Source organism: Cobetia crustatorum (genome assembly GCF_000591415.1).
Classification (GTDB): domain Bacteria; phylum Pseudomonadota; class Gammaproteobacteria; order Pseudomonadales; family Halomonadaceae; genus Cobetia; species Cobetia crustatorum.
Genome location: NZ_JEMF01000022.1, coordinates 1 through 48,449 on the forward strand (window position 1 = coordinate 1; position 48,449 = coordinate 48,449).

A 48,449-nucleotide genomic window follows, 5' to 3' on the forward strand; every position below is an offset into this window, starting at 1 on the left:
ATGCGTACTTTACGCACCGGGCCGGTTCAGCGCAAGGCCTTTTTGAAGAGATTGTCATTCAGTTGTCATGCCTGATCAGGCAAGGCACTACCCACGCCAGTCCAGGCTCTCATCTGCCTTTTTGCTCCTTCTATGGTTTCTCTCTACCCCGTCTTCTATCTACCCCCTTTCAACAGACTTTCTGCCAATCCTGCTCCGCCCCTACTACATACCCTCTACTTAGCCGCGCTCAACAACTTCCACCACCATGCCTGAATTCCAGTCCCCAAGAACGCATTCGGCCCCGCCATGAATGGCGGGCCGAATATCAGAGATCACACTCCCCTGCTTATCCTTGCTTGCTGCTGCGCATCTTGCGCCCTAGCGCCATGACTGGGCCACTGGCCACATAGAGAGCGAAGAGGCCGAGCAGCATCACGGACGGCTCCAGTGAGATGACCACGAAGGCCAGCACGATAGCGAGCAGCGCCACGAAGGGCACCGGCCCCTTGAGATCGATCTCCTTGAAGCTGTAGTAGCGGATATTTGACACCATCAGGATGCCGGCAGCTGCCACCACGAAGACCATCAGTGACTTGAAGGCGAAGGTTTCGGCATCAAAGTTGTGCATCGTCCAGACGCAGCCAGCGACCAATGCGGCGGCAGCCGGACTTGGCAGGCCAATGAACCACTTCTTGTCAGTGGAGCCACTCTGGACGTTGAAGCGCGCCAAGCGCAGCGCTGCACCGGCCACATAGACGAAGGCGGCGATCCAGCCGATCTTGCCCACATCCTGAAGTATCCAACTGAATGTGACCAACGCTGGCGCCACGCCGAAAGACAGCATGTCTGCCAAGCTGTCATATTCGGCGCCAAAAGCACTCTGAGTATTGGTCAGGCGTGCCACTCGTCCGTCAAGGCCATCAAGTACCATTGAGACAAAGATGGCAATGGAGGCATTGGCAAACTCACCGTTCAGTGCGCACACCACCGCAAAGAAACCGGAGAACAACGCCGAGGTGGTAAACAGGTTGGGCAGCAGGTAGATACCACGTCGTCTGACAGGCTTGCCATCCTCAACCGTATCTTCCACTACCTCACTGTCATCCGTGAACTCTTCCACCACCTTGTCCAGCACGGAACTGGTGCGGCGTGGCTGCTCTTCAGGTGCATCTTCTGCGCCGGGATGTCGATTGTCGTCAGTCATGGGATTCCTTGCATCTTGCCTCGTCGTGGCAGGGTAACGTCATTCTACACCTGCCAGTGACCGCGAATAGTGCTGACACCCTAGCGGCCTCATCGCTGACTGTCACTTTCCTCATCGACTCATTACCGATAGATACGCATAAACGCAAGCGGGGCGCCCTCCTGATGGAGAGCGCCCCGCTCATTTCACGCCAGATCCAGAAGGAAGGATCAGTTGCGTGACTTGTCGACCAGCTGGTTGGCCGTGATCCACGGCATCATGCCACGCAGCTTCTCACCGGTCTGCTCGATCGGGTGTTCAGCATTCTGACGACGACGTGCAGTCATCGACGGATAGTTGGTGTTGCCTTCCTGGATGAACATCTTGGCGTATTCACCGCTCTGGATGCGCTTCAGTGCATTACGCATAGCCACACGGGACTGCTCGTTGATGATTTCCGTCCCCGTCACGTACTCGCCATATTCCGCATTGTTGGAGATGGAGTAGTTCATGTTGGCGATGCCGCCTTCATACATCAGGTCGACGATCAGCTTGAGCTCATGGAGACACTCGAAGTAAGCCATTTCCGGTGCATAGCCAGCTTCCGTCAGGGTCTCGAAGCCCATCTTGACCAGCTCGACTGCGCCACCACACAGGACTGCCTGCTCACCGAACAGATCTGTTTCGGTCTCGTCCTTGAAAGTGGTCTCGATGATACCGGTACGACCACCACCGACGCCGGCAGCATAAGACAGGGCAATTTCCTTGGCCTGACCAGAAGCATCCTGGTGGATGGCGATCAGATCAGGGATGCCGCCACCTTTGACGAACTCGGAACGCACGGTGTGGCCCGGGGCCTTCGGCGCGATCATGATGACGTCGAGGTCAGCGCGCGGAACCACCTGGTTGTAATGGATATTGAAGCCGTGAGCGAAGGCAAGAGTCGCGCCTTGCTTGAGGTTAGGCTCAACCTGATTCTCGTAGATAGCCTTCTGGTTTTCGTCCGGCGCCAGAATCATGACCACATCAGCAGCCTTGACGGCATCTTCAACTTCAGCGACTTTCAGGCCTGCTGTTTCAGCCTTGGACCAGCTGGAAGAGCTGCGACGCAGAGCAACAGTGACGTCGACACCGGATTCCTTCAGGTTGTTCGCATGAGCGTGGCCCTGTGAACCGTAACCGAGGATGACCACCTTCTTGCCCTGAATGAGGGAAAGGTCGCAGTCCTTGTCGTAATAAAGTTTCATTGTCATTGCTCCTGGCGGCACATCCATACAAATGGATGGCATGAAATCATGAAATAGCGTGTCTGTTGTTCTTGCCGTCTCTCGCCTATCGGGAGAAGCGTTCAGCAGTGTCCAGCGCCGACGACCAACTATCCTGGGCCGCTCTGCGTCTCGGGAGGTCGTGCACCCTGATGATCAAAACCTGTCTTGCGACTTTGATCAAGGTCTGCCGTCCCCCTCTTGCGCGGCGATGACTCCACCTTACCCGCCGCCCATCGTTGCGTAAAATGCTATATTTGCACTACCACATGCCGATTATTGCAACGACAGGGGTTGGCTATTCACCCCAGGACTCACAGACAGCGGACCTCCGGAATGGACAATCGCCAACTCAAGCAATTCCTGACCCTCGCCGAGACGCTTCACTTCGGACGCGCCAGTACCGCCTGCCATCTAAGCGCCTCAGCGCTGTCGCGCGCCATTCGCGCCATGGAAGAAGACCTGGGCGTCACTTTATTCGAACGTGACAACCGCAGTGTCGCTCTGACGCCCGCCGGCGAACGCTTCCGACGTCATGCTCGCGAACTGCTGAATCAGTGGGATGACATACGTCAGTCACTGCTGGAGGACAGCAACGAGCTACGCGGAGAGCTATCTCTCTATTGCTCGGTGACCGCCAGCTATAGTTTCTTGTACGACATTCTCGCCGCCTTTCGCGCTCGTCATCCACATGTGGAATTGAAACTGCACACAGGTGACCCGGCAGTGGCGCTGGAGCGTGTATTGATGGGCCATGAGGATCTCGCGATTGCCGCTCGCCCCGATGTACTGCCAGCCCGCCTTGCCTTCACTGACTTTGCCGAGTCACCGCTACGCTTTATCGCCCCACGCCGTGATGGCCCCGGCCAACAGCTTGAAGGCATCGATGAGACAGGTGCAGACGAGACAAGTATCGATTGGGCACGCGTGCCGATGATTCTTTCGGAGACTGGTCTCGCACGTGAGCGCTTCGATGTCTGGTGTCATACACGAGGCATCAAACCGCGCTTATACGCTCAAGTCGCCGGTAACGAAGCAATCGTCAGCATGGTCGGATTGGGATTTGGCATCGGCGTGGTGCCACAGATAGTGCTCGACAACTCTCCGCTGGCCGATCAGGTACGTATCCTCGAAGTCGATCCGCCGCTGACACCTTACAAGGTGGGACTGTGCGTGCAGGAGAAGCGTTTGCGGCACCCATTGGTGCGCGCCCTCTGGGATGAGCTGCCTAACAGTCCATTACGCACCACCGATTGAAAACCTCATCCGCCGGAATCCAATAGACCGAGAAAGGAAGCACAGATGAAAACGGCGCCCCGAAGGGCGCCGTTTTCATCTTGCGATCTTGCCCATGCCTGTCTTACAGGCTCAGCACCTTCTCGCCACGTGCAATGCCAGAAACACCCGTACGCGCGACTTCCAGTACGCCCACCGGCTGCATTGCCGCCAGGAAGGCATCCAGCTTGCCGGTGTCACCAGTGATCTGGATGGTATAGAGGCTCGGCGTGATATCGACGATCTGGGCACGGAAGATATCCGCCGTCCGTTTGATCTCGTCACGCTGAGCACCCAATGCCTTGACCTTGACCAGCATCAGTTCGCGCTCGATGTGGCTGCCCTCGGTCAGATCTACCAGCTTGACCACATCAATCAGCTTGTTGAGATGCTTGGTGATCTGTTCGATGACCTTATCTTCACCCACCGTGGTGACCGTAAGACGTGACAGCGTTGCATCTTCCGTCGGCGCCACGTTGAGGGTTTCGATATTGAAGTTACGCTGTGAAAACAGGCCGACGATTCGTGACAGCGCACCCGGTTCATTTTCCAGCAGAATGGAGATGATATGTCGCATCAGGTCCGCTCCGTCTTCGTAAGCAGCATGTCACGCATGGAGCCAAGAGGCACCTGCATCGGATAGACGTGTTCACGCGGGTCAACATAGACATCGAGGAACACCAGCTCGTCCTTGTTGCGGAAGACCTCTTCCAGCGCCGGCTCCAACTCTTCCACCGTGTGCACCTTGATGGCACGGAAGCCATAGGCACCCGCCAGCTGGACAAAGTCCGGCAGCGACTGCATGTAGGAATGCGAATGGCGAGACTTGTAGTTCAAGTCCTGCCACTGGCGCACCATACCCAGCGACTGGTTATTGAGATTGATGATCTTAACCCCGACACCATACTGCTTACAGGTCGAGAACTCCTGCATCATCATTTGGAAACTGCCTTCACCAGTGAACAGCACCACTTCGTCATCCGGGTAAGACATCTTGATGCCCATGGCCGCCGGGAAGCCGAAGCCCATGGTGCCGAGCCCACCGGAGGTGATCCAACGATTGGGAAGTTCGAACTTGTAGTACTGCGCGGCAAACATCTGATGCTGACCGACGTCGGTCGCTACAAAGGCTTCGCCACGCGTCACGCGGTGCACCGCCTCAACGACCTGCTGAGGCTTGAGTGGCTCACCCGGGGCAGCCGGCTCGTAGAGCTTGCCTTCACGTTCGGCACGCCAGCCATCGATCTGGGTCCACCAGGCGGCCAGCGCCTCAGGATTGGCCAGCTCGCGCCCCTGCACAAGGCTGATCATCTCGTTGATCACGGCGTCCGCCGGACCGACGATCGGTACATCGGCGCGCACGGTCTTGGAGACCGAGCTCGGGTCGATATCGACATGAATGATCTTGGCGGTCGGGCAGAACTTCGAGGTGTTGTTGGTCACGCGGTCATCAAAGCGTGCGCCGATACAGATGATCAGATCCGTATGGTGCATGGCATTGTTAGACTCGTAGGAGCCGTGCATGCCAGGCCAGCCCAGACACTGACGATCGCCTTGCGGATAGGCACCAATGCCCATCAGCGAGGTGGTAATCGGGAAGCCGAGACGGCGGACCAGGTCGGTCAGCGCCTCACAGGCACGCCCAGACACCACGCCACCACCAGTGAAGAACAACGGGCGACGCGCCTTGAGCATCAGCTCAACCGCTTTCTTGATCTGACCACTATGGCCACGGGTCACCGGGCTATAGGAGCGCATGCGTACTTTTTTCGGGTAGCTGTACTCATAGCGCTCGGTCGGTGCCGTCATATCCTTCGGAATGTCGATCACGACCGGCCCGGGGCGACCACTGCCGGCAAGATAGAAGGCCTTCTTGATGACGCCCGGGATTTCGCTCGGGTGCCTGATCGAGAAGCTGTGTTTCACGATGGGCCGAGTCACACCGACGATATCAGTTTCCTGGAAGGCATCTTCGCCAATCAGGTGACTGGCGACCTGTCCGCACAACACCACCATCGGAATCGAGTCCATATAAGCGGTGGCGATACCGGTCACGGCATTAGTCGCACCGGGACCAGAGGTCACCAGTACCACGCCAGGCTTGCCGGAGGCACGTGCGTAGCCATCAGCCGCATGGGTAGCAGCCTGCTCATGACGGACCAGGATGTGCTGAACCTTGTCCTGACGGAACAGGGCGTCATAGATATGCAGCGCCGCTCCCCCGGGATAGCCGTAAATATATTCCACGCCCTCATCGTGCAGGGCACGGGCGATCATGTCAGCGCCAGAAAGCAATTCCACTTGATTATTCTCCCCTGGAGGTCTCGAGTGCGTCCGGCGGCAATACGCAAGCCGGATCGAGTGCGACCTGAATGTCGCTGCCGTGTTGTCACGGCACCTGATGCCAAACCCTGGCGTCTGAGGCCCGGTTAGGGCCTGCACTCTTGTCGCATCGGTTGGATGCGGTCGGGGCTGATGGCCGGTCGGTACGGTTGGCGTACCCGGACCGGCGTATCCTTCGACAGGCGGACAGAGACTCAGCGTCTGTCCTTAACGCGGTACTTCGAGGGTCACTCGAAAGGCCGCGCCCGCAATCAGGAATGGTCAAGAGTCCAACAGCCACGAGAGGCTGTCAACTGCCCCTTACGCCACTTTGCGTCGCTTGCGCCAAAAGCCACGCCAAAGATGCAAAATGTCGCCACATCCATGCGCAAGACATCACCATCAGTCATTATTTCGCAATTTACTGCCTCATCAATTTCACATGAGTGTGTACGTAATTGCCTGAACACGACCACTCCTCGGAAATGACAACGCCCCGCGGCCTGCTGGACATTACTGCCAGCCGCCCGCGAGGCGTCGATGATGATGTGACTTTAGCGCGTGAAGGTCAGCTCACCGCCCTCTTCCGCCACATGGATGATATCCCCTGGCACGAAGTCACCGGCCAACAGCGAATGTGCCAATGGGTTCTCGATACGGCTCTGGATTGCGCGCTTGAGCGGACGAGCGCCATAGACAGGGTCAAAGCCCGCCTTGGCCAGCAACGCCATGGCCGCATCGCTGATCTCGAAGCCAAGGTCGCGATCTGCCAGACGCGCCTTGAGACGTCCCAGTTGAATGCCAGCGATCGAGGCGATCTGCGACTGTCCCAATGCGTGAAAGACGACGACCTCATCAATGCGGTTGATCAGCTCAGGACGGAAGTGATTGCCTACCACTTCCATCACGGCGGCTTTCATGTCGTCGTACTGGAAAGCAGCTTTATCAGCAGCTTCGCCTTCTGTCTCGCCTTCAACTACACCATTGAGACCACTCATTCGCTGGATCATCTCAGACCCCAGATTCGAGGTCATCACGATCACAGTGTTGCGGAAATCGACAGTACGTCCCTGACCATCGGTGAGACGGCCATCTTCCAGCACCTGCAACAGGATATTGAAGACATCCGGATGCGCCTTCTCCACTTCATCCAGCAACAGCACGGAATACGGTTTGCGACGCACAGCCTCGGTCAGATAACCGCCTTCTTCGTAGCCGACATAGCCGGGAGGCGCACCGATCAAGCGAGCCACGGAGTGCTTCTCCATGAACTCCGACATGTCGATACGCACCATCGCCTCTTCGGTATCGAACAGGAAGTTGGCCAGCGATTTACAGAGCTCGGTCTTGCCAACGCCAGTCGGGCCGAGGAACAGGAAGGAGCCGTTGGGACGATTCGGATCCGACAGCCCCGCACGTGAACGACGTACCGCGTTGGCCACCGCGATTACCGCCTCGTCCTGACCAATCACCTTCTCGTGCAGCGCCTCTTCCATGCGCAGCAGCTTGTCACGCTCACCTTCAAGCATCTTGGAAACAGGGATGCCGGTCCAACGCGAGACAACCTCGGCAATCTCTTCCTCAGTGACATTGGAGCGCAGCAATACGTGAGTCGAGGTGTCTGCCTCACCCTCACCCACCTCACTGATCTGTTTCTCAAGACCGGGGATCACACCGTACTGCAGCTCGGACATGCGGCTGAGGTCGCCTGCGCGTCGTGCCTGCTCAAGATCGATACGTGCTTGCTCAAGCTCAGCCTTGAACTGGGCCGCACCCTGAATGCTGGCTTTCTCGGCCTTCCAGACTTCATCGAGGTCCGCGTATTCACGCTCCAATTCAGTGATCTGCACTTCCAGGGCATCGAGACGCTTGAGCGCGGCTTCATCCGTCTCCTTCTTGAGCGCCTCGCGCTCCATCTTGAGCTGGATCAGGCGACGATCGAGACGGTCCATCTCCTCCGGCTTGGAGTCCAGCTCCATGCGGATACGTGAGGCCGCCTCATCAATCAGATCAATCGCCTTGTCCGGCAGCTGGCGATCCGTGATGTAGCGCGAGGACAACCGTGCCGCCGCAATGATGGCGCTATCAGTGATATCGACACCGTGGTGCACTTCATAGCGCTCTTTCAAGCCGCGCAGAATGGCAACGGTGTCTTCTTCACTGGGCTGGTCGACCTGTACCTTCTGGAAACGACGCTCCAATGCAGCATCTTTCTCGATGTACTGGCGATATTCATTCAGCGTGGTGGCACCGACACAATGCAGCTCGCCACGCGCCAGCGCCGGCTTGAGCATGTTGCCGGCATCCATCGCGCCCTCGGCCTTGCCCGCGCCGACCATGGTATGCAGCTCATCAATGAACAGGATGACCTGCCCTTCTTCCTGCGACAGCTCCTTGAGCACCGACTTGAGGCGCTCCTCGAACTCCCCTCGGAACTTGGCCCCCGCCAGCAGCGAGCCCATGTCCAGTGACAGCACACGCTTGTTCTTGAGACCTTCCGGCACTTCGCCATTGACGATGCGACTGGCAAGCCCCTCGACGATAGCCGTCTTTCCCACCCCCGGCTCACCGATTAGTACCGGATTGTTCTTGGTGCGGCGCTGCAATACCTGAATCGTGCGACGAATCTCTTCATCGCGCCCGATGACAGGGTCCAGCTTGCCGGCACGCGCACGTTCGGTCAGGTCCATGGTGTACTTGTTGAGCGCTTCGCGATTGTTCTCCGCGTCTGCATCCCCCACGGCTTCACCACCACGCAGGGCATCAATCGCCGATGCCAGTGCTGGTTTCTTGACGCCGGAAGAGATGAACAGCTTGCCAAGATCACCGCCCAGCTCTAGCGCGACTAGCAACGCGAGCTCGGAGGCAATGAATTGGTCGCCGCGCCTCTGGGCCTCGCGGTCCGCGAGATTCAACAACTTGCCGAGTGCCTGAGAAGGTGCGACGTTGCCATCGAACTGTGAGACGGTTGGCAGATCATCCAGCTGACGCTTCAGGCCACTCATCAGCGCTGTAGCATCACCACCGGCCTTGTTAACCAGTGCCTTGAGGCCACCATCACGGTCCTCCAGCAACGCCAGCAACAAGTGCTGAGGATGGATTTCATTGTGGCCACGTCCGACGGCGAGGGACTGAGCATCGGCCAATGCGTTCTGTAGCTTGCTGGTCAGTTTATCTATGCGCATGGTGCTTCTCCTGAGAGTCATGGCGGTACTCCTTTTCTCAGGAGCTTCGCCTGTAACAATTCGTATCTGACACTCAAGATGGGGGCTGCCCAGTGGCTTTCAAGGGAGCTTTCGCGGCAATGCAGCATACATGGTGACTTTCCTGATCCAGATCACCTCGAAAGCACCTTCTGGTAAAAACAACAACGCCCCACCCACCTGAATCATTCAAGTGGGTGGGGCGTTGTGCGGACAATAATCGCTATCAGCTCATGCGAGCTAATCCCAACGAGTCCATCAAGGCAATTCAGCGCAGCCAGATAACGGTAGCCAAGCGCCCTGTCACACCATCATCGCGACGGTGGGAGTAGAAGCGCGGCTCTGATGCAGTACAGAAATGCCCACCGCTGACATGGCCAACACCAGCACGCTCAAGTCGCAGACGTGCCAGCTTGTAAAGATCACACATATAGTGACCCAACCGATAAGGGCTAGCTTCGAAGGCATCTTCCGCTGCTGGCTGATCAGACAGAAAAGCATCTCGTACTTCAGGGCCCACCTCGAACTGCGCATTGGAGATGGCCGGCCCTAACCAAGCCATCAGCTCACCAGGGTCTTCCCCGAGTCGCGCAACCGTGGCTTCGAGCACACCTTCTACCAATCCACGCCAGCCAGCATGTGCCACACCGATACGAGTGCCCTGGCGATCGCAGAACAATACCGGCAAGCAATCCGCCGTCATCACGACACAGGCTTGTCCCGTACCGGTGCTGACACAGGCATCTGCACGCGGCGCTACGACTGTTTCAGAATGCTCCTCACCGTGGCAGACCTCGAAGGCATCCATGACCTGAGTGCCATGCACCTGATCGAGCCAGGCCAACGGGCGGCCATCATCAACTTCTGCCGCCAGCAACTCCCGCACCCGCGCCACCATTATCGGGTCATCACCGACATGCAGCGCGGGATTGAAGCCGGCAAAAGGGCCCTGGCTTGGGCCACTCTCGCGCGTGGTGACAAAGGCCTGCACCGGACTGGGTGCGGGCCAATCCGGCAAAATCAGGGTCGGGCGCTGGCTGTCGTGCATGTCATCTCCTTGAGCCAGCACTGTGACAATCGGCATTTTTCCTCGACCGTCACAGCGCCAGCACAAAATCAGCGGGCGATGTCTTCCTTGAGATAGTCGATCAGTACCAGCATGTCACCCGGCATCTCGCGCGGAATTCAACTTCCTTGCCGGTAATCGGGTGAATGAAGGCAAGGCGACGTGCATGCAGCGCCTGACGCGGGAACTGACGCAACAGCTCCTTCAGTGGATCACTGGCACCCGGCGGCAACTTGAAACGACCACCGTAGACCGGATCACCGACCAACGGATAGCGCTGATGCGCCATGTGCACGCGAATCTGATGCGTACGCCCTGTCTCCAGCTTGCAGCGGACATGGGTATGGCCGCGGAAGCGCTCAACCACGCGATAGTGCGTGATCGCCAGCTTGCCACTGTGCGTGACTGCCTGGCGCTTGCGGTCCTTGGGATGGCGGCCGATAGGCGCATCCACGGTACCGCCAGCCGTCATCACACCGGTCACGACTGCATCGTATTCACGCGATACGGTACGCGCCTGCAACTGCTCGGCCAGCTCAGTCTGTGCCGTCAGCGACTTGGCGACCACCATCAAACCACTGGTGTCCTTGTCGAGACGATGCACGATACCAGCGCGCGGCAGCATCGAATTGCCCGGGCAGTGGTGCAAGATAGCGTTCAGCAAGGTGCCATCATGATTACCGGCCCCCGGATGCACGACCATGCCGTGGTCCTTGTTGATGACCAATACATCGTCATCTTCGAAGACGATCTCGAATTCGATATCCTCAGGGCCGTGACTGACTTCTTCTTCAAGCTCGGCGTTCAAGGACAGGCGCTCACCGCCATAGACCTTCTCGCGGGGCTTTACGGCGGCGCCGTCGAGGGTCAACACACCGGTCTTTATCCAGTGCTTGAGGCGCTCACGGGAATAGTCGGAGAAGATCTCGGCACATGCCTGATCGAAGCGCATACCAATCATCGTTTCCGGAATTCGCTCTTCGCGGTTAATGGTGTCTGCCATATTGCTCTCTGAGGCCGTTTCGCAGGAAAGGGCCTTTGCTTTATAGTAAGTGCGGATCGGCGGATTCTAGCATGCCCGCCATGGATTGCCCGAGATGAGGAAACCGATGCGCGCTCTTCCCTTGACTGCCCTCGCCCTGGCCAGCACTTTGCTGGCTGGCTGTGCGACCTCCGAGCCGGCACCGGATCTCCAGGAACAGGACCTGTATCGTCAGGCTCAGGTTTCCCTGGACACCAGCCGCTTCAATTCAGCGGTTCAGCAACTTGAAGCCCTGGATACTCGCTTCCCGTTCGGTAGCTATGCCGAGCAGTCGCAGCTGGAACTGATCTATGCCTATTACCAGGTCGACAACTGGGAAGCGGCACGCGCCGCAGCCAGTCGATTCATTCGCCTGCACCCTGATCACCCGCAGATCGACTATGCCTACTACATGCGTGGTCTGGCAGCGTACAGTGCAGGACGATTCAGTCTGGAAGCGCTGGACCTGATCGACATCTCGCGCCGCGATCTAGGGGCTACGCGTGATGCCTATATCGATTTTGGCGAATTGGTGCGTCGCTTCCCCAACAGCACCTACGCAGCAGATTCGCGTCAGCGCATCATTTATCTGCGCAACGTGCTGGCACGTGGCGAGCTGCAGACAGCTGATTTCTATCTGCGCAAACAGGCCTATCTAGCTGCTGTGAAGCGTGGCGAGTGGGTTATCGAGCACTACCCTAACACTCCTGCCACCCGCGATGCGCTGGCCGTGATGGTAGAAGGGTACTTGGGGCTCGGTCTACGTGACCGCGCCAGCGAGACTCTCAAGGTGCTGATCAAGAATGATCCGGACAACAAGCGTCTGGATGGTCGCACCTTCGACCCTCGTTACGTTAACGCTGACCCGCTCACCGTATAACTCAAGCACCATCCAAAGCATGGCAGCTGTACCTGCGCGGCGCCAGATACATGGCCGCAAACGAAAAGCCCGTGATCATTGATCACGGGCTTTTTTATGCTCTCACGCGTCAATCAGCATGGCACCCACTGCTGATCAAAAGATAACCACTAGCGGAATCACTCGCCGGCGGCCCAGCCATTGACGATCGGATAGCGGCGATCACGCCCAAAACCACGCGGTGTAACTCGCACACCGACCGGCGCCTGACGGCGTTTATATTCACAGCGATCGACCAAGCGTACTACCCGATAGACGTCTTCTTCCTCAAAGCCAGCACGGATAATCGCCTCAGCACTCATATCACTCTCGATATAGTGAGTGAGAATAGCGTCCAGGATGTCGTAATCAGGCAGCGAGTCGCTGTCGAGCTGATCTTCAGCAAGCTCCGCCGACGGTGGACGCGTGATGACACGCTCAGGAATCGCCGGCCCCATGGTGTTACGCCAATGGGCGAGACGGAACACCCACGTCTTGTAGACATCCTTTAGCGCGTTATAGCCACCGACCATGTCGCCATAGAGCGTGGCATAACCCACCGCCATCTCACTCTTGTTACCAGTCGTCAGCACCATCAGCCCTTTCTTGTTGGAGATGGCCATCAGCAGCACACCGCGACAGCGGGACTGTAAATTCTCTTCAGTGGTATCACGCTCGCTACCCGCGAAGCTCTCGGCCAACGTTTCGGTAAAGGCCTCGACCATCGGGGCGATGGGCATCACTTCATAACTCACGCCCAATAGCTTGGCTTGCTCAGCAGCGTCCTCCTTCGAGATGTCCGCCGTATAGTGATACGGCATCATCACGGCATGCACGCGGTCTGCGCCCAGCGCATCGACAGCAATTGCCAGTGACAGACCGGAATCGATCCCACCGGACAACCCGAGTACCACACCCTTGAAGCCACTCTTGTTGACGTAGTCACGCAGGCCCGTGACTAGTGCGCAGTAAAGAGATTCTTCCGGTGACAGCAGTTCGGCGATTTCACCAGACTGGGGTGTCCAGCGGCCACCCTCTTCCTTGAGGAACTGCACCGGCATCAGGCCGACATCCCACCACGGGGCCTGAACGCAGGTCTTGCCATCGGCATCGATCGCCGCGGAGCCTCCATCAAAGACCAGCTCATCCTGGCCGCCAATCTGATTGACGTAGACCAGCGGGCAACTCACTTCAGCGGCACGCTTGGCAAACAGACGATTGCGCTCAGCCGGCTTCTCAAGATGATAGGGGGAGGCGTTGAGGCTGACGAGGATATCAGCCCCCGCGTCACGGGCCTGACGCGTCGGAGTGCCGTCCCACAGGTCTTCACAGATCACGATGCCCAGACGAGCGCCACGGCATTCCACCACGCAGGATTCAGTACCCGGTGTGAAATAACGTTGTTCATCGAAGACCTGATAGTTGGGCAGCGCCTGCTTGGCGTACTCGGCGATCCATTCGCCATCCTTGAGCACACCGGCAAGATTATAACGCTGGCCATCCCGCATGCCGGGGTAGCCGACAATGACCATCACGCCACGCGCGACTTTCTTTGCCATGCGCGCACGTGCCTCTTCAAGACGTGCTTCCATGGAGTCGCGCAGCAGCAGGTCTTCCGGTGGATAGCCCGTCAGACATAGCTCGGGTAGCACCACGACATCGGCCTTATGCTCAAGACTCGCTTCACGAACGGCCTCAATGGCACGCTCAGTATTGCCGGGAATATCACCGACCAGCGGGTCGAGCTGGGCCATTACCAGAGTCAGATCTTGCATGCGGTAAGGATCTCTCGATTGGCGGTTCGATAAGGGGCCAGTACACTGTGGCCAGACATCTGGCTCAGACGATTGAGCCGTGTACCGGCCCATCTGAATTCATGATGGCCGCCATTGTCCCGCAAGGTCACGCCGCTGGCAAAAGCCGCTCGCGTCACCTCACCAGGGAGTTATATAGGAATGAGCCTGTTGATCATCCGTCTGCTGGTTTTCGTCGTCCTGTTCTGGGCGGGTTTACGCCTTTACCGCATGTATCGCCAATGGAAGCTGGGTCAGGAACACAGCGAGCATGGCGAACCTACTGAGCGTAAAGCCCAGAACATGGTGCGCTGCGCCTACTGCGATCTGCATCTACCGGAAGACGATGCCATTCGCCATGAGGCGCTCACCTTCTGCTGCAATGAGCATCAGCAGCACTTTCTGGAGGAAGGGCCGCGCAAGTAAGCCAACATCCCTGGCCCGAACAGGTTGTCCAAGCACGCGATCAAGCCCAGTGCGTCGTCGCATCTTCCGACGGCGTCTGGGCCAACAACGTAACAGGCTGATAGGGGACGGGATCAACAATCGGCGTGCGCCCGAGTAGTTGGTCCGCCAGCAGGCGAGTCGATGCCGGCGCCAACACTAGTCCATTGCGATAGTGACCGGCGTTGACATGCAGATGGCGTCGCTCTGGCACAGCACCAATGAACGGCGTGCCAGTGGGGGAGCCAGGGCGTAAACCTGCCCAATGATGCTCGACCTCACACTCCGCCAGCGCCGGAATGATCTCACAGGCACTCTTGACCAACGATTCACGCGCCTCAGCGGTGGTCGTCTTGTCGAAGCCGACCTCCTCTAGCGTGGACCCTGCCACGATACGACCATCGGCGCGCGGAATCACGTAGCGCCCATTCTTGAGCACCACTCGCTCCACCAGCCCCTTGGGCGCCTTGAACAGCACCATCTGGCCACGTACCGGACGCACCGGCAGCGCCATGCCTGCCTCGCTCAGAATCTCGCGACTCCAGGCACCGCCGCAGACCACGACCTGCCCCGCTGCCAGCACCGAGTTGGCGGTCTGTACGCCGATAGCAGTGTCGTCCTGCATCAGAATGCCTTTGACCGCGACATTCTCCAGCAGACGCACACGTGGATGCGCCTCAAGCGCCGCACGCAAGGCCTTGCCAAGGCGCGGATTGCGAATGCTACCCAACGTCGGCATCCATAGCGCGGAATCACATCCAGGGGCGACGGCGGGTGCCTTGTCGTAGAGGAAATCTGCATTAACGCGAGTCAGCGGCTTGGCATATTCTTCAGACCAGGCAAGCGCTGTCTCGGCGTCCTCGACATTCAGGTACAAAAGCCCCTGCTGACGATATTCAGGATCAATGCCCGTGGACTCGAGCAGACGTTCGGCCAGCGAAGGATAAAACCCTTCGGACCATGCTGAGAGTCGTGAGATCGGTGAACTATAACGCCAAGGATAAAGCGGCGAGACGATCCCACCACCCGCCCAGGAAGCCTCGCGACCACACTGACCTCGCTCGACAAGCGTGATACTCGCGCCACCATCCGCCAGTTCCAGCGCAGTCAGCATGCCGATCACTCCCCCGCCTACCACTACAAAATCATTCACGCCTGTCTGCCCCTACCGTCAATTGCGAGAGTCTACGAGCATACCCTGCAGCCAGTGATCCACAAGTCACACGGATGCCTCCAGCCTATTAGCAAGCAATCCGCTACCAACAGTCTCCCCCGCCTTCTGCCGTGCGCCGACCGGTACTGCTCAGACTCAATGTCTTGCACTCAGTATCTTGAGCCTGCACGTCGATTGCCGTGGCCTTGAGCGTGAACGCCGTCTCATTGCCACTGATGCCTAGCGTATAAAAGCTTTCCGGTGATGTCGTGCCACGCCCCAAACCATCGGCGTCGCAGCTCGCATCTCCACCAATGCTCTGGGAGTACTCGCCACAGCGCGCCATGTAACGCTCCTGAGCCTGGGCAAGTGTGACCAGCGCAATGTGTGCATCCTCACGATGAGTTCGCAGTACATAACGCTGATAACCGGGGTATGCGATAGATGCCAGAATGCCGATAATCGCGACAACGATCATGAGCTCGATCAGGCTAAAACCACACTGCTTCCAATAAATATTTGTATGACGAGCAGCACGCAAATTCGTAATGAATCTTTTGGACATGGTGGCTTCCTGTCATTAAACAGCCACCGCAACAAGTTGCGATGGCTGAGATAAGAAGTGAGAACACTGCGCCTCACTAAGTGACTTACCGTAGCTGATACCAGGACACGCGGCCTGACGCAGAGGATGTCTGAACATTCAGCTCGAGCGGAGTGACCGCCCCTGGCTCACTCCCACTGGCACCAGTTGCCACAAAGACATGATTGCCAATGCTGGTCAGCCCGCTAGGCTCTCCAGAGAGCTTGATGCTGACCACGATATTACCAACCTCGGGACCGCTCTCATCCACCTTTCCGATCAGATCACCGACATCGAAGCTCTTGTCTTCATTGAGATCGAAAATCGGCACATAGCTTGAGTTTCCGCTGTCGTAGGACGGCAAACCTGTTTGCGCATCTACCGCGATCAGCCAACCACTACTATTGGCTTCACAGAAATTACTGCCGCCACCGTCCGTGCGAGTTGCAACCACCAGAAGATTACCTAGCAGGCTGGCCGGCTGGATGACCTCTTCCCCTGCATCCGTGAGGTCCAGATACCAACCATAGCGAGAATCACTGTTATCCAGTTGCTGGCCATAATCAAAGAGCTGACCATTCAATGTACGGCCTACCAATTCACCTTCGCTGTATTGCTGCTCGTCAAAGGCACGCGATTCAAGTTGATTACGCCCCAATCCAAGATGCTGCCCATCATCCAGCACGGTGTAGAGACTTTGCTGAGTGGCCACATCATCATCAATCGGCGTATAGAGCTGCTCACCAGTGCCGAAGGATACTAATAAATTAGGCTCGCTCATGGTGTGCGTCACTCCAGTAAGGCGACTCAGTGTCGGCTTGACCGTGATCGGTTGAACACTTCCACTTCCACAGCTCTTTACATCACAGGTGGCTGTGAAAAGCAGGTTGGCACTCCACTCAGAAGGATCTTTCTCGCTGAGATTGAACTTCCATAACCGTCCCTGCATATCACCACCGTAGGCAAAGTCGACCGCTCCGTTGCCATCAAGATCAGCGACCTGAAGGCTGGTGAGTTCTCCTGCCCCACTGCCGCCAACAAGCTTGGCAATCGCAGTGCCAGTCGTCAGCTCACGCAGAAACAGAGTGGCGGAGGCCTGGTCGTTCTCCGGCTTGAGTCCATTGGGGACCAGTAATGCCTGTTGTCCATTGTTGAGCTGACCAACATGAACTTCGCCATAGACATAGCCAATATCCTTATCCTTGAGACCATTGCGATTATTGTCAGCCCCAAATTCCCAACCTGACAGCCCAGTGGTCGAGATCTCATTGCCTTTGACGGCATCCGTGACATTGAGTACGAAAACTCCACGGCCACCGCCGCCCAATCCAGAAGCTAGCCAGGTACTACCCTCGGATAATGTCGTCACTCGCGGGACGGCATCGACATAATAGCGATGCTGGTAACCAGTGCTCGCCAGATAGCCGAGACCTTCTCCGTTTTCTTCACTAAACAGCAGCTCAGGAATGTAGGCGAATTGCTCATCGCCTGTACCAAGATCAAAGGCATGCAACATGCCATCGTTGGCACCGACGAAAACACTGCCTTGGCTATTGTCATTGCTCCGCGTGATGACTACCGGTGAGGAGCCAATGATATCGCCTAGAACACTCCCTTGGCGGGTACGCAATCCTTTGCCTTCCAGCGCACGACTCCCCTTGAGCCAGGCGACCATCGCCTCACGCCCCTCACTCTTGCTCAAGTCATCGGGAGCATAGCGCTCTAGATCCTTCTGCTGAACATTGGTGAGGTTGCCTTCCGAGAACACGACTGTTGAGCCGTTATCGGCGGTATAGACCTTTCGATTGGCAACGCCTGCTCCCTTGAGATTGGCCGTCAACCTATCCGAGGCATTCCATAATGGAGATGTCTGGTTTGCCTCGAATGTATCGCTATCCACCACATCAATATCGGAATCGGAGTCCCCCTGCGTAACGGCTGATACTGCCATTACCTCTCCCGACCAGCTGGCCGGTGAGTAGCTGACCTGTAATATCGCGCCACCTGCCTCGACCTCGGCAGTACTCAGATTGGTCGCCACGCCGCTGACACTCTCGCCTCGTGCAACGATGTCGCGGGAAATGGCCGCCAGTGCATCAACCAGCGCCGCAGGGTCAGCGGCATTGAAGTAAAGGCCACCACCATCTTCTGCCGCCTGCTTGAGATCATCGATAGTGCTGGAGGTAGACTCTTGAACGTAGCCTGGCGCGCCATTCGTCAACGCGGTATTCCACTTGCTATTATCGGCGTCGACGCCAAAAGCTACTGTATACGTAGTCATTACTTGATCTTCATAACTTCCACTGCCTAATGTCGTCTTCAAGTCATTATGGGCATAGTGGTAGGCAACATCTGCAAGCGTTGTCTTGCCACCATAATTACCATTGGAATAATACCAACGGCGACTATCTCCATTAGCATCGCCAATATCCTCGACATTGTTACGGTCGCTACCACTACTCTCTCTATTCCAGAAACCATCAGTCACCAAAATAGTAAAGTTCTGCTGGCACATACCTCCTTCATCAGCACTTAAAATAGGAGATGATCCTAATCGTGAATATCTACCTGCATAGTATTCTCCTGCACGATAAAGGGCTTCACGCAAGGGTGTGCCTCGGTATGAGTTCTCACTACTAATGACACTTTTCTCTATGGCCGCTCGGAGTTCATCAAAGTGACTATTGGTGCTAGTATTTCCCAATACCCCCCCGGTAACCGAACTCAACAACCCAGATACCGTATTCAATATCTGAGTAATGATCCCATCTACACCAACACGCTGAGCAGTGTTAGCATTGGGATTGATCGTCAAGAAGCCAGTGCGATATTGAGTGCCGGTCAACAACTCAAGACTTGCGGCTTTCCCAACACTCAAGCGATCTCGATAGTAAGTAAACCAATTAGCATAATTCTGCTGCTCAGCACTTGTAAGGTCTATTACTTTACGCTCAAAATCACAACTTCTTTCCTTGTCTATGTAATAGGAAAAATCTGCCCTGCTATCTGTCAGGTCCACCATATTACTAGCATTATATCCCAAGGCATAATCAATCAACGCCTTCTTAGGATCACTTTGAGGAGCACGAGAACCACTGGACTCGAGCTTCCAAGGCTGATATTCAATATTTTGATTATATGCTTGTGAATTATAGGAAGCACAAAATAGTCGATCGTCAAGATCATATTGTGAAAAAATCCTCACCCAATATGGACTATAATTCCCACATCCACGACTCCTAGTGCAGTACCAAAGATCTCCATATAATTTATCATAGCCTCGAGCCGATTCCCCACCCGCAATAGTATCCTCAAAGGACATCGAGCCTGAGTCATCCAACATCAACAGTACATTGGGTGTGACACCGACATTCTGAGTAATAGGAAGCTGTGAAAGCGTACGCTCGTCATCTGCAGAAGCAGCGAAGCTGTAGTAGTGACGAGTACCAGGCCGCAGGCTGGCAGCAGACGATAACGCGAGTAACGCTGTGTCATTGATAGTTCCCTTACTGTGCCAGTACGATTTCACTTTGAACGACCGCAAGCGCCAAGCGCTCACTGCCCATCCAACCGGCGGCCGTAATGCGATAACCGTTTTCAGGCAGAGCATTATTCATATTATCGGCATTGAGAATCCCCTGAACGGTACTGCCCAGATATTCAATGATGTAGTTGCCACTCACGTTAGCATCTAAATGACCAAGGCCATCCCACCCGCCTGGCGTGAGCAGATTGCCTGGGGCTTCGACACCAGCCGCCGTCAAATCATAGAGACCTTTCTTTCCTGTTTCTGAAAATTCACCTAGCGGGATACTGCCATTTTCCAATGCGGCTTCTGCTTCTCGTAACAAGCCTTCGGCATTGGCATACGCAGTATCATAGCGCTGAGTATTGACCGTCATCCGAGTCTGCAACTGAGTGTTCTCGCTGCCCGAAACAGCCATCAAACCCACGACCACCAACATGACCAGCACCATCAATAGTGCCATGCCACCCTGCTGTCGCGCTGAAGAAAGCCCTGCATTCATAAACCGAGATTCCGTGGACTAAAGGTCATGGAGAAAATGCGCTGCATGGCACCACCCGCCTCACCTTCCACCTGGAGTGAAGGCGGAGTACTAAGTGTCAGATCAAGATGAATGCGACGCACCTGGCTCCAACGACTCCCCACTTCGGCAGCAGTCTGGTCTACGGCGTAACCACTTCCCGCAGTGATATCGAACTTCAGCTCCATATCATTCACGTAGCTGGCCAGCTCTTCAGTGCAGCCTGCTGCAGGGCCATTACCCGATGCATTATCCGAGCTAAGACAAAGCCGCTGCGCCTTATCATCGCTCGGGGCTAGCATCACCAGATACCAACGCTCGAAAGGATAAACGAAGGGACGAGTTTGCTGATTGCCGCCGTAACCATGTTGTAAACCATTGGCCAATGACAATTTGCCATCGTCGCTGGCACTGATGGTGTCGATATCACCACTTTCACAGTCACTCACCATCACGTAACTGCCAGATGCCAATTGCTCGCCACTGTAGTTCTTGACGTTCAACACCCTGTCCCCCTGCGCTGCAGATGACGAGAGCTGCCAACCACGTTGACCATCACTAGCGAGTGCGAGTGCCGGAATTTGCATGGCCAGGCGATCATAGCTCAGTCCCTCATCAATAACCGCTGTCACCTCTAGTGGCTGTGCATGAGTGCCAGTATTGTCGCTCACGCTTCCCAAAGGCGTGCAGCCCGAAAATCCGATATTGCGCATCACCGGTTGTAGCCGATGAGAAACGTGCCGCGCGCTCTCCTGCAGATAAGAAAGCGCTTCCTGAGTCGTCGCGGTAGTGCGCGTAGTCAGAAAGTACTGCAGTGCCATACCGGTGATAAAAAGCCCCAACACCAGGCCCAGCATCAGCTCAACCAGTCCCATGCCTTGCTGACGGTGGAAGCTTTGCTGGCGATGCTGGCGGCAACAAAAAGTAAGTAATGGCTTCATGGCGCGACCCGGACCTCGAGAGTTTCATTAAGCGTCTGTGCATCGGTATCGCTAGCACTGCCCTTATCGGCTGCTGCCTGCCAGCTTACGGTCAACTCGAGGAGGCTATTATTACCGGCGATGTTACCCACCGGGCTGCTCAAGCGGCTAGCGGTAAGCTCCTGCTGCCAGGCCCAGACATCATGTGCCGCCAACGCGTCATTACTGGTAATTCCCGTCTGCTTTTCTGCTTCTTTTGTACTGCCACCCAAATATTTTCCCTCTGAGTTGGCCTGGATACGCTCCGCCATGCCGATCAGAAGAATACGCGCCTCTGTACGCGCATAGCTTTCGCTATTGGCCTGTAGAGTTTCCATTTGCATCAACGCAAAACCAAGCAGGGCAATTCCCATCAGCAGCAGGGCAATCAGCGCCTCAATCAAGCTGGTGCCTCGTTCGGTAGCTTTTACTGGCCAGCATTTCTTACCCACAGCTCATTCCCCCATTACCGTACGCTTCCGGAGCCAAGCGCCCGATGACCGACAGCTCTAGCTGGCGATGGGCCGCAGAGGTGGCTGTCCCACAAATCAACAGTCGCGTGGTGTTACTGGCAGCCCCCTGATCATCAAAGGAGATGCTGTTAGTACCGCTCTGCACCAATGCACCACTAGCATGCTCACGTAGCACTTCAACCTTGTTGCTGCTGAAGCTGCTCAGCGCATCTGCTGGGCTCCCCAGCACCACAGCCCAGCCATTATTCCATTCAGTCGTCGCTTCACAGCGGCTACCGTCATTACTGAGCGGGCATACTGATACCTGCAACCCGCGGGTGACAGCCGTACTACGAGCATAATTAAGCGCAGAGGTCAGTGTCTCTGTCGTGCTAGCTACTTCCTGGCGCGCGATAAAGCCCTGCCAAGCAGGTACAGCGATGGTCGAGATAATAGCTAACACGGCAATCGTGACCATCAGTTCAATGAGGGTAAAGCCACGCATCATGTAGACTCGCTTACCAGTAAGGCTGCCAACAGTGGAGAGGTAAACAGGCATCATCAGGCGCTTCCATCAGAGGGTATCGGCGGGTCAGCCATATGCAAACATTCGTTATTAATCAGTTACACATTCTCACTCAGCCGACACGTAACAACAAGATTCCCCTGCCCTCCTCACTGGCATACATGCCTCCAAGCGCCGGAAACTGACATAAAAAGCCCCGGTCACGAATGACCAGGCTCGGGGGCGACGCACATTGAGGATGTAGCCAGATCTACCAGCAATCGTTATCTTCGAGCGTATTCGGGTCTATTAGTACACCTCCAGATTTGACCCCTAATTCTGTCAGCTCAAAGGTTTGGCAGTCCTCATCATTGACCTGCGCTCCCTGCGCAGTCGCCGTCAGTTTGTAGCTGTCCGCGTCTCCTGCGACGGCCAGGGAATAGAAGCCCTCTTCACTGACCGCATCAGCCTGCCCCAACCCTATCCCCTCACCACCTCCTCCCAGTGCATCCCCACAACTGGTGGCATCCGTAACACTGGCAGTCGCATATTCACCACAGGTCGCCATGATGCGCTCCTGCATCTGGGCCAATGCCAGCAGCGCTGTCGTGGCGTCAGTACGTCGTGATCGCTCGACCTGGGATTGATAACTCGGATAAGCGATGGAGGCGAGAATGCCGATGATGGCAACCGCAATCATGATCTCCAGCAGCCCAAAACCCGATTGTCGTCTGATAAGCATCAGCCACCCCGCCTCAACAGCGTGATATCACGAATGGCGCGCGGTTCACTGCGTGGGTCAAAGAGAATGCGCACCTCCTGTCCTCTCTGCAGGTGGAAGCTCTTCAGCTCCCGCCCCTTGCGAGTCAGCACTCGCGATGCCGGTACCAACACGAAACTGATATCGTCGAGCATTACTTGGTTGCCTTCGATAGAGTCAATGACACCCGTCATCTCTGACTCGCCATCCACCTCGATGGCCAACCCGGCGGAAAGTACCGTCGAACTCATACCCATCATTGCCATCCCTGCCAACATCGCCAACCACACGGTGCAGCGAGAGGGTCTATCTACGAGATAGCGTGCATCGTTCATCATTGGTTCTCCTAACGCAGCTGATACCAGGCGCTCCGACCCTCGAGCCCGCCGATGCCAAAGTCCATCACTGTCGGAAGCACTGTCGTGGTACCGCCCAGGCCTACGAACTGGGTATCGCCCACAAATTTAGGCGATGTCGGCTCACCGTCTACTCTGATCGACAATACGACCTGGTCGTTGACGTTGTCACTGGCATTCACCGTGCCGTCGTCATTGTAATCAAATACCTGTTGGACATTGCTACCGCTGCGCGACGGCTGCAGACCATTACGTAGACTGAGTGCGTTAAGCCAGCCACTGGCCCCTCCCGTGCAGGGACCATTACTGCCCGGGATGGTGGTATTGAAGACAATCAGGTCGCCTCTGACTGCCGGGATGGTGACCATGCGCTCACCTGAGTCTGGCAGAGAGACATGCCATCCATATTGAGCACCATTATTATTCAGGTTGGCATAGTCGACGCTGACCCCAGTAACCGTGCGTGCGTCACTTACACCGGATATGTCCGAGAAGCTCTGTTTGACCAACTCACCATGGTAGCGACGCGTGGAAGCACCGGTATGCAATACGCTGTAGAACGCCTGCTCGGAGGTATCGACGGCATCCTGTAGCGTGACCAGTTGTCCTGTTCCCCAGTAGACATTCAGATACGGGGTATCGACGGTGCTATGGAAAACGCCACTCCGCGCCACGGCGACCCGTGAGGTGATTGGCTGACGTGAGGCTACAGGGCAGGTCGCGGAGGCACTATTCAGGGCAACGGCACACGACTGGAAAAGACGTGAGACCTGACCACTGCCCACAGTATCCAGCGCGAACTGGCGCATGTCGAAGGTCCAGACATTGCCGTGCAGGTCACCGGCATAGATCCAATCGGTAATGCCATCGGCGTTAATATCCGCAAGCTCCGGGCTCGACATGCCATTGCAATCGCTGTTCGAGGCAGTACAGCTGCCGCCAGCATTACTTCCCTGCTGGGTATCCAGCAAAGCATAGTTGTCAGGATTTTCCAGATCGACGATGAACAGCTTTGCGCGCCCATCACTGTCGGCGTTATAACCATTGCCGAAAATGGCGTACCAGCCCCATCGTCGAGGCGTGCTACCTGAATATCGCTGAAGGTGTATCCCAGGTCTTCGTGGGTGAATTCCCATTGCACGACCTCTGAAGGAGATGTACCACCAGACTCACCAAGCGTGTCGAAGCTGTCAGGATCCGTGATATCCAGCATGTAGATCGCCTTACCACCGGCCCCCAGCCCACCCAATAACAGGGAATGCCAGCTGGCAGTGTCCTCATCTGATAACTGAACGTGGACATCACGAGCGACTGGCGTGGCATCGACATAATACTGGTGAACATAATCTTCATCCGCCAGCTGACGAATGCCGCGTCCATTATCGATACTGAAAGTGGCATATGGCATATAAGCAAATTTCTCTTCACCCGAACTCATGTCTATCGCATGCAGCATTCCATCATTGGCGCCGATGTAGACCATGGATTGACGGTCTTCATGAAGCGTCTTGAAGGCACTATAGGAAGAGGTTTCCATGTCATTGCTGTAACTGGCTGATGGCGGCCCAACTATCGCGGGTGATGCATGCACGATGTCACCCAGATAGTTACCGTTACGCTCCCTGAACAAGCTACCTTCATACTCGTCGTCACCCTTGAGGTAGCCGATCAGATTTTCGAGCTCTGACGTCTTGACCGCCGTCGCCACACCATTGAGCTTGAGGAAGGTGCCAGTGGTATCCAGGATCTGCCCTGTCAGCTGAGTAACGGTATCTCCGACGAGGTCCAACACCCCACTTTGACCGCCCTCAAGACCCAATCCGCCCAGCAGGCTATCGCCTCCTCCCAGAAGCCCCCCTACCAGGCCTGTCGTCACACCATTGGCCGCTTCACGGACTGATATCAATAAAGACTCTGACAACAGGGACTCATCGAGGAAACCGATCAGATCAAGGATTTGCTCAGCCTCAAGTGAACCTGCTTCCTCGATGTCAAAGAAGAACGCCTTCTCATCCACATCGGCAATACCCGGGTTATACGTCAGCACCTGGCGATTACCGCTGCGGCTGGCATCGTCGCGCAGCCAATCAGCAACAGACCACTGTGCCTCTTCCAGCAGGTCGCCATTGTTATCAATCTTGCGTGCCACGATGTCACCAGACCAATTGGAAGGATCATAGGTCGTCTGCACCAGATAGACATCACTGCTCTGTCCACTAGTAGTAATATCGAGGCTACCGGTACTGGCAGCGCGCCCAGCGATAGACTGTGCGATGTTATTGAGCGCATTGATCAATGCCTGAGGATTCGCTGCACTCAAGAACTCACCCCGACCATTCCAGGCAGCATGACGTAGATCATCAATCGTAGTATTGGTATCGGCAACAGGCTGCGGCCAGGAGAATGTGCTGGTGAGGCTGTCCGGGTTGTTCGACAGCGTGCCATCGACACCGAACCCGACGGTGTAAGTCACCATATGCTGGGCAGAGTTCTCGTCCACACCAGGTACTGTCGGCACGCTATCAATAAGGTCCGAGCGAAGGTCAGTGCGGTAATATTTCATCGCCACATCTGCCAGCGTATCGGAATAGGTATCGCGATGGCTGGCATTGATGAAGGTGCCGCTTCCACCATCGGCATTACCCACCCCGGGGCTGGAGCCATTCCAGTAACCATCGGTCATCATGATCGCGTAATTCTGCTGACACATACCACCTTCATCAGCACTCAAGATCGGCGCATTATTTCCTGTGCCCGCGTAATACTCCCCCGCCCTCTTGAGAGCCGAACGCAAAGGTGTCCCACCAGAAGGGTATGCGGTAAAGAGCTTTTCCAGCAGTGCATCGCGCTCATCTGAGTCTGTCATGTCAGCGACATTGCGATCATTACGCTGCTGGATGGTTTTCAAGCCAACGCGCGACTCATTGGTATTGATGACACCGGCCATGGCGGCCTTGGCGACAGACATCCGGTCACGATAATAAGTAAACCAGTTGGAGAAGTTGATCTGCTGCGCTGCGGTCAGTCGACTGACCACAACCTGCTTGGTGGTATCCACATACAGATTGTTCCCGGTACGATAAAGACCACATTCCCCAAAGTCGTATTCACCATCAGCGTCATCATCCGACCAGGGCATGTAATAGACCCCGGACAGATTGACCACTTCAGTCGGCTCGTAAGGATCAGAGCGTGCCGTATACAGAGTCTTGTCAGTGTAGGTGACTCCCAATCTGTCCTTGCCTGCCCAGGGCGAGTAAGTCAGCTGGGGGTTATAGGCGAGCACATTGAAACCGTTGCAAGAACCGATCGCCTTGGCCACCGTCGTCTGGGACTGATGGCTGACGGTGCCAAACCTATTGATGGTATAGACACCACTCCCGGTCAATATGGAAGAAGCTGGCTGATACCCCCAATATTCCACGCCATTATTGAGCGTGTCCTGCCACTCCATGCTTCCCGAATCGTCAAGGATAAACAGGATGTTGGGTTGAACGCCGGTCGCTTCCGTTACCGGCGCACGAGCAATTTCACCAGGGGCCGCCAGGCAAGGCAAAGCGAAAAGGCATAAGGCACCACTCAGCAGATAACGCATATCAATGCTCCTCTCAGAAATAGGGGCCCAGCTCCAGCTCGCTTTGCACCACCGTCCAGGAAGCGCCATTGCCTCCGCCGCCCCCCCTCGCATTGACACGGAAAGCATCAAGTCGGGTGCCCACGGCATTGAGTTCATTGCTTTGATTCAAGGGCGGCTCACCAACCTTGCCCAGGTACTCGATCACATAGGCACCGATAACGGCCCCAGTGACATCATCGAGTGTCTGAATGCCATTGGCTTGCCAATCCGCTTCCGACAGCGGATTGATCGGGGGGACATCCTCTGGCAATGCCAGCATCAACCCCGCCGAGTCATCAAAGTTGCCTAGCTCCCAGGCACCATCTTCAAGGCTTTCCTGAAGTGCACGTTCACCAATACTGAGACTGGTTTCTGCGTTGTAGTAAGATTGCTCAAAGTTGCGGCTATTGACCGCCATGCGGGTTTGTAGCTGGCTGTCCTCGACCCCAGTGACCGCAAGCAAACCAATGACAACCAACATGACCAGCACAATCAGCAGAGCAATTCCCTGCTGACGAACCGGCCCTTGTCCAACTTGAGTAGCAGAAATGGAATGCTTGTTAGCCATCATCAGCTATCCCTCAGTTGAAGGTTGCGCGGCGTAAAGGTGAGATTAAAGGTGCGCGTCAGGCGACCGTTGTTATCGCCCCCTGGTACCACGCCTGGCAGGCTTTCGAGCGTCAGGGCTATCTCGATACGACGAATCTCATCCCATCTGCTCTCGCTACGCACTGTCGCCGCCGGCACCTTGACGCGATCCACGCTGCCATTCCCCGTAGTGTCCAGGCTGAAGCTCACATCAAATCCCTGCACGCCGGATACCAGCTCCTCACGAGCGAAGGTGGCGTTGATGCGATCGATATACAGCGCCCGCACGGTTGAGTCAGTGGCCTGATCGTCGAGCCTCAGATCCCAAGCTTGTACCGGATAGAGGTAGGCGTTAGAAGACAGGGAGCTTCCGTAAGAACGAGACAGGGTGTCGTTAGTTTCTACGCGTCCTTGCGTTGTGCCCGAAACCTTGAAGACATCCGTGCTGTTACAGTCGCTGACCAGCGCAAACTCATCTGCGACAAACCCGGATTCACTACCGTTACGAACGGATAGAGGGCCGCCTAGAGAGCTCATGCTACTGGTCAATGTCGTCTCATTGCCGTCTTTGCTCGCCGAGACAAACGTTAGATTGAAGTAGCTGAGACTACGCTGAGTACGCTGCTGACCACCGAACGGTGCCGTTAGATCGTGCGCAGCATCCACGGAGCTTGAATTAGTGATATCGCGGCTATTGGCGCATCCGGCATAACCCACATTGCGCATCAGCGGTTGCAGGCGGAACGACACATAGCGCGCCGACTCTTGCAGGTAGGACAATGCTTCTTGGGTGCTGACCGTACTGCGTGATGTCGCGAACATCTGTACTGCCATCGCCGTGATCAATAGCCCCAGCACCAGGCTGATCATCAGCTCAACGAGGCCGACGCCTGCCTGACGTCCAAGGCGTGAAACACCGGAAGAAGAGAGACTCATGGCTCCACCTCGAAACGATACGTCTGTAAGTCGACACCACCACTGATGGGATCGCTCCACTGCACCTGAACGCTCACATCATGCACACCAATGCCTGCTCCTCCCACCAGCCTCTCAGTGGCATCCACGCTGCCAACTCCGCTGGTTAGCGTGGAGCCGACAATGGCATCACGCCAGTCCATGACATCCTGGTCCGCCAGTCCGCTCGGCGCGCAGTCTGAGGAACACCCCCCTTCCGGTGCATTCGTGGTCACGGCACCATCGTATTGATCGATGGCCTCGAGATTCGCGCGAATGCGCTCTGCCATGTCCAGCGACAGCAACTGAGCAACCGTATTGCTATAACTAACGCGCTGGTGCTGCAACGTCTGTACCTGCAAGAGCCCTAACCCTAAAAGAGAGACTCCCAGCAACATGACAGCCACCAAGCTTCGATCAGACCGACGCCCCGCTGAGTGCGCGCAGAGGGATGACGTCTAGATATGATGTGGAATTGCTGCCTCATGAGCAGTCCCCTCCTGTTTCCAGGCGTACGCGGCCAGAAGGTGCCACCACGACAGAGGTAGCATCCGCCGCTGCACAGAAGACCAAGGTGCTGTTACCACTGGTCAACGTACCGCGATCGTTATACGTGATTCGAGCAGCGCCACCCGACTGCGCCACGGCATTGCTACCTTGATGGATCCACAGCCGGTCATCTAGCGCAAAGCTGGCAGCGCTACCGACATACACCACCCAGCCATTCGACCAGTCGCCATCACAGTCGGTAGGATTTGGCGTGGCGACACTCGGCGCATAAGGACAGACACTCACAGGCAAGCCTCGCGTCGTAGACGTACTACGCGCCATTCCCAGCGCATGCGTTAGCGCACGCACGTCAGACTCCACCTGAGAGCGCTGCACCATGCCCTGCCAGGCAGGCACCGCCCAGGTAGCAATAATGGCGATGATCGCCACTGTCACCACCAGCTCAATCAGAGTGAAACCGCGAGAATGACGCATGATGTCCAATTCTCCTTGCCGCTCGGGTCTATTCGAAAGGTGTTCCCTCCAGGCCCTGTGTCGGGAGTCAGATCTTTCCTTTATCACCAGCACCGCCCTCCGCCTTCGGCTCCGGTATTCATGGCCTCATCCATCCACAATATTCCGCAATCATCATTAAGCTGAGAACCTTGCGGTGTAGCCTGGAGCACAAATGCGGTCGGCGTAAGACTGCGATACGACACGATATAGCGTAGATTCCCGCCGCCATCTTCGATTCTACTGACACCGTCCGCAGGCAGGTTTCCTTCACTGACAGGGGCCTCGGAGAAATTCTGGTAGTAAAAACCATGTAGCTGTCTTGCCTGCTGACCTAGAGCTTGCTGGGCATGAGAGCGCCAACTACGCTCCACATAACCGAGATAAGACGGCACGGCGACGGCTGCCAGAATTCCGATAATCGCGACGACCATCATCAGCTCGATCAAGGTGAAGCCCTGCACTCCTCTCTTCGTCATCCCTTCACACACCCCCGCCTTGCCACGTCGTGCGTGCGCACTAATGACACCGGAGTGGGAAGGAAGACCGAGCATGAGCAATTCTCCAGAGTACGAACCATGCTCCCATTATGTATCATTTTAGTAACCAAGCATTACATTTTTTTTCAATTCTTCCTTGCCACATCAACGATCCGGCACCGACAAGCGCTTCCTGACAACTGAAAAACCCCAAGCTGCTCGGCTGATTTCGGGGAGATGACATAAAAAAAGCCGCGACAGAGTCGCGGCTTTTGCATGAGAAGTAGCTTACTTAAGGTTACAACTCACGAATCTGATCCGATGCGATCAGACGCTCCTTCAGCTCTTTAGGCATGGAGAAGACGATGTTCTCCTCTTGCCCATCAAGCTCCTGTGGAGCGGAAGCTCCCAACACCATCAGGCGATCAATCACGCCCTGCACCAGTACTTCAGGCGCGCTCGCCCCTGCAGTGATTCCGATACTACCGATACCCTCAAACCAGCTAGCGTCGATCTGCGCGGCATCATCAATCAACCATGCCGACGTTTCCATGCGTTCTGCCAGCTCACGCAGACGGTTGGAGTTGGAGCTGTTGGGACTACCGACCACCAGCACGACATCGCACGCTTCCGCCAGCATGCGCACGGCATCCTGACGGTTCTGCGTGGCATAGCAGATGTCGTCCTTGCGCGGCCCCTGAATCGCCGGAAAGCGCTCACGTAACGCATCAATCACCTTGGCGGTATCGTCCATCGACAGGGTTGTCTGAGTGACAAACGCTAGCTGAGAAGGATCCTTGACCTCTAGACGCTGCACATCAGCCTCGTCCTCGACCAGATGGATCGTTCCCCCCTTCGAAGTATCGTAGCGCCCCATGGTGCCTTCGACCTCAGGATGCCCAGCATGACCGATCAACACACAGTCCTGGCCCTTGCGCGCATAGCGCAGCACTTCCATGTGCACCTTGGTGACCAGCGGGCAGGTCGCATCGAAGACCTTTAGATTGCGACGTTCGGCTTCTTCCTGAACAGCACGCGACACGCCATGCGCCGAGAAGATGACGATGACGTCATCGGGCACCTCGTGAAGCTCCTCGACGAAGATGGCACCACGATCCTTGAGCGTATCGACCACGAAGCGGTTATGGACCACCTCATGACGCACATAGATCGGTGGCCCGAACACGTCGAGGGCCCCGTTGACGATATCGATGGCGCGATCCACTCCGGCGCAGAAACCGCGCGGGTTGGCCAGCTTGATCTGCATGACAGGCTCCGCTTGATGGCAGGCAGCACTCACGGAGAGCGCACCTGAGGAAAGAAGACTCAGTGCGTGGTCACGGGGGCGACTGACAACACCTCGACCTCGAAGGTCAGGGTACGCCCGGCCAGCGGGTGATTGAAGTCGACCTTGACATCACGCTCGTCGATTTCACGGATGATACCCGGAAGCTCAGAGCCGGAAGGCTCCGCGAAGGACATCACCATGCCGACCTCGATCTCTTCATCGAAGTTCTTGCGCGACACGACCTGCACATTCTGCGGGTTATGCTGACCGAAGGCATGCTCCGGCGTGACGGTGAAACTGCCCGTCTCTCCGGCTGCCATGCCCATGACCGGACGTTCGAAGCCCGGCGGCAGGTTACCGTCACCGACCTGGAAGGTAGCCGGCGTCTTGTCGAAGGTGGAATCTACCTCGGTGCCGTCTTCCAGACGTAGACGGAAGTGGAGGCTGACCTCCATATTATCGGCGATACGATGCTCGCTCATGTCGACCTCGACTTGGCCACTCATTCAGAGCGGCTACGGAAGGATTCAATAATCAGTGCCACGGCACCCAGACTGATACCGACATCCGCCACATTGAAGGCAGGGAAGAAGGCACCGTTCCAGTGGAAGGACAGGAAGTCCACCACGTAGCCGTGCACGACTCGGTCATAGAGATTGCCCAGTGCGCCACCCAGTACCAGCGCGATGCCCAGCGCCGTGAAGGTTTCGTGACGCTTGAGGCGAGTCAGCCAGATACTCAGGCCAACGGCCGCAACGACGGCAATACCGGCAAACAACCAGCGCTGCCAGCCATCATGAGCGGCCAGAAAGCTGAACGCTGCCCCTGTATTGTGCAAAAGCGTCAGATTGAAGATCGGCAGTACCTCATTGGCCTGCCCGTAGACCAGCGAACTACTGGCCAGCCACTTGGTCGCCAGATCCAGCACCACGATGGTCAGAGACAACCACAACCAGCGCAATGGCGAGCGCATCGGAAGGTTGGCTGCTGACGGCGTATCGCTGGCGGGGTCTTGAGTAGAAGAAGTCATGTTGCCTTCCTGTCGGGGATGCCTGAGACATCCACCCATGAAATTGGCCTACAGCTGCAAGACACGAACGCCGGGCCTGAGCCCGGCGTTCGATGGCGTCGATCAATAAAACGACCGGCGCAATTACCGCATCATGTCGATCACGCGAAGTGGCGAGTCTCGCCGTTACCGTCCGGCAGGTTAGTCACGCAGCGGCTACACAGTGTCGGGTGCTCCAGCAGCGTGCCAACTTCCGGGCGATGGTGCCAACAGCGCTCGCACTTGGCATGCTCGCTCGCTTTCACGGCAACCTTCAAGCCAGCCACTTCGGTGTCAACGACATCGCTACCTGCGGACTCAAGTGCGACCAGTTCAACACCGCTGGTCAGCATCACGAAGCGCAGCTCATCACCGAGGTTGGCCAACAGTGTCTTGAGCTCATCATTGACGAACAGCGTCACTTCAGCCGCAAGACCATTCTTGACCATACCCTCGTTACGCGCCGCTTCCAGTGTCTTGTTGACCGCCTGCTTGACGTGCAACACCTGCTCCCAGAACTCGCGCCCCATCGCAGCGTCGTCGGCAAGCGTGGTCAGGCCGGTGTAGGACTCTTCGAGGAAGATGGTGTCCTTGCGCGGGCCCGGAATGTTGGCGTAGATCTCTTCCCCGGTGAAGGAGAGAATCGGCGCCATCCAGCGTGCCAGCGCTTCGATCACATGATAGAGCGCGGTCTGGCAGCTACGACGCGCCAATGAATCCGGCTGCGTGGTGTACTGGCGGTCCTTGATGATATCCAGATAGAAGCCCCCAAGCTCACGCGAGCAGAAGGTCAGCACCTGCTGATAGATATCGAGGAAGCGATACTCTTCATACGCAAGCTCAACACGCGCCTGCAACTGAGCGGCACGGTCGACTACCCACTGGTCCAACGCCAGCATGTCGTCGAAGGCCACCACATCACGCGCTGGCTCGAATCCGTTCAGATTCGACAGCAGGAAGCGCGAGGTGTTGCGGATACGACGATAGGCATCGGCGGTACGCTTGAGGATCTCATCCGACACCGCCATTTCGCCGGAGTAGTCATTGGATGACACCCACAGACGCAGAATATCGGCGCCCAGTTTGTCCATCACCTGCTGCGGCGCGACGACGTTGCCGACCGACTTGGACATCTTGCGGCCCTGCGCATCGACAGTGAAGCCATGCGTCAGCAGTGCCTTGTACGGGGCATGGCCATCGATGGCACAACCAGTCAGCAGCGACGAGTGGAACCAGCCACGGTGCTGATCCGACCCTTCCAGATACAGATCGGCACGCGGGCCTTCAGCGTGACCATGCGGGTGTGAGCCACGCAGTACGTGCCAGTGCGTCGTTCCGGAATCGAACCACACGTCCAGCGTATCGGTAACCTTCTCGTATTGCTCAGCCTCGTCACCCAGCAGCTCCTGGTTGTCGAGCGCCCACCAGGCATCAATGCCCTTCTCGGCCACACGGTCCGCGACTGCTTCCATCAGCTCGACGCTGTTGGGATGCAGCTCGCCAGTCGCGCGATGCAGGAACAGCGGGATCGGCACGCCCCAGTTACGCTGACGCGAGATGCACCAATCAGGACGGTTGGCGATCATGCTCTTCAGGCGCGCCTGACCCCAGGCAGGAATGAAGGCAGTCTCCTCGATGGCAGACAACGCCTTGTCGCGCAGCGTCACACCGTCGGAGCCAGCGATATCCATGCCGACAAACCACTGCGCTGTTGCACGATAGATGACCGGCGTCTTGTGGCGCCAGCAGTGCATATAGCTGTGAGTGATCTTCTCGTGGGCCATCAGTGCGCCAAGCTCTTCGAGACGCGCGACGATGTTCGGGTTGGCCTTCCAGATGAACTGACCACCGAATTCCGGCAGGTCAGGTACATAAACACCATTGCCCTGCACCGGGCTTTCGATCTCATCGAATTCCATGCCATAGCGACGGCAGGTATGGAAATCGTCTTCGCCATAGGCCGGCGCGGAATGGACGATACCGGTACCGGCACCTGTCTCGACATAGTCAGCCAGGTAGACCGGCGACAGACGATCGTAGATCGGATGACGGAAGTTGATCAGCTCAAGCGCCGCACCATTGACGGTCGCCAGCGTCTCGCCACTCAGACCGAAGCGCGCCAGGCTGTCATCGACCAGCTCTTCGGCGAGCACCAGCAGGCGCTCGCCGGTATCGACCAGCGAGTAGACGAAGTCCGGGTGAACGTTGAGCGCCTGGTTGGCCGGGATGGTCCACGGGGTGGTGGTCCAGATCACGGCGGCGGCCGGCTTGCTCAGTGACTCGAGCCCGAAGGCCTTGGCCAGCACCACCGAATCATCGGCAGTGAAAGCAACATCGATGGCATCAGAGGCTTTGTCAGCGTACTCGACTTCGGCTTCCGCCAGCGCAGAACCGCAGTCGAAGCACCAGTTGACCGGCTTCAGGCCCTTGAAGACGAAACCGCCCTTGACCATCTCGGCCAACGCACGGATCTCGCCGGCTTCATTGGCGAAGTCCATGGAGCGATACGGGTTGCCCCAGTCACCGACGATGCCGAGACGAATGAACTCATGCTTCTGGCCTTCGACCTGAACACCGGCGTATTCACGGCACAGGTGGCGGGCTTTCTCGGACTCGAGATGCTTGCCGTGGGTCGTCTCGACCTTGTGCTCGATGGGCAGACCATGACAGTCCCAACCCGGCACGTACGGCGCATCAAAGCCCGCCATCGTCTTGGACTTGACGATGATGTCCTTGAGAATCTTGTTGACGGCATGACCGATGTGAATATTGCCGTTGGCATAGGGAGGGCCATCGTGGAGCACGAAGCTCGGACGGCCCTTGCCTGCTTCACGCAGACGCGCGTAAAGGTCAATCTCGCTCCAGCGTGCCAGTTGATCCGGCTCACGCTTGGGAAGATTGCCACGCATCGGGAAGTCGGTATCGGGCAGATTCAGGGTGTGCTTGTAGTCGCTCATAGCCTTTCGGGTCAGCCGTCGTGGGGGCGGGAAGCCTGCGCTTCCCGAGCCGTGGAATCAGACACCTCAGCAGTGCCGTGTAGGGGTGTCACCTGAGCACGCGTCATCAGCGCGCTCAGCGGACAGCTGGCCAGCGGCAGGTCAGCCATCGAGGTAATGCAGTGGTGCATCTCACGCTCATCAACAGCCGGTGTATCACCCGCTGCCAGTGCGAAGAAGCGCCGAGCCAGCGCAATATCAGAGTAGATCGCGGCCTTCAAGGCATCGAGACCATCGAAACGCATCTCGCCCCGCAAGAAAGCGCAAAAGCTCACACCTAATCGCTGACCATAAATATCTTCCGAGAAGTCCAGCAGATGGACTTCGAGTACCGGCCGCGGCGTACCGACCGTGGGTCGCCAGCCAATATTGGCCACCGCTGGACAGGAGCGCCCGTCAGCCAGATGCGCTATTACCGCATAGACGCCGGACACCGAGAGCGGTGCATTCGGCAGCGGTAGATTAGCGGTCGGTACGCCGAGCGTACGTCCCAGCTGGCGGTCCGCAACCACACGGCCCTGCCAGCAGTGGGGGCGCCCCAGCAGCTCAGTGGCCAGCGTCATGTTGCCATCGGCCAGTACCTTGCGTACCCGGGTGCTCGAGACGCGCTCATCTGCGACCTCGAAGGTGCGGGTATGCTCCACCGCAAAACCTTCGGCCGCACCGATGCGCTCCAGTAGTGGAAAATCGCCGGCACGATCACAGCCGAAGCGGAAATCATCACCGACCACCAGGTGACGCACCCCAAGGCCATCAATTAGTACCTGCTCGATGAACTCGCGAGCCGACAGTGAACGCAGCGCCTCATTGAAGGGCAGGCATAGCACGCGTTCAGCGCCGTGCTGTGCCAGCAGGCGTACTTTATCTGCTAGCCGCGTCAAACGAGGCGGCGCCTTGGCACCGGCAAAAAACTCGCGCGGCTGTGGTTCAAATACCACGACCGTCGCCGGCAGGCCGTAAGCTGCCGCACGTTCCCGGAGCTGTTCCAGAATCGCCTGATGCCCGAGGTGAACACCATCAAAATTACCGATGGTGGCCACGCAGCCGCGGCTGCCATCCTGCTTGCGCAGGCGGGCGAGATTGTGCAGTCCTCTGATCAAGTCCATGCGTGCATCACACAAGCCGCCGAAAGAGGTCGATTATAGCGGAGGGCGCGGCGCTGACAGCCACCACAAGCCCCGTAAGCGAAAATCAACGGGAACAGAACGTCCGCCGAAGTGCACAGCGGACTCTACGCGAGGTCACGCAAGGCCAGCTGCTAGCCCTGCATGCGGAAGTGTCGCGGACGCACACCACAAAGCCCTAACCACAGGCCATACGCCAATATGCCGCCCACCACCAATGCTCCCATCATCGCACAGCGCTCCCACAGGCCCCAACCAAGCCAGGTCGTCCAGTCTGGTGACAGCCACATCAGCCCGCCGCCCATCAGCACGCAACCGCCAAGCAAGGTCAGTGAGTAACGCCCCCAACCGGGCTGGAATCGAAGTGCGCCTTCGCGATACAAGCCCCGGGCAAGTAAGCCAGCATTGAGAAAGGCTGACAGAGCAGTGGCCAATGCAAGCCCAGCATGCGCCAGCGGCCCGATCAATATCAGGTTAAAGATCATATTGGCAATCATGGCGATGATGCCGATTTTCACCGGCGCCTTGGTGTTCTGCCGCGCATAGAAGCCCGGCGCCAGCACCTTGATCAGCATGAAGGCCAGCAGCCCGAAGCTGTAGGCCCGCAGGCTCTGGGCCGACATCACGACATCATTGTCGGTCATCGCCCCATAGTGGAACAACGTAATCAACAGCGGCTCCGCCAGTACCCCCAGCGCCAACGCTGCCGGCACGCCGATCAATAATACCGAGCGCAGCGCCCAGTCGAGCATCTTCTGGAAGTGCTCCAGCGACTGCTCGGCATGCCGCTTGGAGAGCGCCGGCAGAATGACCGTACCAATCGCAATGCCGATGATGCCCAGTGGCAGCTCGACAAGGCGGTCCGAGTAATAAAGCCAGGACACGCTACCCGTGACCAGGAACGACGCCAGTACCGTATCAAGCAGCAGATTGATCTGCGAGACCGAGACCCCGAACAACGCCGGCGTCATCAGCTTCAGAATACGCCGCACCCCTTCATGCGCAAAATTAGGCCACGGTTTGGGCATCAGCCCCAGGCGCAGCAAAAAGGGCACCTGGAACAACAGCTGAACACACCCCGCAATCAATACTCCCCATGCCAGCGCAATGGCCGGCGTCTCGAAGCGTGGCGCTAACAGCAAGGCGGCTCCGATCAAACTCAGGTTAAGCAGAACTGGAGTAATCGCAGGGACCGCGAAGCGATTCCAGGTATTGAGCACACTACCAGAGAAGGCCGTCAGCGAGATCAGCAGCAAATAGGGAAAGGTCAGTCGTAGCATTTCACCAGTGAGAGCGAGCTTACCGGCATCTTCACTGAAGCCTGGCGCAAACACCCACACCAGCCAAGGCGCACATAGCATAGCCAGTGCGGTAATTAGTGCCAGAATAACACCGAGACTACCGCTGACCGCATCGAGCAGCTCGCGAACCTCCTCGCGCGTGCGCCGAGTGGCGTACTCGGAAAGCACCGGAATGAAGGCCTGATTGAAAGCCCCTTCGGCAAACAGGCGACGCATGAAGTTGGGAATCTTGAAGGCGACGAAGAAGGCGTCTGCACCACTCCCCGCTCCGAGCAAGCTGGCAATGATGACATCGCGTGCCAACCCTAGCACTCGAGAGAGCATCGTCATCACACTGACGATCATCCCCGAGCGCAACAGTCCGGCGCGCACCGGCAGGCTATCGCCTGAAGCGGTCTCACCCTGTGCACTTGCCTGCGTAGCGGTCTTCCCTGCAGCGGGCGACTCATCCTGCGGCTTGCTCACCCTGACACCTCTCTCGATTCCCTGTCATGACACGATCTTCACGGGACTTCTCGACGCTTTATGTCGTTGCACGGCGCACATGATCGCCATGCCACACGATAGACAGACACAAAAAAACCGGCCGAAGCCGGTTTTTTTACGCGAACACGTCTTAGACAGCCAGTGCCTTGACGCGTGCGTTCAGACGGCTCTTGACGCGAGCGGCCTTCTTCTTGGACAGAATGTCCTTGTCGGCGTAACGGTCGAGGACCTTCTGCGCGACATTGAAAGCGGCCATGGACGCAGCGTGATCGCCGGTCTTGACAGCCTTCAGCACGTTCTTGACACCGGTACGCACGGCAGAACGCTGTGCGGAGTTGTGCTGACGACGAACTTCAGACTGACGAGCGCGCTTACGTGCCTGCTTAGTATTTGCCACTTTAAATGCTCCTTATGAGTCCACCCTTGGGCGCATACTCATGAACTTGAATTTGGAAGACATTGTCGCGATGCGACAGCGAGTCCGATCACTTCCCAAATGTCTCACCTGATACTTCGGAAAGCATTCGGAAAATCAGCGACTTGGCGTGGAAGCCCCACCAAGTCTTCGCCATCGGGATGGACCAGCACCCGACAGGACGGCAAATTCTAGCATGACCGGCCGCCAGATCGCTAGCGACAGGCAGCACATGCCTACCGCCAGCATAGCCATATCTCACAGCACGATCAGGTTATCGCGATGAATCAGCTCAGGGGCTTCTATATAGCCCAGCGCTGCCTCGATCTGATGACTTGGCAGCCCCAGAATTCGCCCGGCATCCTCTGCATTGTAGTTGACCAGCCCCTTGGCAATCCTCACGCCTGACTCATCAACGCACTGCACCATGTCGCCGCGACGAAAGCTACCTTCAGCCTTCTTCACACCCACCGGCAGCAAGCTAGAGCCACGAGTGGTCAGGACATTCACGGCCCCGGCATCCAACGTCAGAGTGCCACGCACCTGTAGCTGGCCTGCCAGCCAACGCTTGCGCGCCGCAATCGGCGCATGCTCTGGCAGCAACAGCGTGCCGAATCGCTCGCCAGCGACCAGACGCGTGATCACTTCCGGCTGACGGCCAGAGGCAATCACGGTCAGTGCACCACTCCGTGCAGCCAGACGCGCTGCACGCACCTTGGTGGCCATGCCGCCACGACCCAGCAGACCGCCGCCACCAGCCACCTTGACCAGAATAGGGTCATCCGCCTGCGCCTCTTCGATCAGCTTGGCTGAAGAATCATGGCGCGGATCGGCATCAAACAATCCCTCCTGGTCCGTGAGCAGCAGCAGTGCATCGGCTTCCAACAAGTTAGCCACCAGCGCACCGAGCGTGTCGTTGTCACCAAAGCGAATCTCATCGGTGACCACGGTATCGTTCTCGTTGATCACCGGCACCACGCGTAACTCGACCAGCGTTCTCAATGCAGAGCGTGCATTCAGATAGCGCTTGCGATTGGAGAGATCATCGTGGGTCAGCAGAATCTGTGCGGTTGTCAGGCCATGACGCTGGAAGTGCTCTTCGTAACATTGGGTCAGGCCATTCTGGCCGACGGCAGCGGCGGCCTGCAGCTCATGCACGCCACTGGGACGAGCCGTCCAACCGAGCCGCGACATGCCCACCGCAATGGCACCAGAGGACACGACGATCACCTCGATACCGCGCGCATGCAGCGTGGCTATCTGATCAACCCAGCGCCCGATGCTGGCATCATCAAGCCCGCGACCATCGTCGGTCAGCAGTGCACTGCCAATCTTGACCACTATTCGGCGCGCACTGGCTAGCGCTTCGCGCCCCTTTTGACTCCCCGCTGCTTCCACTCCCGCCGCCTGCTGTTCCGCCACCGCACTTCCTCCTGTGATATGGGCCTGTCGCCCTGACACATGCTCTTTAAGCTACCGGCATTGTCCGCTCCCGCCCGCCTGCTGTCATCTCTCCCTCGGCCGAGGTCAAAAAGTGAAGCCACTGAAATGACAACGCCCCACTTCGGAACCAAAAGGCTCGAGGCGGGGCGTTTGATACGTACCGATGCGACCATACGCTCAGGAAGCACAAGACTCAGAGAGCTTATGCGTCAAAGCACATCAAGCTCAGGGCGCGTATTCGACTTCGACGTCGTAATCGTCTTCATTGAAGTCGTCATCGTCCTCTACTTCATCATCTTTCTTGCGCTTGCGACGCGTCAGACGCTCTTCAACGCGCTCCAGAGATTCATTCTCCATGCGCGCAAGCAGTGCGGCATGCGCCTCGGCAGCATCAGGATCTTCCGCCAGGTGCAGACGATGCTCGCCCAGCCAGCGGTGTGCTGCCTGAACCAGGTCCTGAGTGCCGATACCACTGGCTGCCGAAATGACGAATAGCTCGCCTTCCCAGCCAAGACGCTCAACGAGATCTTTGACCAGCGCATCACGATCTTCTTCTGCCAGCAGGTCGACCTTGTTGATCACCAGCCAGCGCGGCAACTCGGTCAGTGCCGCCGAGAAGTTCTTGAGCTCTTTGAGAATGGCCTCAACCGCATAGGCCGGATCACTCTCGTCAAAAGGCGCAATATCTACCACGTGCAGCAGCAAGCGCGTGCGCGTCAGGTGCTTGAGGAAGCGCAGGCCAAGGCCAGCGCCGTCAGCAGCGCCTTCGATCAAGCCGGGAATGTCGGCCATCACGAAGTGCTGGTGACTACCGATCTTCACGACACCGAGGTTAGGCACCAAGGTCGTGAATGGGTAGTTGGCGACCTTGGGTTTGGCAGCAGAGACGGCGCGGATCAGCGTCGACTTGCCGGCATTCGGCATGCCCAGCAAACCAACGTCAGCCATCACCTTCATCTCGAGACGCAGGCTGCGACGCTCACCCCAGGTACCCTTGCTGGTCTGGCGCGGCGCACGGTTGGTCGAGGACTTGAAGTGGATGTTACCCAATCCACGACGACCGCCCTGCGAGACCAACAGCAACTGACCGACTTCGGTCACATCACCGATCATCTCGAGCGTTTCCTCGTCGATCACCGTCGTGCCGACCGGCACCTTGACGAGCAAATCTTCACCCGCTCGGCCCGCCATCTGGCTACCCTGGCCAGCGATACCGCTTTCCGCCTGATAATAGCGCTGGAACTTGAAATCGATCAGGGTATTGAGCGAGTCATCCCCTATCAGATAAACACTGCCACCATGCCCGCCATCGCCCCCATCGGGACCACCGCGCGGCACGTATTTTTCTCGGCGAAAACTCATGCAACCATTGCCGCCACGTCCGGCCTCGACAATGATCGACGCTTCATCAAGGAACTGCATGCTGCTCTCTCCTGACGACGACCCGGGCCGTCATGCGACAAAAAAGCCCCGCCTGAGCGGGGCTTCCTTGCAGACTGTCACACGATACCGGGGCATCGGCCAGTCTGCGTAAGCTGTCAGACGTTTCAGGCAGAAACGATGCTGACGAACTTGCGGTTCTTCGGACCTTTGACCTCAAACTTCACGTGTCCGTCGGACAGTGCGAAGAGAGTGTGGTCCTTGCCGATACCAACGCCAGTACCAGCGTGGAAACGAGTGCCGCGCTGACGCACGATGATGTTGCCGGCGATGGCTGCTTGGCCACCGAACAGCTTCACACCAAGGCGCTTGGATTCAGAATCGCGACCGTTGCGGGTAGAACCCGCCGCCTTCTTATGTGCCATTGGATAATTCTCCTATGGTGGGTAGCACTGCAATTAAGCAGAGATACCAGTGATCTTGACTTCGGTGAACCACTGACGGTGGCCAGCACGACGCATGGAGTGCTTCCGGCGACGGAACTTGATGATGGTGATCTTGTCGCCACGGCCGTGAGACACGACCTCTGCAGCAACCTTGGCACCTTCAACCAGCGGAGCGCCGACCTTGATGTCGTCGCCGTCGGCGACCATCAGGACTTCGTCGAACTGGATGGTTTCACCAGTGGCGATTTCAAGCTTCTCGAGCTTCAGGGTCTCGCCTTCCTGAACGCGGTACTGCTTGCCACCGCTCTTGATAACTGCGTACATGATTCTCTCCATCGGGCTCATCTAAGGGTGTGCTCTTGGGTGACCTGCTGCGAGTGGCGCCCCTTCTGGAGCCATCTGACAGGGAGCGTGATGAGCCACGGCCGCGTATTATAGCGGTGCGTGCCGCGTTCGACAAGCAATGTCAAGCCAAAGACCTCTTGCCCACCGCCAGCCAGCGTCCTTGCGCGGGCGCGCGCCTTGACGCCCATAGAGGTGCCCCATAGCATAACCGCCAAACGGCACGCTACGGCGGCCTCACCTCTCGCTACGGGCACGACGATCTCATGCAAGCCGACGCATCGACCCTTCACGCGGCAGTGGCAGATGACTTCGCCGCCGTTGACCGCACTATCCTCGCGCAGCTCGAATCGCGCGTGCCGCTGGTCCAGACCATCGGACAGTACATCATCCAGAGTGGTGGCAAGCGCCTGCGCCCGGTTCTGGTACTGCTAGCCGCACGAGCGCTAGGCTATCAAGGCGAGCAGCACGTCAGCCTGGCAGCGCTGATCGAGTTCATGCACACCTCGACACTGCTGCATGATGACGTCGTGGATGAATCCAGCCTGCGCCGCGGCCGCTCTACCGCCAACGACACTTGGGGCAATGCGCCATCGGTACTGGTCGGCGACTTCCTCTACTCGCGCTCCTTCCAGATGATGGTCGAAGTCGGTTCGATGGAGGTGATGGCAATTCTTTCTGCCGCGACCTGTACCATCGCTGAGGGCGAGGTGCTGCAGCTCACCAACATCGGCAATGCCGACATCGATGAAGCAGCCTACTTCGAGACCATCCACGGCAAGACCGCCATGCTGTTCGAGGCCGCTGCCCATGCCGGCGCAGTACTCGCCAAGGAAGCTGACGCGGCGATCACACAGGCGCAGGTCAGTGCGCTACAGAACTACGGCCGCTACCTGGGACTTGCTTTCCAGCTGATCGATGATTTGCTCGACTATCAAGGCGACGCCAAGACCATGGGCAAGAATGTCGGTGACGACCTCGCCGAAGGCAAGCCTACCCTACCCTTGATTCGCGCCATGCAGGTTGGTAGCCCAGCGCAGGCCAGCTTGGTGCGTGGTGCTATCGAGAAAGGAGGGCTGGAGCAGCTCGACGAAGTGCTGGAAGTCGTCCGTGCGACTGGCGGCCTCGACTACACTCGCAGTCGCGCCCAGAAAATGGCGGATAACGCGCTCGTAGAACTCGAGGCACTACCTGACAATGAGTTCCGTGCCAGCCTAGAGCGGATCGCACTCCTCAGCGTCGGCCGCCAGGCCTGACGAGCGCCAGAAATCACAAGAGGCAGGCAGGTCCGGAAGTCAATTCCAGCCCCACTGCCAGCCTCTTATCTGAGCACCCGAGAACGGCACAAAAGTTTTTGCCCTCAAGGGCTTGCAAACAAAAGCTCTCTGCGTATAATTCACCTCCGTCGAGACAAGCTCACGACGCATCGGAGTATAGCTCAGCTTGGTAGAGCGCTGCCTTCGGGAGGCAGAGGTCGTAGGTTCGAATCCTGCTACTCCGACCATATTATTGAAAAAGCCGCTGATCATTGATCAGCGGCTTTTTTGTTGTCCGAATGATAGCCTCACATCCATCAGGGATGCTCACATGCCAACGCTGCGCCTTGCTCTACCATTCCTGCTTGCAGGGCTTCTCACTGCCTGCGCCGCACCTCAAGCGCAATGGGGGAAAGACGGCACGTCCAGCACACAGGTGCATAACGCCTATGCCGGCTGTCGCTATGAAATTGGCATGTCTGATAAGTCTGATAATGAAAAGCGTGGATTGATGCAGTTCTGCATGGAGCGTGACGGCTTCCGCTTACAGCCATGAGCCTCTTGCTCACATCAAAGCCCACCACTCCACCCCACTATTCAGGTTAGTCGCCATCGCCAGCTTTCAAGGCCCGCTCGTGATCGGCATGCTCCCGTTCGCGGCGGGCCTTTTGCTTTTGATAGTAGCTGCGCAGCGCGAGCCCGAGACCACAGGCCAGCATCAGCGCGAACACTAGCCCCTGCCACGGACGGGCGTCATCACCCAGCCAGGTTTCCAATGCCACGATGGCGATCAATCCCGCGGCCTGACTGGCGACGGCGATCGCACGACTGCGGTCATAATGGTGTGAAAGCATTCTGAAGTCCTTGGCCGGTAATAACAGCATCGAGGACGTGGATGTCCCAGTACGCCAATTATCGCATACTCGAGAACCTCATCTGCAGCGCTCACCAGAGTGAGGCTGCCTGCCTCATGACCTGCTGCTCTCCCAAGGAGACTCCGCATGGATGCCATTGCATTGGGCCCCGCCCTGATTTCCGTCGAACGCCTCTATGCATTCCTGGCAGCGCTGTTGATGCTGGGCGAGTTCGCCCTGTTGATCTGGCTGCTCAAGCGCGTTCGCGCGCCAGCACTATCATCAGCTGCCTTCTCCTCCGCACCACTTAGCCTGTCGCGCTGGTTCAACCGTGTACTGATCGGTTGGGTCATCGGGGCACGCCTGACCTATGTCGCACTGCACTGGTCGAGCTATCAAGGCGCACCTCTTGATATTCTCAAGCTGTGGCAACCGGGCTATCACATGATTGGCGGGCTAGTTCTCGCCGCACTCGCCAGCCTGTGGTTGCTGCGACGTCAGGGGATACTACTGCAGGTCATTGCGCTCGGCAGCCTGACGCTCGGCCTGACCGCATTCCTAGGTCTCAAGCAGCTGAACCCACTGGGTAGCAACTCATCTCTCGATCGCATGCCCGCCATCACTCTCAATCATATTGACCTACGTCCTGTGGCACTCGACTCGATCCACAATGAGCGCGTCATCGTCAATTTATGGGCCACCTGGTGCCCGCCCTGCCGTCGCGAAATGCCATTGCTAGCTGAAGCTGACACGCATCCCGGGGTGACGGTCGTGCTGGCCAATCAGGGCGAGCAACCCCTCGCCGTGTCACGCTTCTTGAAAGGTGAGCAGCTGAACCTGAAATATGCGCTACTCGACCCCGCAATGCAGCTGATGGGGCTGGCAGAAGCTCAGGGTTTACCGGCGACGTTGGTATTTGATGGCGAAGGACATCTAATCGAGCGCCATATCGGCGAACTGAGTCGCGCCCAACTGGATACCCTGCTGCCAGAGAAACACTAACGCGAATACCATCACTCCGCCCCTGACAGCCGGAAAGAGACCGCTTTTCCTGATGCCGAAATGCCAAAGACGCACGACAAAGACAAAAGGCGCTTAAGCCACGGGCTTCGATCCGTTAAGATACCGCGCCCCTGTATTCCCGATTCCCGTCTTTGTCCTACCCCGAGGCATCATGAGCGATTTCATTCCCGGTCAGCGCTGGATCAGTGACGGCGAGGCCGATCTCGGTCTTGGCACCATTCTCAATGTCGATTTCCGCACCGTCACCGTCCTCTTTGCCGCCAGCGAAGAAACCCGCACCTACAGTCTCCGCGAGGCTCCCCTGACCCGGGTTGCCTTTGGTAGTGGTGATCGCATCCAGTCCGACGATGGCGAATGGCTCATCGTGGACGATTTCAAGGAGGTGCGCGGTCAGATCATCTACATCTGCGAGCGCAGTGGTGACACCACAGGTGAGCTCATCGAGCTTTCCGAGGCACGCCTGAACGACAAGATGCAGTTCAACCAGGCACGTGACCGCCTGCTGACCGGCCAGGTCGACCGTAATGACTGGTTCGATCTGCGCTATCGCACCCTGCGCCACTTCCATCGTGTCGAGCAGAGCCCTGCACTTGGCCTCTCCGGTCCCAAGGTCGATCTGGTGCCACACCAACTCTACATCGCCGATGAAGTCTCGCGCCGTCATGCGCCGCGCGTCATGCTGGCCGATGAGGTCGGGCTCGGCAAGACCATCGAAGCCGGCCTGATCCTGCATCGCCTGCTGCTCAGTGGCCGCGCCAGTCGCGCGCTGATTCTGGTGCCGGCGAGCCTGACTCACCAGTGGCTGGTCGAAATGCTGCGCCGCTTCTCGCTGGACGTGTCACTGCTCGATGAAGAGCAGTGCAAGGCCTACGGCACGCGCAACCCCTTCGAAGGCAATCAGATCATCCTCGCAAGTCAGGACTGGCTGTTCGCCAACCCATCACGTCAGGTACAAGCCGCGGCGTGCGACTGGGACATGTTGATTGTCGATGAGGCCCATCACCTCGACTGGAGCGAAGACAAGGTCGGCCCGGGTTATGCCTGCGTCGAATCACTGGCTCGCCAGACCGCTGGCGTGCTGCTGCTGACCGCCACGCCGGAGCAGATGGGGCTTGAGAGCCACTTTGCCCGCCTGCGCCTGCTTGATCCGGAGCGCTATCACGACATCGCGCGCTTCAAAGCCGAAGAACAGGGCTACGTCGCTGTCGCCGTCGCCATCGATGCGCTGGAAGCACTGCCGAGCGACCAGAGCGGATTGGAAAGCCTCACTGCCATGCTGGACGATAGCGACAGCCGCGCCCTGCTTGACACGCTGATGGACGTGGATGCCGACGACGTCCAGCGTGATAGTGCACGCCGTCAACTGCGCGATCAGCTGCTGGACCGCCACGGCACTGGCCGTGTGATGTTCCGCAACTCACGCAGCCACGTCGCAGGCTTCCCCGAACGTCGCCTGCACGTCCATGAGCTGGAACTACCCTCCTCCTATCGTCGTGTCGTGCGCAAGCTGGAACGCGACGAAGACTATCTCGATGACTTGTTGATCGAGACCGGCATGAACCACCCCGAAGTGGTGCTGTTCCTCGACGAGATGTATCGCGCACTGCCAGATGACCGCATGAACGCCGAGCCGTGGTGGCAAATCGACCCACGCGTGATGTGGCTGCTGGAAACACTGACAGACCTCGGCCACGAGAAGGCGCTGGTGATCTGCCACACCGCTGACACCGCTCGTGAGCTTTCTGAAGGACTACGCGTGCTGGGCGGTGTACACGCACCGGTATTTCATGAAGGCATGAGCCTGGTCGAGCGTGACCGCGCTGCTGCTGCATTCGCCTCCGAAGAAGAAGGCGTGCAGCTGCTGGTGTGCTCGGAAATCGGCTCTGAAGGCCGTAACTTCCAGTTCTGTCACCATCTGGTAATGTTCGACCTTCCGGTCCACCCGGATCAGCTCGAGCAACGCATCGGTCGTCTCGACCGTATCGGCCAACTGTTCCCGATCGAGATCCACGTGCCTGTCTTTGAAGGCTCACCGGGCGCTCAGTTGTTGCGCTGGTTCCGTGACGGCATGGACTCCTTCAGTGCCCCGCACGGCATCGGTAGTGAGCTTTATGCCCAGTTTGGTGACGCGCTGGAAGAGGCGCTGCTGGATAGCGAAGACGTCGACAGCATCATTGAGCAGACGCGCGAACGCTTCGATGCGCTGCAGGCAGAGCGCCAATCAGGCCGTAACCGCCTGCTGGAGCTGAATGCCTGTCGCCATGAGCGCGCTGAAGAAGTCATCGCAGCCATCAAGACGCTGGATAACGACAAGGCACTACCGGGCTACCTGGAACGCGCCTTCGATATCTTCGGCATCGAGAGCCGCGACCTCGGCAATGGCATTACCTACTTGGCACCGGGCCCGCACATGCTCGATGGCCTGCCAGGACTAGTGAAGGGCGAGGAAGGCTTCAGCGTCACCAGCGATCGTGCGACCGCACTGTCCCGTGAAGACGTGCATCACCTGTCGTGGGAACACCCGCTGGTTCGCGAGATGCTGGTTCGCATCATTGATGGCTCGATGGGCAATACCGCGTTGGCGCTGCTCAAGCATCCGGCGATTCCCGGCGGCCGCCTGATGACAGAAGTCGTCTTCCGCACGCAGTCCACCGCTCCGCGGGGTCTGCGTCTGGGTCGCTTCCTGCCGCCCACGGCCATCCGCGTATTACTGGATGAAACGGGCAGTAACCTGTCTGACAAGGTGTCCTTCAGCGGCCTGTCCAAGAACCTCAAGCCAGTGAAGAAGGCGGTCGCGCGCGACCTGATCAAGCAGAGCCACGCGACGCTACGCAAGCTGATGAGCGATGCCGAGCAGGAAGCTGAGCGTGAACTGCCCACCATCATCGAGCAGGCTCAGCAGCAGATGCGCGAGCAACTGACCAGCGAGCTTTCACGCTTGGAAGCACTGGCGAGTCACAATCCGGCAGTCCGCGAGGAAGAACTCGAAGCACTGCGTCAGGAACGCGCTGCACTCGACAATGCCATCGAAACCACGCGCCTGCGCCTTGATAGCGTACGCGTGATCGTAACGGTAGATGCTCACGAGCGCTGATAGGCTCTTCGCATCACCTACAAGCGCCCCGGCTGCCACTCGCAGACG

Annotated in this window: 40 protein-coding genes, 1 tRNA gene and 2 pseudogenes; 8 read left to right on the forward strand and 35 right to left on the reverse strand. The window is 57.5% G+C overall.

Features of this window, described 5'->3' with window-relative positions; genetic code table 11:
* Positions 1-328: 328 nt before the first annotated feature.
* Together pssA and ilvC are read right to left on the reverse strand one after the other, a co-directional pair.
* The gene (gene pssA / locus BF12_RS0106420; RefSeq protein WP_024951559.1) at positions 329-1,186 is read right to left on the reverse strand and encodes a CDP-diacylglycerol--serine O-phosphatidyltransferase; all 858 of its coding nucleotides are present in this window, start codon (positions 1,184-1,186) and stop codon (positions 329-331) included.
* 209 nt (positions 1,187-1,395) lie between these two features.
* Positions 1,396-2,412, reverse strand: a complete 1,017-nt coding sequence (gene ilvC, locus BF12_RS0106425; RefSeq protein WP_024951560.1) for a ketol-acid reductoisomerase — start codon at positions 2,410-2,412, stop codon at positions 1,396-1,398.
* A 354-nt stretch (positions 2,413-2,766) separates the two neighbouring features.
* Here ilvC and ilvY point away from each other — a divergent pair, with 354 nt between their 5' ends.
* Positions 2,767-3,687, forward strand: coding sequence for an HTH-type transcriptional activator IlvY (gene ilvY, locus BF12_RS0106430; RefSeq protein WP_024951561.1), 921 nt, complete (start codon positions 2,767-2,769; stop codon positions 3,685-3,687).
* A 103-nt stretch (positions 3,688-3,790) separates the two neighbouring features.
* Here ilvY and ilvN read toward each other — a convergent pair whose 3' ends face one another.
* From ilvN to rluD, 5 genes and pseudogenes are all read right to left on the reverse strand, one after another.
* Positions 3,791-4,282 (reverse strand): acetolactate synthase small subunit, encoded by a 492-nt coding sequence (gene ilvN, locus BF12_RS0106435; RefSeq protein ID WP_024951562.1) that lies wholly within the window; start codon positions 4,280-4,282, stop codon positions 3,791-3,793.
* Positions 4,282-6,006: an acetolactate synthase 3 large subunit gene (locus tag BF12_RS0106440; protein WP_024951563.1), complete on the reverse strand. Its 1,725-nt coding sequence runs from the start codon at positions 6,004-6,006 to the stop codon at positions 4,282-4,284. Before BF12_RS0106440 ends, ilvN begins: the two co-directional genes overlap by 1 nt.
* Positions 6,007-6,581: 575 nt before the next feature.
* Positions 6,582-9,212: an ATP-dependent chaperone ClpB gene (clpB, locus tag BF12_RS0106445; protein WP_024951564.1), complete on the reverse strand. Its 2,631-nt coding sequence runs from the start codon at positions 9,210-9,212 to the stop codon at positions 6,582-6,584.
* Between the two features lie 286 nt (positions 9,213-9,498).
* Entirely contained in the window at positions 9,499-10,278 is a 780-nt protein-coding gene (pgeF, locus tag BF12_RS0106450) for a peptidoglycan editing factor PgeF (RefSeq protein ID WP_024951565.1), read from the reverse strand.
* Positions 10,279-10,346: 68 nt separating this feature from the next.
* A pseudogene (gene rluD / locus BF12_RS19000) lies at positions 10,347-11,299 on the reverse strand (23S rRNA pseudouridine(1911/1915/1917) synthase RluD).
* A gap of 106 nt (positions 11,300-11,405) precedes the next feature.
* Between rluD and BF12_RS0106460 the strand changes: the two are divergent.
* Complete coding sequence (locus BF12_RS0106460; RefSeq protein ID WP_088744177.1) at positions 11,406-12,197, forward strand: outer membrane protein assembly factor BamD; 792 nt, start codon at positions 11,406-11,408, stop codon at positions 12,195-12,197.
* 158 nt (positions 12,198-12,355) lie between these two features.
* Here BF12_RS0106460 and BF12_RS0106465 read toward each other — a convergent pair whose 3' ends face one another.
* On the reverse strand, positions 12,356-13,990 hold the full coding sequence (locus BF12_RS0106465) for an NAD+ synthase (RefSeq protein WP_024951567.1): 1,635 nt from the start codon (positions 13,988-13,990) through the stop codon (positions 12,356-12,358).
* A gap of 180 nt (positions 13,991-14,170) precedes the next feature.
* Here BF12_RS0106465 and BF12_RS0106470 point away from each other — a divergent pair, with 180 nt between their 5' ends.
* On the forward strand, positions 14,171-14,434 hold the full coding sequence (locus tag BF12_RS0106470; RefSeq protein ID WP_024951568.1) for a PP0621 family protein: 264 nt from the start codon (positions 14,171-14,173) through the stop codon (positions 14,432-14,434).
* Between the two features lie 40 nt (positions 14,435-14,474).
* On the opposite strand, the gene thiO is transcribed toward BF12_RS0106470, so the two are convergent.
* From thiO to rplU, 26 genes and pseudogenes are all read right to left on the reverse strand, one after another.
* Positions 14,475-15,605, reverse strand: coding sequence for a glycine oxidase ThiO (thiO, locus tag BF12_RS0106475; RefSeq protein ID WP_024951569.1), 1,131 nt, complete (start codon positions 15,603-15,605; stop codon positions 14,475-14,477).
* Positions 15,606-15,708: 103 nt separating this feature from the next.
* On the reverse strand, positions 15,709-16,170 hold the full coding sequence (locus tag BF12_RS0106480) for a type IV pilin protein (protein ID WP_024951570.1): 462 nt from the start codon (positions 16,168-16,170) through the stop codon (positions 15,709-15,711).
* Positions 16,171-16,255: 85 nt separating this feature from the next.
* Positions 16,256-18,703, reverse strand: a complete 2,448-nt coding sequence (locus tag BF12_RS0106485) for a pilus assembly protein (protein ID WP_024951571.1) — start codon at positions 18,701-18,703, stop codon at positions 16,256-16,258.
* Positions 18,704-19,694: 991 nt separating this feature from the next.
* Positions 19,695-20,216 carry a PilX N-terminal domain-containing pilus assembly protein gene (locus BF12_RS0106490; RefSeq protein WP_024951572.1) on the reverse strand — a complete coding sequence of 174 codons (522 nt, stop codon included), beginning with the start codon at positions 20,214-20,216 and terminating at the stop codon, positions 19,695-19,697.
* On the reverse strand, positions 20,213-21,175 hold the full coding sequence (locus BF12_RS0106495; protein ID WP_035159344.1) for a PilW family protein: 963 nt from the start codon (positions 21,173-21,175) through the stop codon (positions 20,213-20,215). Before BF12_RS0106495 ends, BF12_RS0106490 begins: the two co-directional genes overlap by 4 nt.
* A complete protein-coding gene (locus BF12_RS21070; protein WP_051510784.1) occupies positions 21,172-21,597 on the reverse strand; it encodes a PilV family protein in 426 nt (141 codons plus the stop codon). Before BF12_RS21070 ends, BF12_RS0106495 begins: the two co-directional genes overlap by 4 nt.
* A gap of 40 nt (positions 21,598-21,637) precedes the next feature.
* Entirely contained in the window at positions 21,638-22,207 is a 570-nt protein-coding gene (locus BF12_RS21075; protein ID WP_084488004.1) for a GspH/FimT family pseudopilin, read from the reverse strand.
* A 214-nt stretch (positions 22,208-22,421) separates the two neighbouring features.
* The gene (locus tag BF12_RS0106510) at positions 22,422-22,892 is read right to left on the reverse strand and encodes a type IV pilin protein (protein ID WP_024951576.1); all 471 of its coding nucleotides are present in this window, start codon (positions 22,890-22,892) and stop codon (positions 22,422-22,424) included.
* On the reverse strand, positions 22,892-23,248 hold the full coding sequence (locus BF12_RS0106515) for a hypothetical protein (protein ID WP_024951577.1): 357 nt from the start codon (positions 23,246-23,248) through the stop codon (positions 22,892-22,894). The genes BF12_RS0106510 and BF12_RS0106515 overlap by 1 nt, the downstream gene beginning before the upstream one ends.
* Positions 23,249-23,256: 8 nt before the next feature.
* Positions 23,257-26,990 (reverse strand): annotated as a pseudogene (locus BF12_RS22715) (pilus assembly protein).
* A complete protein-coding gene (locus BF12_RS22175) occupies positions 26,875-27,453 on the reverse strand; it encodes a pilus assembly PilX family protein (protein WP_024951580.1) in 579 nt (192 codons plus the stop codon). Before BF12_RS22175 ends, BF12_RS22715 begins: the two are co-directional and overlap by 116 nt.
* Entirely contained in the window at positions 27,453-28,406 is a 954-nt protein-coding gene (locus BF12_RS0106535) for a PilW family protein (protein ID WP_024951581.1), read from the reverse strand. The genes BF12_RS22175 and BF12_RS0106535 overlap by 1 nt, the downstream gene beginning before the upstream one ends.
* Positions 28,403-28,822 (reverse strand): PilV family protein, encoded by a 420-nt coding sequence (locus BF12_RS21085; RefSeq protein WP_156941142.1) that lies wholly within the window; start codon positions 28,820-28,822, stop codon positions 28,403-28,405. Before BF12_RS21085 ends, BF12_RS0106535 begins: the two co-directional genes overlap by 4 nt.
* 85 nt (positions 28,823-28,907) lie before the next feature.
* Complete coding sequence (locus BF12_RS21090; protein ID WP_024951582.1) at positions 28,908-29,408, reverse strand: GspH/FimT family pseudopilin; 501 nt, start codon at positions 29,406-29,408, stop codon at positions 28,908-28,910.
* 83 nt (positions 29,409-29,491) lie between these two features.
* Entirely contained in the window at positions 29,492-29,980 is a 489-nt protein-coding gene (locus tag BF12_RS0106550; protein ID WP_024951583.1) for a type IV pilin protein, read from the reverse strand.
* Positions 29,981-30,203: 223 nt separating this feature from the next.
* Positions 30,204-31,172, reverse strand: coding sequence for a 4-hydroxy-3-methylbut-2-enyl diphosphate reductase (gene ispH, locus BF12_RS0106555; RefSeq protein WP_024951584.1), 969 nt, complete (start codon positions 31,170-31,172; stop codon positions 30,204-30,206).
* A gap of 59 nt (positions 31,173-31,231) precedes the next feature.
* Positions 31,232-31,675, reverse strand: a complete 444-nt coding sequence (gene fkpB, locus BF12_RS0106560) for an FKBP-type peptidyl-prolyl cis-trans isomerase (protein ID WP_024951585.1) — start codon at positions 31,673-31,675, stop codon at positions 31,232-31,234.
* A 20-nt stretch (positions 31,676-31,695) separates the two neighbouring features.
* Positions 31,696-32,223: a signal peptidase II gene (gene lspA, locus BF12_RS0106565; RefSeq protein ID WP_024951586.1), complete on the reverse strand. Its 528-nt coding sequence runs from the start codon at positions 32,221-32,223 to the stop codon at positions 31,696-31,698.
* Between the two features lie 140 nt (positions 32,224-32,363).
* A complete protein-coding gene (gene ileS, locus BF12_RS0106570; RefSeq protein WP_024951587.1) occupies positions 32,364-35,198 on the reverse strand; it encodes an isoleucine--tRNA ligase in 2,835 nt (944 codons plus the stop codon).
* A gap of 11 nt (positions 35,199-35,209) precedes the next feature.
* A complete protein-coding gene (gene ribF, locus BF12_RS0106575; protein WP_024951588.1) occupies positions 35,210-36,343 on the reverse strand; it encodes a bifunctional riboflavin kinase/FAD synthetase in 1,134 nt (377 codons plus the stop codon).
* Positions 36,344-36,495: 152 nt separating this feature from the next.
* Positions 36,496-38,019, reverse strand: coding sequence for a murein biosynthesis integral membrane protein MurJ (gene murJ, locus BF12_RS0106580; RefSeq protein WP_439644481.1), 1,524 nt, complete (start codon positions 38,017-38,019; stop codon positions 36,496-36,498).
* Positions 38,020-38,278: 259 nt separating this feature from the next.
* Complete coding sequence (gene rpsT, locus BF12_RS0106585) at positions 38,279-38,545, reverse strand: 30S ribosomal protein S20 (protein ID WP_024951590.1); 267 nt, start codon at positions 38,543-38,545, stop codon at positions 38,279-38,281.
* Positions 38,546-38,821: 276 nt separating this feature from the next.
* The gene (proB, locus tag BF12_RS0106590; protein ID WP_024951591.1) at positions 38,822-39,985 is read right to left on the reverse strand and encodes a glutamate 5-kinase; all 1,164 of its coding nucleotides are present in this window, start codon (positions 39,983-39,985) and stop codon (positions 38,822-38,824) included.
* A gap of 246 nt (positions 39,986-40,231) precedes the next feature.
* Positions 40,232-41,428, reverse strand: a complete 1,197-nt coding sequence (gene cgtA, locus BF12_RS0106595) for an Obg family GTPase CgtA (RefSeq protein ID WP_024951592.1) — start codon at positions 41,426-41,428, stop codon at positions 40,232-40,234.
* A gap of 125 nt (positions 41,429-41,553) precedes the next feature.
* Positions 41,554-41,811 (reverse strand): 50S ribosomal protein L27, encoded by a 258-nt coding sequence (gene rpmA, locus BF12_RS0106600; RefSeq protein ID WP_024951593.1) that lies wholly within the window; start codon positions 41,809-41,811, stop codon positions 41,554-41,556.
* 33 nt (positions 41,812-41,844) lie between these two features.
* The gene (gene rplU, locus BF12_RS0106605) at positions 41,845-42,156 is read right to left on the reverse strand and encodes a 50S ribosomal protein L21 (RefSeq protein ID WP_024951594.1); all 312 of its coding nucleotides are present in this window, start codon (positions 42,154-42,156) and stop codon (positions 41,845-41,847) included.
* Positions 42,157-42,440: 284 nt separating this feature from the next.
* Between rplU and ispB the strand changes: the two genes are divergently transcribed.
* The 3 genes from ispB (at position 42,441) to BF12_RS0106625 (ending at position 43,986) form a co-directional block, all read left to right on the forward strand.
* Positions 42,441-43,430: an octaprenyl diphosphate synthase gene (ispB, locus tag BF12_RS0106615; RefSeq protein WP_024951596.1), complete on the forward strand. Its 990-nt coding sequence runs from the start codon at positions 42,441-42,443 to the stop codon at positions 43,428-43,430.
* A 171-nt stretch (positions 43,431-43,601) separates the two neighbouring features.
* Positions 43,602-43,678, forward strand: a tRNA-Pro gene (locus BF12_RS0106620).
* A gap of 83 nt (positions 43,679-43,761) precedes the next feature.
* Positions 43,762-43,986, forward strand: a complete 225-nt coding sequence (locus BF12_RS0106625) for a hypothetical protein (RefSeq protein ID WP_024951597.1) — start codon at positions 43,762-43,764, stop codon at positions 43,984-43,986.
* A 46-nt stretch (positions 43,987-44,032) separates the two neighbouring features.
* On the opposite strand, the gene BF12_RS0106630 is transcribed toward BF12_RS0106625, so the two are convergent.
* The gene (locus BF12_RS0106630; RefSeq protein ID WP_024951598.1) at positions 44,033-44,284 is read right to left on the reverse strand and encodes a hypothetical protein; all 252 of its coding nucleotides are present in this window, start codon (positions 44,282-44,284) and stop codon (positions 44,033-44,035) included.
* A 147-nt stretch (positions 44,285-44,431) separates the two neighbouring features.
* Here BF12_RS0106630 and BF12_RS0106635 point away from each other — a divergent pair, with 147 nt between their 5' ends.
* Complete coding sequence (locus BF12_RS0106635) at positions 44,432-45,286, forward strand: TlpA family protein disulfide reductase (RefSeq protein WP_024951599.1); 855 nt, start codon at positions 44,432-44,434, stop codon at positions 45,284-45,286.
* A gap of 172 nt (positions 45,287-45,458) precedes the next feature.
* Positions 45,459-48,401 (forward strand): RNA polymerase-associated protein RapA, encoded by a 2,943-nt coding sequence (gene rapA, locus BF12_RS0106640; RefSeq protein ID WP_024951600.1) that lies wholly within the window; start codon positions 45,459-45,461, stop codon positions 48,399-48,401.
* Positions 48,402-48,449: the final 48 nt, after the last annotated feature.

Excerpts from the sequence above, each read along its gene's own strand:
- BF12_RS0106510 (WP_024951576.1), bottom strand. The coding sequence starts at position 22,892 with ATGCTTATCAGACGACAATCGGGTTTTGGGCTGCTGGAGATCATGATT.
- BF12_RS0106470 (WP_024951568.1), top strand. The coding sequence starts at position 14,171 with ATGAGCCTGTTGATCATCCGTCTGCTGGTTTTCGTCGTCCTGTTCTGG.
- lspA (WP_024951586.1), bottom strand. The coding sequence starts at position 32,223 with ATGACTTCTTCTACTCAAGACCCCGCCAGCGATACGCCGTCAGCAGCC.
- BF12_RS0106630 (WP_024951598.1), bottom strand. The coding sequence starts at position 44,284 with ATGCTTTCACACCATTATGACCGCAGTCGTGCGATCGCCGTCGCCAGT.
- pssA (WP_024951559.1), bottom strand. The coding sequence starts at position 1,186 with ATGACTGACGACAATCGACATCCCGGCGCAGAAGATGCACCTGAAGAG.
- BF12_RS0106465 (WP_024951567.1), bottom strand. The coding sequence starts at position 13,990 with ATGCAAGATCTGACTCTGGTAATGGCCCAGCTCGACCCGCTGGTCGGT.
- BF12_RS21090 (WP_024951582.1), bottom strand. The coding sequence starts at position 29,408 with ATGCGTCATTCTCGCGGTTTCACTCTGATTGAGCTGGTGGTGACAGTG.
- BF12_RS0106625 (WP_024951597.1), top strand. The coding sequence starts at position 43,762 with ATGCCAACGCTGCGCCTTGCTCTACCATTCCTGCTTGCAGGGCTTCTC.
- BF12_RS0106515 (WP_024951577.1), bottom strand. The coding sequence starts at position 23,248 with ATGATGAACGATGCACGCTATCTCGTAGATAGACCCTCTCGCTGCACC.
- BF12_RS22175 (WP_024951580.1), bottom strand. The coding sequence starts at position 27,453 with ATGATGGCTAACAAGCATTCCATTTCTGCTACTCAAGTTGGACAAGGG.
- BF12_RS0106480 (WP_024951570.1), bottom strand. The coding sequence starts at position 16,170 with ATGTCCAAAAGATTCATTACGAATTTGCGTGCTGCTCGTCATACAAAT.
- BF12_RS21075 (WP_084488004.1), bottom strand. The coding sequence starts at position 22,207 with ATGATGCCTGTTTACCTCTCCACTGTTGGCAGCCTTACTGGTAAGCGA.
- ispH (WP_024951584.1), bottom strand. The coding sequence starts at position 31,172 with ATGCAGATCAAGCTGGCCAACCCGCGCGGTTTCTGCGCCGGAGTGGAT.
- clpB (WP_024951564.1), bottom strand. The coding sequence starts at position 9,212 with ATGCGCATAGATAAACTGACCAGCAAGCTACAGAACGCATTGGCCGAT.
- pgeF (WP_024951565.1), bottom strand. The coding sequence starts at position 10,278 with ATGCACGACAGCCAGCGCCCGACCCTGATTTTGCCGGATTGGCCCGCA.
- BF12_RS0106635 (WP_024951599.1), top strand. The coding sequence starts at position 44,432 with ATGGATGCCATTGCATTGGGCCCCGCCCTGATTTCCGTCGAACGCCTC.
- ilvY (WP_024951561.1), top strand. The coding sequence starts at position 2,767 with ATGGACAATCGCCAACTCAAGCAATTCCTGACCCTCGCCGAGACGCTT.
- BF12_RS0106550 (WP_024951583.1), bottom strand. The coding sequence starts at position 29,980 with ATGCTCGGTCTTCCTTCCCACTCCGGTGTCATTAGTGCGCACGCACGA.
- BF12_RS0106495 (WP_035159344.1), bottom strand. The coding sequence starts at position 21,175 with ATGAAGCCATTACTTACTTTTTGTTGCCGCCAGCATCGCCAGCAAAGC.
- cgtA (WP_024951592.1), bottom strand. The coding sequence starts at position 41,428 with ATGCAGTTCCTTGATGAAGCGTCGATCATTGTCGAGGCCGGACGTGGC.
- BF12_RS21085 (WP_156941142.1), bottom strand. The coding sequence starts at position 28,822 with ATGTTGCTGGGAGTCTCTCTTTTAGGGTTAGGGCTCTTGCAGGTACAG.
- rpmA (WP_024951593.1), bottom strand. The coding sequence starts at position 41,811 with ATGGCACATAAGAAGGCGGCGGGTTCTACCCGCAACGGTCGCGATTCT.
- BF12_RS0106535 (WP_024951581.1), bottom strand. The coding sequence starts at position 28,406 with ATGAGTCTCTCTTCTTCCGGTGTTTCACGCCTTGGACGTCAGGCAGGC.
- ispB (WP_024951596.1), top strand. The coding sequence starts at position 42,441 with ATGCAAGCCGACGCATCGACCCTTCACGCGGCAGTGGCAGATGACTTC.
- BF12_RS0106485 (WP_024951571.1), bottom strand. The coding sequence starts at position 18,703 with ATGTGCCAGCAGAACTTTACTATTTTGGTGACTGATGGTTTCTGGAAT.
- fkpB (WP_024951585.1), bottom strand. The coding sequence starts at position 31,675 with ATGAGCGAGCATCGTATCGCCGATAATATGGAGGTCAGCCTCCACTTC.
- rplU (WP_024951594.1), bottom strand. The coding sequence starts at position 42,156 with ATGTACGCAGTTATCAAGAGCGGTGGCAAGCAGTACCGCGTTCAGGAA.
- ilvC (WP_024951560.1), bottom strand. The coding sequence starts at position 2,412 with ATGAAACTTTATTACGACAAGGACTGCGACCTTTCCCTCATTCAGGGC.
- rapA (WP_024951600.1), top strand. The coding sequence starts at position 45,459 with ATGAGCGATTTCATTCCCGGTCAGCGCTGGATCAGTGACGGCGAGGCC.
- ribF (WP_024951588.1), bottom strand. The coding sequence starts at position 36,343 with ATGGACTTGATCAGAGGACTGCACAATCTCGCCCGCCTGCGCAAGCAG.
- BF12_RS0106490 (WP_024951572.1), bottom strand. The coding sequence starts at position 20,216 with ATGAATGCAGGGCTTTCTTCAGCGCGACAGCAGGGTGGCATGGCACTA.
- ilvN (WP_024951562.1), bottom strand. The coding sequence starts at position 4,282 with ATGCGACATATCATCTCCATTCTGCTGGAAAATGAACCGGGTGCGCTG.
- ileS (WP_024951587.1), bottom strand. The coding sequence starts at position 35,198 with ATGAGCGACTACAAGCACACCCTGAATCTGCCCGATACCGACTTCCCG.
- BF12_RS0106460 (WP_088744177.1), top strand. The coding sequence starts at position 11,406 with ATGCGCGCTCTTCCCTTGACTGCCCTCGCCCTGGCCAGCACTTTGCTG.